We start from the raw sequence: 44252 nt of genomic DNA, 5'->3' as shown, positions 1-44252 counted from the left end.
AATATAAATACTTAATCATTAATATATTATTTATATGTTTTTTTAAATGCTTTGTCTATATGTTTTTTATATGGATTTTTTTTTAAATTAATTGTTCCTTGTGCTAATTATGATAATCAGTTTTAAAACCAAAGGAAATGTCCATGAAAAAAAACGCTCTATTTACTGTCTCACTGTTATCTGTATTTATTTCATTATCTTGTTATGCTCATCAAGATGTTATTTTAAACCCTGATTCATTATCAGATGCACAGGTATCTATTGATAGTGACACAGGGAAAACACAAATTGAAGTGATAAATACTAATCAAGATGGTACCGCCCATATCTATTATAATCGTCTTGATGTTGGTAATTTGGGTTTATCATTAAAAAATAATGCTGAAGCAGAATTAATTATTAATGAGGTTGTTTCTAAAGATTTTTCAATTCTAAGAGGTGAGCTTGAGTTACAAGGAAAAAAGGCGACAGTGGTTATAGCTAATCCTAATGGAATTTCTTGTCGTGATTGTTCTTTCTCTGGAATTAATGATATTAAACTAATTGCAGGTAGCAGTACAGGGAAATTTTCTAAGACATTCACTATAGCAGATATAGGTTCTAGTGTTGTTTTTGATATGAGAAATAAATTAGATAAAAATGAACATAGTCATATTAATCGCAATTATAAAGATATTTCATCTGGAATGATAAATATTATCTCTAATAATGTAGACTTGATTGACGGTGATTTAAATGCTGAATATATTCGTTTTGATATAGGGTTAAGTGAGTTTAATCTTGGAGCTAAAAATGATTATAATAAATACAGCCATTTTTTGTTAAGGACAGAGGCAGGAATAAATAGTCGATATTTAATAATAAAATCAAAACAGGGTAACGTTTATAATGATGGTAATATAAATACTTTGTCACTAAATCATGAGTCTTATAGCTTAATTAATGCAGGAAACATAGATATAAATCAAGATGATAATTTATATAGAACAGCTTATGATGGGACGAAACAATCAAAAGTAATGGTTTATCAATATTCTTCTGGTCTTAATAATTCATCATTTAATGTTAAAGATAGTATTCTATTTATGAAAGCGGATAGGTTGCTTTTAGATAGAACATTTAATATTGATGATAGTTATTTATATGGAAGAGTAGGAACCATAGGAACCCTAGGAATAGGTAATATATCATTGTCGTATAATAGTGTTTTTCATATCCTCGCTGAGGATAGTATATTTCTTAGTGGTAAAATCCAGGGGGATGGTCATGTTATATTACAATTAAATGATGATAAAGTTGATATTGAAGGTAAAAACTTGTTAATAGGAACAGAGGGATTAAGATTAGAGGGGGGAACAAAATATAAATTAGGTAGATCAACTATTATAGATTATACTGAATACAAATAAGGCTATTTTAATTATTACTATCGATTTAAATCCTAACGCTAATTCAATCTTTATCTGAAGGTTGTTATATATAAATTAATATATTAAATAAAACACTCCCTGTATTATATTGAGATAATACAGGGACTATTCTTTAATTATAAAAGAAAATTATATTTGTATTTTTCGCCCAGCTAATATTGAACGCTGTGCTTGTCCATCTGCACCATAAAGTGTTGGGCTATGATTTTTCTGTAGAAAATGCAGCGTTTCACTATTGCGAGTAATATGTTGCTCTAACAATAAGCCATTGTGTTGATTAAGATGTTTTAACTCTTCCGTTAGATCAACCAGTTGCCCCCATAAATCAGCTAAAAAAGGCTGTCCTTGATAGGGTCTATCAATACCGACTTGTTTACTGAGTATTTGACGTTTTTGATCGGTATGACCTAGAGCTGTTAATACAAAATTCTTCTGTTCAGTTATTTCATGCAGCTTATTGATATCAATACTTCCTGCACATAATAACTGTTGCTCAGCACGTAAAATACCCGCAATGGTATTGAGCTGTGATAACTGAAGATCTAAGGTCTGGCGGAGTTCTTCCATCATAATCTTTAATATTATTTAGTTATGCTTTCAGCAGCTTCTCGGAAAAGTGCTTCCGCAATTTTGCTACTGTCCATTGTTAATGTTCCATCGGCAATCGCTGCTTTTAAACGGGCAACTTTCTCGACATTGATGTCTTGATTGCTAGGTTGAACTAATTTTTTCTGTGCTTCACTTAGTTTCACAGAAGTATCACCCGCCATTGCTTTTGTTTGCGTATTACCGGTTTTTCGTGCTTCTTGGGCACCTTCATTAAGGTTACGCTGAGAAATGGCCGTGATTGGGATAAGTGGATTTGTGCGTTCAATACTCATAGGAAAATCCTTTGTTAGGCATCAATTAATCGTCAGATGAAGCCATTGTAAACAACCTATGTGTTTTCGCCTATCATCTTGTAGTTTTATATCGGCAGTGTAGATATAAACTTTAATGTTATCTTACTCGTCATACTTCAAGCTGTAGCGTTGTTGGCGTCACTCATTCGCACTAGTCACATACTTATGTATGCTCCTAGCGACTCATTCGCTTGCCGCCTAGCTACAACTTGAATTATTTAGAGTATTTTCTCGTCATACTTCAAGCTGTAGCGTTGTTGGCGTCACTCATTCGCACTAGTCACATACTTATGTATGCTCCTAGCGACTCATTCGCTTGCCGCCTAGCTACAACTTGAATTATTTAGAGTATTTTCTCGTCATACTTCAAGCTGTAGCGTACTTATTAGCACTAGTCTACAAGCAGCGTTTTTATTCAACTTATAGTGCAAGAGAGTTTACCTTGCTTTGCTACCATTAAAACGGTTAACAAGTCATTTAATATAGGCTTATTCTGCTTATCGTTACCTTTAATTGTTATCTTTAATGTATTACAAGGGGATACGTACAGAGCCATTTTCAAGCGCTTCACCAGTAATAATTTGCCCTGATTTGACCCGTATACGAATACTTTCATTGGCAACGGCATTGTTAATCGCTTTTCCTTCATAACGGATTTGAAAGTGATCACCTTGTGCAAAAACCGTTACAGTCTGCCCCGCTAAAATGGCCCAAGGGCGACGGATCATGGTTGATGTTATCGGTTTTCCGGTCGCAATATGGCGCATAGCAATGGCATTTTTAATAAAAATTGGATCTCTTAACACGTCATAAGGTAGCTTTTCTAAATCACCTTTTATGATCTTAATCGAAGATGTTGTTATTACATCATCACGATTAATCTCTTTTTTAGCGACTAAATATTGTCCATAAACATTCACACCTACTTGTATAAAACGACGTTGATTATCGCACTGAATGGGGATAGAAAGACGTCCCCAATTGCGAGAGCCTGCATGCTGTAGGATTTCTTGTTGTTGGCAATGTGGCCATTTATCCTCTGGGGTTAAAACGGTTACGGTGACTTTATCGTCTTTGTGGTGGCGCGTTTGGAAAAATTGCTGTAGCGCTTCGGGTAGGGGATTGGCTATACCGCTATTTACTATAAAGAAAAAAGAAATAACACCGATAAACGTTCTAACAGACATAGTTTGTATCACCTTATAAAGTTTATGCTAATGGTGTGGTTAAACTTATTTAGCCAAAATAGTGTACATCCTCTTCACATGCCTTAAACGCATAAATAGCAATTCAATTTACCCCTATTCCTCCAATCATCTTTTTTTTGAGCGTTTATTCTGTTAACTGAAATTGTTTTATCAGCTGAGGGTAAGTGGCTTAGCCACCAAGGATAGAAGATGCTCGATAAATTAGAAAATACGTTTCATTTTCAACAAGAAGCGCTTTCACTACGTAATAAACGCCAAGAAATTTTGGCGGCAAATATTGCTAATGCTGATACGCCAGGCTTCCAAGCTCGGGATATTGATTTCGCGGCTGAGTTGAAAAAAACCATGGAAAACGGGCGTACTGGTAGTCATGGATTGCAACTGACAATGACATCAGAACGCCATATTCCCATTAAGCCGGGTTATCGTTTAGAGGCTGATTTGCTTTATCGGGTTCCTCATCAAACATCGATGGATGGTAACACGGTCGATATGGATATGGAACGGAGCAATTTTGCCGATAATAGCGTTAAATATCAGGCAGATGTGACATTTATTAACTCTCAAGTTAAAAGCATGATGGCTGTATTGCAACAAGGATAAAGAGTATGTCTTTATTTAGTATTTTCGATATTTCAGGTTCTGCACTTTCAGCACAATCACAACGTTTAAACGTCAGTGCAAGTAATATGGCCAACGTAGATAGCGTTGTGGGGCCTGATGGTGAACCTTACCGTGCAAAACAAGTCGTTTTCCAAGTGAATGCGCCGGCAGGCCAAGATATTGGTGGTGTTCATGTTACGCAAGTGGTGGATGATCCGACCCCCTTTCGTATGGAATATCAGCCAGGAAATCCATTTGCAGATGAAAAAGGCTATGTGCGTAAGCCTAATGTCGATGTCGTCGGTGAGATGATCAACACTATTTCGGCGTCAAGAAGTTATCAGGCTAACGTTGAAGTGATGAATACAGCGAAATCGCTGATGCAAAAAACGTTAATGATAGGTCAATAGGGAGAATAAATTGTGGGTATTTCTGCCTCAATGAATGAACCTACTGATAATACCATTATCGGGGAAGCGCCTTCGTCCTACCACACTAAAAAAGGGGGTAGTGATGATATCAAAGGTAATTTCCTGACGTTACTTATCACGCAGATGCAAAACCAAGATCCCACCAACCCAATGCAGAATAATGAGCTAACGTCTCAGTTAGCTCAAATTTCTACGGTTGAAGGGATAGAGACGCTCAATAAAACAGTCAATACCATTGTTGGCCAAATAGACCAAAGTCAGGCATTACGTGCAACCTCATTAGTTAACCATGTGGTGATGATTGCCGGTAATGAAATCAGCGTTGATAAGATTAATAATGGTGAAAACGCTGGATCTGATACAGATATAGATACAGATACAACACCTGATACTCAATTAGATAAGTTACCTGCATCTACTGATGTGACAGATAATAAAAATATCTTCTCCAGCGCCTTTGGTTTTGAATCCTTTAGTCCAATAGATACGCTTACAGTCAATATTACTGATAGTAGTGGGGCTAAAGTTCGCACGATCGAAATGAATTCAAAAATTCTGCCGGATGTTTATCACTTCTTTTGGGATTGCACGGATGATGATGGTAACAAAGTTCCTACTGGAAAATATCAATTTACAGTAAATGCCACATTTAATGATGCGCAAGTCCCAGTAAAAACACTTAAAAGTGCGGTAGTCAATTCCGTTTCTATGAAAGAGGGAAAACCTCATCTTGATGTTGGCCTCGGTGTCATCGTTTCATTGGACGAAATTCGTAAAGTTTTTTAATCAACATTAATTCAATAATGGAGGGCGCATGTCCTTTTCTCAAGCAGTCAGTGGTTTAAATGCAGCAGCCGCTAATTTAGATACTATTGGTAATAATATCTCAAACTCTGCAACCTACGGTTTTAAGGGGGCAACAGTCTCTTTTGCCGATGTTTTTGCCGGCTCTGGTGCAGGGCTTGGTGTAAAAGTATCAGGCATTAGCCAAAACTTTAAAGATGGTAGTATCACTACTACTAACCGCCCAACCGATGTGGCGATTTCTGGTGGTGGTTTCTTCCGTATTGAAGATAGTAACGGTGGCGTTTTCTATTCACGTAATGGTGAATTTGGCAAAGATAAAAACGGCTATCTCACTAATATGCAAGGCATGCGTATTACAGGTTATCCAGTACAAAACGTAGACGGTAAAAATGTAGTACAAAAAGGGGCAACACCAACGCCTATCATTATTCCTACCGATATGATGAATGCAAGTGCAACCGATAAAATGGATATGACGGTTAACTTGAATTCAGCTGAAGAGGCTATCGATCAAACAACACATAAATTTGATCCCAAAGATAACGATTCTTATAACTTTAGTACTAACGTGACAACCTACGATAGCTTAGGTAATGAACATAACCTGAACTTATTCTTTGTTAAAACCAAAGATAACGAATGGAGTGTTTATGCTCAAGACACCACAACAGGTGAGCCAGCACAAGATCTGGGTAAATTAGTTTATAAGGATAACGGGGTATTAGATGAAACAGCACCTAAGCTGAAAAACTTTACTACCGTTGCTTATAAAGGTTCACAACCCATGGATATGGAAATGAACTTTAGTGGTAGTACGCAGCAAAAAGTCGCTGAATCAAGTGTCTCTAAACTCGCGCAAAATGGTTACCAAGCAGGGGAATTCACCAATTTCCGTATTGAGCCAGATGGTTCCATTATGGCGACCTACTCAAACCAACAAAGCCAAGTAGTTGGTCAAATCGCATTAGCTAACTTTGCCAATCCTGGTGGCTTAAGTTCACAAGGTGACAATATGTGGTCTGAAACCAATGGTTCAGGCTCACCCATTGTTGGTGTGGCAGGCTCTGGCGTATTCGGTAAATTAACCAACAATGCCTTAGAAGCCTCTAACGTAGATATGAGCCAAGAGTTAGTTAACATGATTGTTGCTCAACGTAACTATCAATCTAATGCGCAGACTATCAAAACTCAGGATCAGATCCTGCAAACACTAGTTAGCATGCGCTAATAACGCAGGAAATCATCTGTTATGGATCATGTGATTTATACCGCGATGGGCGGTGCCAGACACTCAATGGAAAACCAAGCTGTCGTGGCGAACAATTTAGCAAATGCATCAACACCAGGGTTTAAAGCGCAACTTAGTGCGATGCGAGCCGTACCTATCAATGGCGAAACCTTACCGACGCGTACACTTACCGTCGCGTCAACGCCCGGTAGTGATCAGCGTCAGGGAACGATGAATTACACCGGCAGACCGATGGACGTTGCTTTAAGTGATAATGGCTATTTGGCTGTTCAACTTGAAGATGGTACGCAAGCGTATACCCGAAACGGCAATATTGAGCGTAACGCTGATGGCATGTTGATGGTACAAGGGCGTCTTTTGATGGGCGATAATGGCGCAATTGAAGTGCCACCACAAGCGGAAATTAGCATTGCTAATAACGGCATTGTCACGGCTCATGTCCCTACCGATCCACCGAAAATGCTAGGGCAAATTGGTCGCCTAAAAATGGTGAAGCCAGAACAAAATGATTTGGTACGAGGCGATGATGGTCTATTTCACCTATCACCTCAAGGTACAGCACGAGTGGGTGAAACATTACCTGCGGATGATAACGTCAAAGTTCTTGCTGGTGTATTAGAAGGTAGCAACGTCAATCCTGCTGAAGCTATGGTCGATATGATTGCCAATGCCCGCCGTTTCGAAATGCAAATGAAGGTGATCCACAGTGCAGATGATAATGCGCAGCGCGCTAACCAATTGCTATCAATGAGTTAAATAGTGTAAGGGGAAAACCATGATCCGTTCTTTATGGATTGCTAAAACAGGGTTGGATGCACAACAAACTAACATGGATGTGATTTCCAACAACCTCGCAAACGTCAGCACAAATGGTTTTAAACGCCAACGTGCGGTTTTTGAGGATTTACTCTATCAAACTATTCGTCAACCGGGAGCGATGACATCCGAGCAGACGAATGCGCCTTCTGGTTTACAAATTGGTACTGGTGTTCGCCCAGTGGCGACAGAACGTTTACATAGCCAAGGTAATTTAGCGCAAACTAATGGTACGCGTGATGTTGCTATCAAAGGGCAAGGTTTTTTCCATGTTCAATTACCTGATGGTACGGATGCTTATACTCGTGATGGCTCTTTTCAAATGGACCAAAATGGGCAACTAGTGACCTCCAGTGGCTTTCAAATCGTCCCAGCGATTATTTTGCCAGAAACCGCTAAAAAGGTGATGGTAGGTCGTGATGGTATTGTCAGTGTGGAGATTGAAGGATCGCCTGCACCTCAACAAGTAGGGCAATTAACCCTCACCACATTTATTAATGATAGCGGGTTAGAAAGTGTTGGGGAAAATCTGTACTTAGAAACAGCCAGCTCCGGAGCACCCACTGAGAATGCGCCGGGTATTAACGGTGCGGGCTTGTTATATCAGGGATATGTTGAAACCTCTAACGTTAATGTCGCGGAAGAATTGGTCAATATGATCCAGACTCAGCGTGCTTATGAAATTAATAGTAAAGCGATTTCAACTTCTGATCAGATGTTACAGAAACTCACGCAACTCTAATTTCGTTGATTCATTAGCCTGACAGAATTTCTGTCAGGCGTATTACTAAAAGAGTATCGAAGATGGATACAAAGGTCATTACTGACAATTCTGGGGCAAGCAAGCTTAGTGTCAGATGGCGTCGTCATCAACGTTTAGGTACCGCCCTGTTGGTACTGACACTAGCAGGGTGCGCTCAGATACCGAAAAAACCATTGGTTGAAGGACACACCACGGCAATACCTACTGCGCCCACCACACCAGCACCTAATGGCTCTATTTTTCAGGCTACTCAGCCGGTTTATTTTGGTTATCAGCCATTATTTGAAGATAGGCGACCGCGAAATATTGGCGATACATTGACTATCACCTTGCAAGAAAATGTCAGTGCCAGTAAAAACTCGTCGGCGAATGCCAGTCGCAATGGTAAAGCCGGTTTCCTTGCTTCTATTACACCAAGGTTCTTAGAAGGATTATTAGGGAATAGCCGTACTGATATGGGCATGGAAGGAAACAGTGAGTTCGGTGGTAAAGGTGGTGCTAATGCGAATAACACCTTTAAAGGCACCATTACGGTAACGGTTGATCAGTTATTGGCAAATGGCAATCTACATGTGGTGGGTGAAAAACAAATTGCGATAAACCAAGGCACTGAATTTATTCGATTTTCAGGCGTTGTGAATCCGCGCACTATCAGTGGCTCAAACACGGTAAACTCAACCCAAGTTGCTGATGCGCGTATTGAATATATCGGAGACGGTTATATTAATGAAGCGCAATCCATGGGATGGCTACAACGTTTCTTCTTAAATGTATCACCTTTTTAACGAGTAGGATCTAGATGAAAAAATTAGCGATTAGCCTTTTCTTTATCGTGATGACATGTGTCGGCTTTTCTGCCCATGCCGAACGGATCAGAGATCTTACTTCGGTTGAAGGGGTAAGAGAAAATGCGCTGATTGGTTATGGTTTGGTTGTTGGCCTTGATGGTACGGGTGACCAAACCATGCAAACACCTTTTACCACGCAAAGTCTAAATAACATGCTCTCACAATTGGGGATCACCGTACCTGCGGGCACTAATATGCAGTTAAAAAACGTCGCAGCAGTAATGGTGACAGCAAAACTACCTCCTTTTGGACGTACTGGACAATCTATCGATGTGGTTGTTTCTTCATTAGGTAATGCCAAAAGCTTACGAGGTGGTACGTTACTGATGACCCCACTTAAAGGGGTAGATAGCCAGGTTTATGCGGTAGCCCAAGGGAATATTATTGTCGGTGGCTCTGGTGCTTCTGCGGGAGGCAGTAGCGTAAAAGTCAATCAGTTAGCGGGTGGACGTATTAGTAACGGTGCCATTATTGAGCGTGAGTTACCTTCTCAGTTTGGTCAAACAGGATTATTAAACTTACAGCTTAATGAAGAAAACTTCACGCTAGCACAAAGTATTGCTGATGCGATTAATAAGCTACGTGGGGTAGGAACGGCGCTTCCTCTTGATGCCCGTACGGTGCAATTACGTGTGCCTCTTGGTAAAAGTGAACAAGTTCGTTTCTTAGCAGATGTGCAAAACCTTGAGGTAAAACGAGTTATTGCTGATGCTAAAGTGATTATCAATGCAAGAACAGGTTCTGTTGTAATGAACCGTGATGTGGTATTAGGTAGCTGTGCCATCGCACAAGGCAACTTATCTGTTACGGTAGATAGCCAAGTGAATGTGAGTCAACCGAATACCCCCTTTGCAGGTGGCAGTACGGTTGTGTCACGTAACACGAGTGTTAATGTCAATGAAAAGGGTGGTTCATTACAAAAAGTCAACGCCAGTGCTAGCCTCAATGAAGTGATCCGTTCACTCAATGCGTTAGGTGCGACCCCAACAGATCTCATGTCGATATTACAAGCGATGGAAAGTGCGGGTTGTTTACGGGCGAGATTGGAGATTATCTGATGAAAGAGTTATCTCTGCTTTCTTCAATGCCGAATATTTCAACGCCGGCATATGATAGTAACGCATTGAATAAACTTAAATATCAGGTTGGACAAAATGCTGATCAGCAAGGGCTGCGCCAAGTGGCGCAGCAACTTGAGGGGGTTTTTGTGCAAATGATGTTAAAAAGTATGCGTGAAGCTATTCCACAAGAGAGTATGTTCAATTCAGAAAGCACTAAAATGTACACCTCTCTTTATGATCAGCAAATTGCTCAAGATTTATCCAAAAAAGGCTTGGGGTTTGCTGACATGATTGAAAAACAACTGTCAGCTAAAGTAACGATGGAACCGAGCGAACTGGCCGGTAAAACGCCGATGCCATTAGACAGCAGTGATATTTTTCAATCAATGCCAACACAAGCATTAGGCCAGCTCTATCGTGCGATGCAACCGTTACAAAATGCAGTTGAAAGTACGGTAGGCAAGTTAAAAGGACTGTCTGAAAGTAGCGCTTCTTTTGCCGCTAAATTGTTAGGGCCAGCTAAACAAGCGACACAAGGTACAGGTATTCATCATCTTTTAGTTGTAGCACAAGCGGCACTAGAATCTGGCTGGGGTAAACGAGAAATTTTAACGGGTGATGGAAAACCGAGCTACAACCTGTTTGGTATTAAAGCGGGGCGTTATTGGAAAGGGCCTGTCACTAATATTATGACAACGGAAGTGATTGACGGTAAATCGATCAAGATGCGTGATAATTTCCGTGTCTACGGCTCTTATGTGGAGGCTATCCAAGATTATCTAAGATTGCTTACTGAAAGCCCGCGCTATGCCAAAGTACCGCAAGCCAAAACACCAGAACAGGCTGCTTATCATATCCAAGAAGCCGGTTATGCGACCGATCCGGGGTATGCCAAAAAACTTGTTTCTATTATAGGGCAATTAAAGGGACAGGGTGAGCAAGTTGCGAAAACCTATACGCATGATTTAAGTGAACTCTTTTAACTATTCTCCCCTCAAGTTTAGAGGGGAATAACCGATAACAAATAGCAGAGCATCCATATCAATTGCCTAGTTATGCTCCGAACATACAGGAGATGACTAAACGTAAAAGGATAGACAAATGTCCAACAATTTAATTAATACAGCGATGAGTGGGCTTAATGCAGCACAAGCTGCGATGAGCACAATTAGTAATAACATCGCTAACCAAAAAGTAAATTGGTATAACCGTCAAATGACCGTATTTAATGAAAACGGTGGCACGATGACCAGTAATGGTTATATTGGAAATGGTGTTAATGTGAGTCGTATTCATCGCGAATATAATGAGTTCCTTGCGGGACAAATGAATCGTGCGGTAACAAAACAGAGTGCTTTAAATAGCTATAACAAAAATATCTCGCAAATAAATGATTTATTAGCGGATAAAGGCAATGATGTTTCCAGTGCAATTGATGACTTCTTTACCAGCTTACCTAATGTAACGAACAATGCGGAAGATAACCCAGCCCGTACCACCATACTGGGTAAAGCGGAAGCAATGGTGAATATGTTTAACAAAGCGGATCAATCATTGCGCGATCTCGAAAAAGACATTAATAGCCAAGTCACTAATACCACTAAGAATATTAATGAATATTCCAAGCAGATAGCTAAATTAAATCAAGAAATTAGCCGCTCCCAAGGTTTTAATGGTGCCGAGCCTAATGATCTACTGGACCAACGCGACCGTTTAATTCAAGAGCTAAATACGCTGGTTGATGTACAAGTGACCCAACAAGATGGCGGATTTGTTAATGTCAGCTTTGCCAATGGTCTTCCTCTTGTTGCGGGGACTCGCTCTTATGAAGTCTCTGCTATTCCTTCCAGTAAAAACAGTGAACGCCTTGTTGTTGGTTATAGCAACGGTATTGATGAAGTCCGTGAAGTTGATGCTAAACGTATTAATGGCGGTGAATTAGGTGGCGCTTACCGTAGCCGTAATGAAGTATTAGATGCAAGCCGAAATCAATTAAACCAATTAGCTTTAGTGTTGGGGGATCAATTTAATAAACAACATGAGCAAGGTTTTGATTTAAACGGCGATAAAGGTGATAAGTTCTTCAATCTAGGTGGGGCACATACCATGCCTAATGGTAAGAACAAAGGTGATGCGACTTTCGATGTCAAATACACTGACACAAGAGAAGTTAAAGCTGCAGATTATACGGTTAAGTATGAAGGTGGTAAATGGAATGTCACTGTAGAGCCGGGTAATCGTAAATTTACAGCAACACCTAATGCAACAACGGGTGAATTAGAATTCGAAGGAATGAGCATCAAGGTCAATGGAGCTGCACAAGAGGGCGATTCTATCGTTGTTCAATCTGTAGGTAACGTGATTGCAGGGATGAGTGTTGCAATCAGCGATCCAAGCAAAATAGCAGCCGCGGGTACAAAAGACTCTGGACCTAGTGATAATGAGAACATGAAAAAATTGTTCGAATTACCCGATGAAAAACTTATCGATGGTAAAGCAACAATTGCTGGTGGTTATGGCTCACTAATAAGTATGGTGGGTAATAAAGTATATACTGCACAAGTTGATTATGATGCGCAAAATGCGATCACCAGCAGTATTTTCACACAGCAACAATCGATTTCAGGGGTCAACTTGGATGAAGAATACGGCGAAATGTATCGTATCCAAGAGTATTACATGGCAAATGCAAAAGTTATTCAAACTGCAAATACCATGTTTGATGCGATTATGCAGGTCTTATAAATCCTCTTTGATTAAGGAATAAATCGTGCGTTTAAGTTCAAATCAAATTTACACTCAGCGAGTGGATAATATTACTAGCTCGCAAAGCAGATGGATGACAGAAGGGAATAAAATTTCCAGTGGTCGACGTGTTGAAAAACCTTCTGATGATCCGATGGCGGCCTCACAAGCGGTAATGGTTAAGCAATCTGAAGCGCGTAATCAGCAATATGCGACAGCACGTGGATTTGCTAAAAACAGCATGTCATTGCAAATGAGCCTTTCAAGCCAAATGGTCAATATCACCACAAAAATTCAAGAAACATTAGTGGCTGCCGGTAATGATGGTGCATTAAGTGATGAAGATCGCGCCTCTCTTGCGGAACAATTAAGTGGTTTAAAAGATCAGTTAGTGGGTATTGGCAATACGAAAGATGGTGTTGGACGTTATGTTTTTGCTGGTTTCCAAACAGATAAACCTCCTTTTGTTGCTGACAAAACGGGTAAAATCACCTACCAAGGTGGAGACAAGCAAATTACCCAAAAAGTTGATAGCAATATTGAAATGGTATCCAACTTTACAGGGATAGAAACGTTACAATCATCGGGAGGAAAAGGCACAGAACCGGATATTTTTAATGCCTTAGATGAAGCCATCAGTGCACTACGTGAACCTCTAGTTGGAAAACCACAAGCTGATCGTGATGCTGCATTAGATAAGATTAATACGGCTAACCGTGTTAATCGCGCCACATTAAATAATATTTCTAGTGTGGAAGCTAAATTAGGTTTACAGCTTCAAGAGCTTGAAAATTTGGATAGTTTAGGTGCCGATACCTCATTAAGAAATGCTAAACGCTTAAGTGAGTTACGTGACTTAGATTGGACACAAGCAATTTCAGATTATTATCAAGAAGAGTCGGTATTACAGGCATCTTATAAAGTTTTTAATGACATGAAAGATATGTCGATGTTTAAGATGTATCGTTAATTTAGTCGTAATAGTAAATAGCATCTTATTCTATAAAATAAGCGATTATCCCTTGATATTTATCAGGGGATTTTTTATCTGTAACGAATGAAGTCAGTACAAGGTTTATGCATGACTTTAGTCGCAGTAGCAGTAAGTGCCCGTGCTGATCCTTTAGCACGAATATTAAGTTATCTAGCTGACTTTATTCATCACTGGTTTATAGCAAATGATATATTAATTGTGGAATAAACAAAACAAGTGACAAAAAGCAGATTAAATTTAATTAGCCAATGGAAAAATAGATAACACAATCTCAATCATCAGGTTTTTCAAGAAACTAATTGCTGCAATATTAAGGTAATACGATTGAATGTATCGCTAAAGACGCGCTCAGTAAACACAGGTAATGCCGGCATAATCAGTGATAACGCCAACATACCGATCGTGAGGGTAAGAGGGAAACCGACCACAAAAACAGAAAGCTGTGGTGTCATACGGTTTAAAATACCTAATGAAAGGTTGAGTACTAATAGTAGAGTAATTAATGGCATGGCTAACATCATCCCGTTAATAAATATAGTGCCACCACTTTGTACTAAAGTAAGGATACCCAATGAATTAAAGGTCTGATTTCCAATAGGAACAACATAGAAAGTATCTGCTAATACCGATAACAGCCATAAATGCCCATCAAACACCATAAAAAGCAACATGGTTAACATGTTAAAGATACGAGCAAGAATAGGCATATTCGGGCCACCTGAAGGATCGACGAAAGTCGCAAATGACAGCCCCATCTGTAAACCAATCACTTCTCCTGCATGACGTACAGAAGCAAAAGCTAACTGCATAGATAAGCCTAAAATTGTGCCAATTAAAATTTGTTGGATCAGTACCCAAAAAGCCATGATAGAAAAGAGAGGTACTTGACTTTGCGGTAGCCCCGGTGCAATTAACGCTGTGGTTAAAAAGGCGAGTCCAATACGAAATTTTTTAGGTGTCTGTTTTTCACTAAACAAAGGCGCGGTACTAAAGAGTGCCAAAATACGCACAAATGGCCAGAAAAAATCACTGATGTAGCCATTAAGTATTTCACTGGTCAAGGTTATCATTGTTATTAACCAATCATTCCTGGAATGCCCGTAAATAAGTTATGCATATAGTCTAATAGCAAACTGAGCATCCACGGGCCTGCGACTAAAATAGCCGCTAATACAGCAAGGATCTTAGGAATAAACGACAGTGTCATTTCGTTTATTTGTGTTGCCGCTTGCAGCATGCTTATTACTAAACCAGTAACCAGTGCAGACAATAATAGAGGTCCAGCAAGGGATAAGGCAATTTTCATCGCTTCCGTTCCTAATGCTAAAACAGATTCAGGCGTCATAAAGAACCTCTTTGCTAGTTAAAAAAGCTTTGAGCCAACGAGCCAAGTATTAACTGCCAGCCATCGACTAATACAAATAACATGAGTTTAAAAGGCAGTGAAACGGTGGCGGGTGGCACCATCATCATACCGAGTGCCATCAAGACGCTGGCAACCACTAAGTCTATGATGAGAAAAGGGATAAAAATCATAAAACCAATTTGAAAAGCGGTTTTTAGCTCACTGGTAATATAAGCAGGTACTAAAATTCGCATGGGTACGCTATCGCGTGTTTCAAATGCGGGGGCATCAGCAAGACGAGCAAAGAGTGCAAGATCGGTTTCGCGCGTTTGTTGCATCATAAACTGGCGCAGTGGTTGTGAGCCATTATCGAGTGCTTGTTCAAAAGTGATTTTATCTTCACTAAAAGGGAGATAAGCATCTTGATAAATTTTATCAAACACCGGTGCCATAATAAAAAATGTCATAAATAGCGCAAGACCCAGTACCACTTGATTAGGGGGAGCAGAAGGTGTCCCTAACGCATTACGTAATAAACCCAGCACAATGATAATCCGAGTAAAACTCGTCATCATCAGTAATACGGCGGGAATAAAACCTAGGGCTGTGATAAAAATCAGTGTTTGTACTGGCAATGACCAGCTTTGGCCACCTCCCGGTAATGGGTGTGAAATAACACTGGGGAATTGAGCAAACGCATGGCTTGGCAATAGTGACAAAATAAGGACACTAGCGAAGAGAGGCCAGCGCTTTAATGCGTTAAAATAAGAGACACACTGATGCATTATGAGTTGCCTTTATCTCGCTTTAGCGTTTTTTGTAATAATTGAATAAATAACGGTGAAGAAGGTGGTATAGGCGCTTCCTGCGAGGCATGATTAGGAATAGGTAAGGTGTGTAACAGATTAATCTGCGATGCCGTAACCCCTAATACAAGCCATTCCTGCTCGATTTCAACAACGACAACACGCTCTTTGGTACCTAATGAACAGCTCGCTTTAACCGTGAGTTGTGCTTGATTAGCTTTAAATGTACCGCGAGCAAAGCCAAAACGGCGGAAAAGCCACATTGCAACAATGATCAGTACAATAATACCCGCAAGCGCGGTGCTGACTTGCACAAGGCTTTGCCCAACGGGTAAAGGTTGCGCCGGTGTTTGGATAGTTTGCGTTGTGGCGGGTGCGGCAGTATTAACCGCACCTTGGCTGGAAAAGGAAGGGATCTGTTCCATAGATCAACGACTCAGACGGCGCATACGTTCTGAAGGGGTGATGATATCGGTAATGCGAACACCATATTTATCAGAAACGACCACGACTTCTCCTTGGGCGATTAAGTAGCCATTGATAAGAATATCAAGGGGTTCACCCGCAAGCCCATCTAATGACACTACAGAGCCTTGTGATAGGCTTAGGAGTTTTTTAATCGTCATTTTGGTACGCCCTAACTCTACTGTCAATTTGACAGGAATATCCATAATCAAATTGATATCAGATAGATGATTAAGCGTATCATCTTCAGGTAACAGATGTTCGAATACGTCGGAACTATTATCTTGGCTTTTGCCAGTTTGCTGTTCCATTGCATCAGCCCACATATCCTCAGCCGATTGTGAATTATCAGTTGGGCGATTTTCATCACTCATTGGTTTGTTCCTCATCCAGAGCGTTTAAAACAGGGTTAATTAAATGTTCAACACGAAGGGCGTATTGCCCATGAACTGTACCGTATTGACTTGTTAATACCGGCACACCATCAACATGTGCAATCAATCTTTCTGGTTTATCAATAGGGAGTACATCCCCTTTTTTCAGGGTAAGGACTTTTGATAAACGCAGCGGAATGTCAGTAAAGTTAGCAACCAACTCAAGCTCTGAGTGCTTAACTTGGTTAACTAAACTGTCTAACCAAACGCTATCTTCTTGGCGAAGGTTTTCAATTGGTGGATTGATTAGCCGTTCACGTAGCGGTTCAATCATGGCAAAAGGAATACAGATACTAAATTCCCCAACCATAGAGCCAATTTCTACTTGAAAAGGTGTCGTCACCACAATGTCATTTGGCGATGAGGTGATATTGGTAAATTTTACCTGCATCTCAGAACGAACATATTCAACTTGAATTTTGAAGATGGAGTCCCAAGCATCACGATAGGCATCAAGTGCCAGTTTTAACATTTTGTTGATAATACGCTGCTCTGTATTGGTGAACTCGCGTCCTTCAACGGGAATTGGAAAACGCCCATCGCCACCAAACAGGTTATCAACCGCGATATAAACCAGATTCGGCTCAAAGGTAAATAACGCTGTGCCGCGTAACGGTTTTAAATGCACCAAATTTAGATTAGTTGGTACAGGTAGGTTACGGGCAAAGTCATGATAAGGATGAATTTTTATGCCACCAACCGTGATATCAGGGCTTCGGCGAAGCATATTAAACAGCCCCATACGGAATTGACGCGCAAAACGTTCGTTAATAATTTCTAACGACTGTAACCGTTCTCGAACGACACGACGTTGCGTGTTCGGGTCATAAGGCTGAATATCCGGTTCATTCGGATCCTTCGCTATCGCAGGTTCCCTGTTCGCGCTTTTTTGGGCGTCGTCACCTGATGTGTCATCATTCAGCAGAGCATCTATCTCTGCCTGTGAAAGGATATTATCGCTCATAATGATTATCGCAGAATAAACGTGGTAAACAGTACATCGGAGAGGATCTGTTCAGATTCACCCGGTACAAGAGTCGGTCTCAGCGTTTCTTTTATTTCTGTCATGAGTTGTTGTTTCCCCGCATCTGTTGCAATTTTATTAGCGTGTTGACGAGAAAGAAGTAGTAGCAAGCGACTACGAACTTCGGGTAAATAATCATGTAAGCGCTTACGTGTATTCTCATCATGTAAGCGTAACGTGATCCCTATGTAGAGTACGCGATCTAAATGTTCTTCTTCATCAATCAGATTGATGGTAAAAGGCTCTAATGACATAAAAACGGGGGCCGGTATAACTTTTTGCTGACTAGTGCCCGTAGTACCTGATTTAGCATGCTTCAATGCCCACCAACTATATCCACCGAATGCCGCTGCAATAATGGCGATCACCAATAATAGGATGATCAGAATTAAGCTATAGCTTTTACGTTCATTGCTGTAATTAGACATGGACAGTTAAATTCCTGTTTTGTAGTGGATACGTGTTCACTTTTGTGGACTTCCATATCCATCTAAATCAACCTTAATTATCCCGCTATTTCTGTTTTTTAATGGCAGAAACAGATAGGGAAAAAACCATTAACTCTTACGTTTATTGACATAGTGTGTCCTCCCAATACATTTGTATTAGGCAAAAATATCGACACCACCACGAGCAGAGGCTAACTCTTGAGGCGTAAGGGTTATCTTTTGTGCCGTTTCTGAGGCTAATTGCATAGAATTACCCTCGCTTCTTTGATGATTATCGGCACCATTTCCACTAAATTGAGAGGAATCTGACATATTTTGTTGTTGCCAACCGTCATGACTGTCGCTAGACACTTGACTTTGTGTGAGTTGTATCCCATTTTCAGAGAGTGCTTGACGCAAATGATGCAGGGAATTCTCTAACACAGTACGCACTTGTCCATTTTGAGAGGCAAGATGTAATTGAGCCTGTCCATCTTCAATTTTCATGCGAATATGTAATGAACCCAACTCTTCGGGATGTAAACGTAGCTCAGCTTTTTGTAAACCATTACGACTAAACATCACAATTTGCTGATTGAGTTGCTGTTGCCATTCCGGTGTGCCTATTTGTGCATTTAACATCGGGGTAGGCATAGAGGAAAAATGCATTTGCGGTTGCATCATTGATGACGGTTGTGCATGACTTGCTACTGATGAAGAGGCAAACACCGAAGAGGTCGATAATCTATTGTGTAGATCGCGTTCAGCAATACGGTTATTACCGATTATTTGGTTTGCCAGATTATCGGCTAATTTTGTATTGGCTGATGCTTTGTCATCGGCTAACAATCCATCCGCTTTTTCTGCTACGGAAGATAACAGTGATACGTTATCAACTTTCTTTGCTGAATGCCCATTCGTTAAATGGCGAGCTTCATGTGTTGCAAGTTGGGTTAATGACGCTGTTTCAGGGCGTAATTGAGCAAGCAATGATTTGTCATCAGCATTAGCTTGCGTATTGAATTGTTGCCATTTATCGACAAGATCACGCTCAGCACGGGCATTTTCTGCCATAAGGTGAGATAACTCGTTTCCATTCCCAGCATGCTTTAACGAGGTTCCCAACGAATGTGGCTGATGAGCTTGGTTGGCTGAAAGCGATGTAGATTTTAACCCTGCAAGCCCGGCAAGTTGTACTGGAAGCTCTGCCGCTAATTCTTCTGCGGACATTAATGAAGAGGCCGTTTTATTTTCAAGAATTGAGCTAAATTGCTCATTATCAGGTAACGAGAGGGCAAGATGGGTATTTTTCGTTGCTGGAGCCTCTAATGCCGCATATTCATTGACAATAGTATCAATATCGTCATCATTTTGTTGGTCTTTATTTTTTTCAGTGTGATTGTGCGCCTTATTCTCTTTTGAGGAATGGCCTGAAATAGAGGCGTTTTTTTTATCACTGGGTGTATTCTGAGGTTGAGTACTCAGAAGTTGTGCAAATGTCGACGCATTATCACCGGGTTGACTTGTTGTAGCGGATGTCGTTCCCGGAGAGGTTGCTGTGACATCCATGGTCAGAAGCGTTATCTCCATCAAGTTGTTCTCCGTAAAGTACTACGCTGTGCGTACTCATCCATTTGTTTCTGCTCAATACGATCAAGTTGTCGCTTACGGCTATCTTCAGCGCGTTGCTCCAGTGTCTCAAACGCATTGAGTCGTTGCTGTTTTTCTCGCCAATGTTCCGTTGCAAGGTCGAGTTGCGCTTGCCAATGACGAAGTTGCTGTTTATGTTGCTCGATAGTTAATTCAAGTGTTTTGAGAAATTGTTGATAGTTTTGCCATGATGCTGATGACATGCCTCCCACATTTAACGTCTGGTTGAGACGAACACGGTATTCATCCTGATACCCGATCAACATATTGAGTTGCTGTTCCATCTGTTGATGACTCTGGCGGACTTGGGCTAGTTGGACAGCAGCTTGTTCTGCCGCTGTCTGTGCCAGTTCCCTCAGTGTCACTAAAGGTGACTGCTCCCGCATTGGAACCCTCTTTACTTTTTCTGATTATGTTCAGAATGAATCTAGTGTGATCAGTTGATTAAGTTGTTCACAAGCATGTTGATAGCTACATTGCTCTTGAATATCTTGTTGTAAGAATTTTGCTAATGATGGATAAAGGGCAATCGCCTTATCCAGCATAGGATCACTGCCTGCGGCATAAGCCCCTACATTAATTAAGTCGCGATTGCGCTGATAACTGGATAATAGCTGCTTAAATACTTGTACTCGGCGATAATGTGTTTTATCAATCAGTGAGGTCATCGCACGGCTAATGGACGCTTCAATATCAATAGCAGGGTAGTGACCCGATTCCGCCAGTGAACGCGAAAGCACGATATGTCCATCCAAAATAGCACGGGCAGAATCAGCGATTGGATCTTGCTGATCGTCACCTTCTGTTAACACGGTATAGAAAGCAGTAATGGAGCCACCACCATCAACGCCATTACCTGCACGCTCAACAAGTGCGGGTAATTTTGCAAATACAGAAGGGGGATAACCTTTTGTCGCCGGTGGTTCACCAACGGCTAAGGCAATTTCACGTTGCGCCATGCTATAGCGAGTTAACGAATCCATAATTAATAAAACATGTTTACCGCGATCACGAAAATCTTCGGCAATACGGGTTGCATAAGAAGCACCTTGCATTCGTAAGAGTGGCGAAACATCAGCAGGTGCTGCTACTACCACCGAGCGTGCTAATCCTTCTTTACCTAGGATATTCTCAATAAAGTCTTTAACTTCACGACCACGTTCACCAATAAGCCCCACGACAATAACGTCGGCTTGAGTAAAACGCGCCATCATACCTAATAGAACACTTTTCCCGACACCCGAGCCGGCAAAGAGTCCCATACGTTGGCCACGGCCGACCGTAAGTAGTGCATTGATGGCACGTACACCCACATCAAGTACATCTGTAATGGGGGTACGTTGTAATGGGTTGATAGGTGGTGTAATCAGTGGTGCACGATAACTGGTATCTGGCGGCGGTAAACCATCTAGGGGATCTCCTGAGCCATCAAGTACGCGGCCTAATAGAGCATCTCCGAGGGGCAATTGTCGGCCTTCGCCTTCACGACCGGGGATCGATTGAGCGTAGACTCGAGCACCTGGGGTTAATCCTTCCACTTCTTGTAGTGGCATGAGTAACATTTGGCTACCGTTAAATCCAACGACTTCACTTTCAACTTCTTCAACCGTTTTACCAATGGTACGTTCTATTAAGCAGGTAGAGCCAAGGGGCATAACTAGCCCCTTAGCTTCCATAACTAAGCCTGTAGCACGGGTTAAGCGACCATATTGGCGAATGCGCGGAATTTTATTTAAACGAGATTCTGCATCAGCGAGTTTTTCTAACCAACGCCCCAATCTTGCGGTCATTACAACGCCTCCGGTGCAGCAAGACGACACAATTCATGCCAACGTGTCGCAATTGTGGAATCAAGATCACCATCATTGGTTACAACACGGCATCCCCCCACATGGATACTATTATCAGCCACCACTTTCCAACCGTGGGCGGTAAGAGAATCGCCTAATTCCTTTTCAATCAGAGGGATATGTTTAGGGTTAATCCGTAGCTGCGGATCCCCTGCAAACATCTGCTCTTGTTGCAACATTAGTGTAATTTGAGCAAGTAATGCAGAGCCATCACAGACCGCAGGTTGTCCAAGTACTTCTTTGGCCGCTGTGAGTGCTATCTGCATTAATCGTGAGGCAATAACACTATCTAAACCATTTAATGAATGCCTAAATTCAGCTAATAAGCCTTGCCATTCATTAATAAAAGGTTCTTGTTTAGCAATGCCTTGACGGATACCTTCTTCGATACCCGATTGTAATCCTGCCTGATAGCCTTCCTGATAACCCTGGTTTTTCCCTGCCTCAAAGCCTTCAGCATGGCCCAGTTTTTGAGCCTTTTCTTTCATGTCATCAAGCATATTAATTTGCTCGAGGACTTTCTGTTGCTGAACGACTTCTTTTTCTTGATTTTCGTCTTCCTTTTCGTCTAACCCCGTGTCTTCCTTGACTTTTAATTCCCAGTCAATAAGTTCTTTTGGAACCCAAGGCTTCCAGTTTGTATCAGTATTTTTATCAGACATAGGTATCGTCTCCTCCATGAAGAACAACTTCACCGCTCTCAGCTAAGCGACGTACAATAAGCAGAATTGCTTTTTGCTCAGCTTCCACTTGAGACATGCGAACAGGTCCACGAGACGCCAAGTCATCACGCATAATTTCAGCAGCACGCTGCGACATATTGTTGAGGAAATGATCGCGTAGTTCTTGATCGCAACCTTTTAATGCCACAACCAAGGATTCGGATTCCACTTCCTGTAGAATGCGCTGAATTGAACGGTTGTCGATATCGATAAGGTTTTCGAACAGGAACATTTCGTCGATAATTTTCTGTGCCAATTCGCCGTCGTAATCGCGTACTGCGGTGATAACATTTTCTTCTTGCTGACTTTTCATCAAGTTGATAATTTCAGCTGCAGTACGAACACCACCCATTTTGCTACGTTTGAGATTTTGACCATCAAGTAAATTGTTCAGTACTTCCGTTAATTCAGCTAAGGCTGATGGCTGAACACCACCAAATGTTGCGATACGTAACATGACGTCATTACGTAATTTTTCATCAAACAGAGCAAGAATATCAGCAGCTTGGCCACGTTTTAAGTGAACCAAAATGGTGGCGATAATCTGTGGATGTTCATCACGGATAATATCGGCAGCCATTTGTGGCTCCATAAAGTTAAGTGTCTCAATACCTGTTGTGGTTTCACGGGTTTCTGAGATCTCATCCAGCAGATTATTAGCACGCTCTTCACCTAATGCTTTAACAAGTACAGAGCGTAAATAATCATTAGCATTCACATTTAATGCCGCATACTGAACAGCATCTTCTTCGAAGCTTGCCATCACATCAATGAGTTGTTGATTGGAGATCTGACGCATAGAAGACATCGCAATACTGAGTTGTTGCACTTCACGTGTCGTGAGATGTTTAAATACTTCTGCTGCGCGATCTTCACCCAATGTCAGTAACATAACGGCGCTTTTTTCGGTTCCAGTTAAGTCATTACTCATTGTTCTTTACTCATCCATTGACGAATTACCATGGCTACAACACGAGGATCTTTTTCTGCCATCTCTCGAATACGTTGGCTTTGTAATTCGGCACTAACACGTTGACGTGCTTGTTTACGTCTTGATTCTTCATCTAATTCAGCTTCGTTGACATCATCTGTCACCTCAAGCTTGGTTTTCAAAATCGCTTTTTGTGCGGCGACTTCTGCTTCACGGCGTTTCTCAAGTTGAGGTTTCACTAATTTACGCCATAAGATCCACGCGATGATAACAAGCAATAACCAGCGGCCTAAATCTAATGCTTTAGCCAATATTTGTGGATTTTCCCACACAGGAACGCTAATCACTGGCTCTTTGGTATCGTTAAATTGAGAATTAACCACACTTAAAGAGTCACCGCGCTCTTGGGAATAACCCATCGCTTCACGTACTAAACTTTCAATTTGTTGAAGCTGTTCATCGGTTAACGGAACTTGTTTATTTTCGACAATAGGCTCTTCACCTTCTGTTGCTTTTTTCTTGTCCTCTACGGTTTTGTAATTGACGATTACCGCAACAGAAAGGCGCTCAATATTGCCAACAGGTCGTTTAACATGACGGATACGACGATCTACTTCATAGTTGGTTGTTTCATCTAAACGGCTATTGCTGTTTGGATTACGTGTCGTTGAACGATTAGCATTGGTAGATGTTGTTTTCTCATCAGCCGTCGCGTCTTTGGCTTTTTCAATCGGCGCTTGCGGTGGTGCAACAGGTTGATTAGATAACGCACCGGGTACACCGCCAGCTAACATGCCTCCATTTTGCTCACTTTGGCTCACTTGTTTTGAGCGTACTGCAGCTTGGTTAGGGGGCTGATTAGGCTTGTACTCTTCAGCAGTTTCTTCTGTATGAGAAAAATCAACTTGAGCGGTGACCTGCGCATGAACATTACCACGCCCAACAATAGGGCCTAATAGTGTTTCAATACGTTGCTGGTAGCGACTTTCCAACTCTTGGACATATTTGAGTTGAATAGAATTAAGATCACGCCCTAAAGCATCGGGCTGTGTTAATAACTTACCGCTTTGATCAACAATGGTCACATTACTATCGGGCATACCTGCAACACTACTTGCTACAATATGTACGATGGCATTAATTTGACCTTCGTCCAAGGCTCTACCTTGCAGCAGACCTACTGTTACAGAAGCAGAAGGTGATTTTTGCTCACGAACAAAAAGAGAGGGTTTAGGCAATGCTAAATGAACACGAGCATTTTGCACTGGACCTAAGGTTTCGATGGTGCGAGCAAGCTCCCCTTCAAGTGCACGTTGATAGTTAATCTGTTCACTGAACTGGCTGATCCCAAACTTTTCTTTATCAAGTAGTTCAAAACCGGCAGCTCCACCTTTTGGAAGCCCCGCTTGTGCGAGTTTCAGGCGTAATTCATGAACCTGATTGTCAGGTACCATAATCGCAGAACCATTTTGTGATAGGCGATAGGGTACATTCATTTGTGTTAACTGTGTGACAATTTCGCCACCATCTTTATCGCTAAGATTACTATAAAGCACTTTATAATCAGGGCTTTGTAGCCATAAAAAAGCAGCAACAAAAATGGCAATCGCCGCCGAACCCGCAATAATAAGCGGAATTTTCGGATCGGCTTTTATCCGGTTAATAATGGCGTTAAAACCTTTTTTCTGGTTCACAACGTCGGTTTTTTCGGCATTCATAGACAATCCTTGCCTTGTAGTTCGGGATGAATACTAAAAGCGTGGCGTAACAAAACAGACTCCCCTTACGCAAATAAATAAACCTACTCTCAGGTGTCTCATTATTGGCCTTTTGCGTTTCATTTAATGGCGTAATTAGCCTTTAACTTTTGCGTTAATTACTCGCTTTGGAATGAAGCCCCTGTGTTAGGGTATTACTCGGTAAGCGTGTTGGTTCACCTACTTACTATGACATTGATTCAAAAATTGAATTAGATGATTAACGCAGAGGTTTATATGTCAATTCCAGCTATTGAAAGTGTTCTGGATAAAATGCAAATTCAAACTTTACAAGCATCCAATATTGCCAAACCCCAGCCAGTACAGGCAGGATTTGCAACTCAGTTGGTTCAAGCAGTAGGTAAAATTAACGAAACTCGTGTTAATGCAACCAACAAAGTACAAGCATTTACGTTAGGTACGCCCGGTGTTGAATTAAATGATGTGATGGTGGATATGCAAAAATCCAGCATCTCATTACAAATGGGCGTACAAGTGCGTAATAAGCTGGTCGCCGCTTATCAAGAGATTATGTCAATGCAGGTGTGATAAAATTAACTAATTGAGATAAAAGAATATTATCTTTGTTGTGGCTCGATGGGGGCACATAGGGGATAGGATCATTCAATGTTTGGCTTAATAGCGATATTGGGCCTTGATCGTTCTCAGTTATCTAAGCATTATAAATATGTCTTGTTTGATATGACTTTCATACATAAATAGTATTCATTCATATTAATATAAAAAGATAATCACAATATAAATGTTTATGTAGTTATATTGTGATTATCAATTATTCTAAAATTTAGACACCAAAGTTAAAAGTGAGGATCACTTGGCCTGTATAATCAAGACCCATTGTAAGATCAATGCCATCTTCCGTTAACATTTTTTTTGGGTGCAAATAAGTTTGCGCAACATTATATGTTATTTTATTTTCATTATAGAATGTAGCTTTAAAAGTCTTTCCAGACAATAAGTTAAGCTTATCGAGCGGGACATATTTTTGCTGTTCTGCTGTCCATCCAACGGTAGCACCTTTTACTATTTCGTTCTCATAAGACCAATTACCATTATCATAACCGTTATCACCATCATTAGCTCGTGAAAGATAAGCATCTTTTCCATCAACTGTTACATCTTTCCACCGGTATGTAATTCCACCTACGGTTTTAGATGTATCGGCACTATCCACTAAATTAAAAGCGTGTGCTCTAAAATTGATATTCATATCGGGAGTTTGGATAAAGGGATTAGGATAGCCGTCAGTTGCTCTAAAAGTTAAAAAAGTTGATGTGTCACATGTCACTGTCAGTGTATTCGAAATAGATGGAAGTTGATTATAGGTCATATCGTTAGGTATCACGGACGGTGAAATATTCCCTAGATTGTAGACTAAATCAACATTGCCACCATTAATAGTACAAGTTGGTGGCTTAATATCACCATTGATTTTTAAGTTAGCCACAGGCGTTTTAGCCAATACCGGTGTTGATATTACACTCAGCATAGCAAGACTAAGTAATACTTTTTTCATATCATTATTCCTTTATTCTTTTTTAGAGGGTAAATAACAAAACAATATTATATAATACACCTTTTGTTCATTTATTTAATGTTAAATAAATATGTTTTTAATATATCTAATTTAGACTTTCTTAAAGTGAGTTTGTTTTACTATCCGATATTCGCTAAAAGAAATAATTTAAAATAGTGTTTTAATCCCGATAGGTAAATGTGGGTTTTATATTAATTAAATAGGATTTTAATTAGATACTCTTTTTTAGATTGTTTTATATTTTTATATAAATATAATTAAATTAATCAACTTTAAAACGCTCATTTTTAATAAAATCCTTTCCGTCATTTTCGTCTTCACAAGACAACACTTCCTATGTAAGCTGTACTAACTAACAACGCACTGAGTGACACAAACGATGGGCAGAATATTACAGCAAAAAATCATCCAAGTATGTGATACAAAAATAGCACAAAAGGGAGAAGGGGTAGGCCTCTCTTTTTATGCTTTTTTTGCTAATAAAAATGATGATCCTGAATTATTAATGGAAGTGGCAACTTGGTGGATAATGACGCATAAATTAGATCATTTTGAAAAAGCCACAACAATTAAGAAAATGATACAAACTGAAATGGAAACTAATCGTTAGATCTGTACGCTGTTATCATTTTTATCAACCTGATACGAAAAAACTGAAAATTATTGATTATTATCACATTAACGTTAGTCATAAACCGTTATGGTAATTTTATGATTAATAACGTAAACGGTGATGATATGGAATATTGGTTTATTGCGTATAAAGTGCGTTCCAGAAATGGTGATACCTACGCCGGGCATAAAATAGTAGAAACTGAGAGTGGGATCACACCCCATATTGCGTTAGAAAAAGCATGTCAGGAAGTTGCACAAGGGGCTCAAGCTGATATTCCTGCGGTGAGAGTTGTGGCATTTAATCGTTTATAAGCGTATCAATTAATAAAAATCTCGTTAAGATCATTAGCGAGATTTTTTTGTTTTTATCTCAACTTCCAACGGTAAGAAGAAAAATAAACACTTCGTTAATGATTTATTTTTAACTACTCTCTTCACTATCCCAATTCGCTATCACAATAAATAATAAATCTATTAAGATTTAGTCTCTTAACTTCGTGAAATATTCGATATTATTTTTATAATCAAAATAATTTTTTCACTAAAAAAGCAGATAATGAATAGCATTAGTTTAATTAAGATGGCTATACAGCAATTAATATACGACTTAACTTAAATAGTTATTAATTATGTGATCTGAACTGTGATAATGACTTTTTTATATTTGAATAAAAAAAGTGTAGTCGTTAAAGTTTACTTGAGCTAAGGAATAGCTCGATACAAGGAAATAGAGATCATTATTTTGATTTTTTAGTAAAACATACAAGGAATTTTTAATTATGACAGTATTAACCGTTTATTTTTGTGGTACCGGCGCTTCATCTTTTGATAATAATAATCATAATAATCCTGTTTATTGGCAAGGTGAGCTTGTTTCCACCTTGGCGCATAATAATCAAGATCGCGAATTTGCTCAGTGGTTTATTGTAGATGGCCCAGGTAGCGGTAATTTGCAAGAAGATGATTTATGGGTTGAAAGCCCTAATTATTCAGATATAAAAGGCGCTTTATTTGGCAGTGGATGGGAAGAAAATGTTGAACATGCACTATGCTTAATGAAAGGCAACTTTGACTGGCAACGTGAAAAGTTAACAGAACAACAATATAATCAACTGAAAAAAGCGGGTATTCCCATTGAAGATGTTGAAGTGACTGGCTCTTTTTTATGGCGTAAATATAATTATGGTGACCGCTATGTCACTCAACAACAACTTCAGCAACAAATTATTCGTACCTTTCGCAAAGATGGCATCATTCCCACCCAAGTGAATTTAATGGGTTGGAGCCGTGGTGGCATCACCTGTCATATGCTTGCCAATGCCATGTTAAAAGATCCCCTATTAAAAGATATTCCGGTCAATATTTTTGCTATTGATCCCGTCCCAGGGCCACTTAATTTCCAACCAGAAAAGGTGACACTAGGTAGCAATGTTAAGGAATATGTCGGATTTTATGCCATTGATGAACGCTCAAAAGGATTTGCTTGCGTTATTCCAACCGTGACTGCTGAGACGAAAATGCATATTTTCCCGCTTTCTGGACGCCATGCGACTTTAGTAGGCAATGCTGCTATTGATGGTAGTGAAGGTAAAAATGCACTATTTTCACCGGGGTTAATTGTGCGACATTTTGCAGAAAGATGTTTAACACGTTGGGGATGTCAATTAGCGAACAAGCTAGAGTTAACTGATAAGGAGATATTTGAGCATCATACTGATATTAAAAATGATGCGGATAAATATATTGCTATGCGCCGTAAAACTTATTCTATATCTGAAAGTACCGGCGAAGACCAACGTAAAGTTTCATTAGGCAAAGAGGGTAAAGCATTCTCTGATATCTATGGGGCACAATATGAGCCTTCTATGGCATTAACCGCAGACTATTTTGCAAACCCTCAACTCTACGATGTGATCAAATAAATCATTTATTATCTATTTGAAACAGTAAGTTTATCGCCTGCCATGTGTAGGCGATTTTTATTTATCGGTGATGATATCAGTAAATGGGGAACAAATAGATGGGGAAGAGCAGATGATGATAGCGATAGTCTAATGATATAGTGTAATAAATTGAGTTTTTATTATGTTATTTTTATATCATATCGTTTAATTGTCACAACGTTACCGATAACAAATAATATCGTATAGCAAGATATAACTCGGTAAATAAAGACGCCATTAGCTAATAAAACCGCTTTTGGCGCAGAGGAAAGTTATTTTAGATTGAGATCAGGATAATAACTATGCTCTGAAAACTGACCATAGCTATTTTGTACCCTCTGCTCTTGTTCAGTCTGTCTTATTAAAACAGCGAGCTTATCTAATCTTGCTCGTAATAAATTTCGCGTCTCATTTTCATTTTCGAGTATTTTCTTTAACATATTGGTGAGCTGCTGTTGTATTATCAGCTCACCCTCAGTGGGTTTTATCATCTTAGTGATAATTTCTACACTTTTTAAATAATCCATTTCCATTTCTATCAGCTGATCCCACTGCTGATTTTTGGCAAGCGTTAACATTTGCTCACTTAATTTCAAAACCTGCTCGTAAGCTGCCATTATATCCATATTTGCTGTCCACGCTTTTTAATAAGAATTAATCTGTGTGCCAATTTGTTGCCAAGCATCAGAAATTTCAGTTAATAACTTGATGACTTCATGAATTTTTTCTGGATTATTTTTTAAATTGGCATCGAGTAGTTGAGTGATCATATAGTCGTAAAGTAATGCTAAATTTTCAGCAAGCTCTCCCCCTTTTTCTTTATCCAGCCCCTGTTTTAAGCCGTTGCCAATAATGTTAATGGCTTTAGAAATATTTTCTCCTTTTCCGGCGATATTTCCTTGTTCCATTAATATTAATGCACGGCGAAGGGCGCTTAGCGCCCCATTAAATAGGATTTGGATCAGCTGGTAAGGTGAAGCATTTAAAATCTCACTTTCAACATCGATTTGAGCATACATTTTACTGGCTGATTGTTGATACATAATATCCTAATATCCTACTTAAAAAATTAACGTAATAAACGTTCAATTGATGCGCTTGAGTTAGTCATGGCGTTGACCATTTTATCTAATAATTGAAACTGTTTTTTATAACGTTCCATCGTCGCTTCAATAGTACGTTTGGTATTTTTAATTTGGTTATCTAACGATTTTTTACGTTTTTTAACACCATCAGTGGCAATATCAAGGGTGCCGTCGTTGGATTGCAGTGTTTTTTTCAGGTAATTATAGGTTTGAGTACCAAATCCTGTTTCTTTACCATCCCCCATAAAAAACTCTTTGACGTTAGCGGGTTTTTCTTTTAATGCTTTATCGAGTTTTTTATCATCAACTTCTAATGTGCCATCTACTTTAAATTTAATGCCCATTTTATTAAGGGTATCAATCTCTGATGAAGATTGAGAACGAGTGATAAAGCTTTTTAGCTCAGACATAATCATCCGGCTAGTGGTATCACCTAATAACACACCATTATCTTTAGAGGCATTTTCACCTTTTTCAACTTGGGTGTATTTGGTGAAATCTTTATAGGTTTTATTTAATTCATTATAAGCGTCTGTCCAGGCTTTTATGGCCTTTTTCATTGGCTCAATATCACGCGCAACCGTAATAATTTCAGGCTTATCTACGCTATCTTTATTATCATTGGTTTTTTTCTTAAGATTTAACGTGATCCCTTCAGGCGCATCTTTAATTTCATTAGTTTGACGTTCAATTTTAATCCCATTAATCGTTAACTTTGCATTATTTGCTTTAACGATCTCTGTCATTGCGCCACTGTTTTTTTCACTGGAGTAGCTAATAAAATCGTTAAGCTTACTATCACCTTCAACAGTGATTTCCATTCGAGAATCTGTACCTTCTTTACGAGAAGTCAGAACTAAATGGTTAACGCCATCTTGGGCTTTTACAATAGTGGCAGAAACGTTGCCTTCTTTTTTATTGATAGCATCACGTAATTCAATAATAGAAGTTTGACTGTCTGTTAACTCTATTTTTAAAGGCTCTTTTTCACCTTTTTGGGTGATCACTAAAGTCCGAGTTTTGCCTTCACCTAATGTTTCACCAATAGGATCTTTGATATCACTGACGGCTTTTGATTTCAGTGTTTGAGCATGGGCAAGCTCTGTTACCGAGACCGTATAATTACCAATGCTTGCTTTACCATCAGTGGTTACTTTAAATGCATCAAACTCATCATCAACTTTGGTGGCGACAATTTTATCGAATTTTTTTAATTCTTCAGATGCTTTCTGTAATTTATCTAATTGGCTACGAATTTTTCCATATGCAGTAATTTGTGCATCGTAGCTTTTCATCTGTTTGTCTAAAGGTTCAAGGCGTTTATTTTCCGCAGCCTCTAATTGCATTAATGTTTCGCCAAGCGGCATCTTGGCGCCTACTCCTAGTGCACTAATACCAGCCATACTGGTCTCCTTTCTGTGTTCGTAAAATAATCCCTACACAGCGTTATCGGAAGAATTGGCGAAAAGTTTACGTCTATTTACTATTTTTGATGAGGGAAACAGACCGCCATATAGAAGCCTTTTATTGTCATTGAATACTAAAGTCGAATTTTGCATAAGAAAAAGGTTTATGACGAGAATTGATAAAAATAATATAAAAAAATAATAAATTAATTTCTTTATATATCATTTAGTTAATGGCAATTCTATAAAAAATCACAGAAAATTTTGTTGGAAAAGTTAAAGGTTGTATCTGGGGTGCCGATAAACTTGTTGCCGGTGATTGACACCGTAAATGAATAGGCAAACTTTTATTTTATCGACTTGATTTTAAAGGAATCTAGCTATGGCACAAGTCATTAATACCAACTATCTATCCCTGGTAACTCAAAACAACCTGAACAAATCTCAGGGAACTTTAGGAAGTGCAATCGAGCGTCTGTCTTCTGGTCTACGTATCAACAGTGCAAAAGACGATGCAGCGGGTCAAGCAATTGCTAACCGTTTCACTTCAAACGTAAATGGTTTAACTCAAGCTTCACGTAATGCGAACGATGGTATCTCTATCGCTCAAACAACTGAAGGTGCATTGAACGAAATCAACAATAACTTACAACGTATCCGTGAGTTAACTGTTCAAGCGAAAAACGGTACTAACTCTAATTCAGATATCACTTCTATCCAAAACGAAGTGAAAGAACGTTTAGACGAAATCAACCGTATTTCTGAACAAACTCAGTTTAACGGCGTTAAAGTACTGAGCGGTGAGAAATCAGAAATGGTTATCCAAGTTGGTACTAACGATAATGAAACTATCAAATTTAACTTAGATAAAGTTGATAACGATACATTAGGTGTTGCTAGTGATAAACTGTTCACTGAAACTACAGTAACAAAAGGTGAAATTAAAGAAGGTACTGCAATTGATGCTAAAACTTTAGCTGCTGGTGCGGGTTTCGGTGACGGTACTAATGGTACTGTAAAATCTGCTGCTGCATATAATGTAGATGGTACTGCAGATGCTAATAAAGTTATCATTGAAGATGACGCTGGTGGCAAATTTGTTGTTAATAAATCTGATTTAGAAAAAAATGGTGATGACAAATTAGCACTGAAAGCAGGTGCTTCAAAAACAGTATTTGCTGAGGCTGATGCTAAAGAAGTTAAAACTTTAGACGTTAAAGATGACGCTTTAGCAACTTTAGACAAAGCTATCAACACCATTGATGAAAGCCGTTCTAAATTAGGTGCGATTCAAAACCGTTTTGAATCTACTATCAACAACCTAAACAACACTGTTAACAACTTATCTGCTTCACGTAGCCGTATCTTAGATGCTGACTATGCAACAGAAGTTTCTAACATGAGCCGTGGTCAAATCTTGCAACAAGCGGGTACTTCAGTACTTGCTCAAGCAAACCAAGTACCACAAACTGTTCTGTCTCTGTTACGTTAATTCGTATACTGACACAAAAGATACCTTTCTATATCAAAGGCCCTCATCTGAGGGTCTTTTTTGTCATTTTATTTTATATTTAAACTCACTCTGTTTTAGTTTATTTTTTTCTCTCCATCTATTTTTGTTTTTTCTGATAGTCATTATCTCTTATAAATTAATTAATTGGCTTTTTTTACTATTTTCGCGACGCGAAAACACATAAATACCTTCGATTTAATGACGATAGTGTTTAGGCAACGTTATTACAGGAGTGTAATAACAAACCTATTTATTAAAAGTTTTTAAATAAAATTGAAGGAATATTGTATGGCACAAGTTATTAATACTAATTATCTGTCTTTAGTTACTCAAAATAATCTAAATCGTTCACAAAGCGCACTTGGTAATGCAATTGAACGTTTATCTTCAGGTATGCGTATTAACAGCGCGAAAGACGATGCGGCAGGTCAAGCTATTGCTAACCGTTTCACTTCAAATATTAACGGTTTAACTCAAGCATCTCGTAATGCGAATGATGGTATTTCAGTGTCTCAAACCACTGAAGGTGCATTGAACGAAATCAACAATAACTTACAACGTATTCGTGAATTAACTGTTCAAGCGAAAAACGGGACTAACTCTAACTCAGATATCACTTCTATCCAAAATGAAGTTAATCAACGTTTAGATGAAATCAATCGTGTATCAGAACAAACTCAGTTTAACGGTGTGAAAGTACTGAGTGGTGAAAAGTCAAAAATGACCATTCAAGTGGGTACTAATGACAATGAAGTGATTGAATTCAATTTAGATAAAATTGATAACGACACATTAGGTGTTGCTAGTGATAAACTGTTTGATGCTAAAACAGAGAAAAAAGGGGTTACAGCAGCAGGTAATGCAATCGATGCGAAACAAATCAATGCTGCTGCGACAGATGGGTATGACAATATTACTGTAAAAGAATTTAAACTTGATGGTAAAGTAGTAAAAGATAAATTTATTGTTACTAAAGGTAGTGCAGACTATGTAGTATCTAAAAGTGATTTCGAATTAGATGCTAAAGGTACTAAACTTGGATTAAAAGCATCTGCCACCACAAAATTTACAGCAGATGCAGGTAAAGATGTTAAAATTTTAAATGTTAAGGATGACGCTTTAGCAACTTTAGATAACGCAATTAGCAAGGTTGATGAAAGTCGCTCTAAATTAGGTGCAATTCAAAACCGTTTCCAATCTACTATCAATAACTTAAACAATACTGTTAATAACTTATCTGCTTCACGTAGCCGTATCTTAGATGCTGACTATGCGACAGAAGTGTCCAATATGAGTAAAAATCAAATCTTGCAACAAGCAGGTACTGCTGTACTGGCTCAAGCAAACCAAGTACCACAAACTGTTCTGTCTCTGTTACGTTAATCCTTCATTAAACTCATCTTCAGATCCCACCCACAGCCATTTTTGCTGTGGGTGTTTTTTCATCAAAACAATCGTTTTTTTTATTAATCATGGATAGGTATTCCCATTGATAGGTTGTAGGTAAAAATAGATAAAAGATAAGTAATATGATTTATATGTTATTTTTTTATCAACAAAATACAGATTTGATGAATACATTTCTTTCAATAAGACAAAATATCAATTTATTTAACGGTTTTTCTGCGGATTAGTATGACCCATCTTAAGGTACAGTATGTACTTGTAATGCAATAACAAATTAAATTATCAATGAAAACCCAATTTTCGCTGAAAATTTAGCATAGGTGAAAAAGAGGGGCTTTTGCTTCACTGTTCAGCCGATTGCTAACACTATTTCGTCGGATAATGGTTTCCGGTCTTTTATCCAAAGGTGTCTTTTGTTGTGAGTGATTTGTATACCGCCGAAGGCGTGATGGACAAAAATAGCCTCTGGGAGCGATATGTCCCTTTGGTTCGCCATGAAGCATTACGATTACAGGTCAAGTTACCTGCGAGTGTTGAATTGGATGATCTTTTGCAAGCAGGGGGGATTGGCCTACTGAATGCCGTTGAGCGTTATGACTCAATGCAAGGTGCCGCCTTTACTACTTATGCTGTGCAACGTATTCGTGGCTCTATGTTAGATGAGCTACGAAGTCGTGATTGGGCGCCCCGTAGTGTGCGCCGTAATGCAAGAGAAGTGACACAATCCATTCATCAGTTAGAGCAGGATCTAGGACGACCACCATCAGAACAGGAAGTTGCTGATCATTTGCAGATTGAGTTAGCAGAATACCGGCAGATCCTATTGGATACAAATAACAGCCAGTTGTTCTCTTATGACGAATGGCATGAAATTTACGGTGAAAGCTGTGAACCGTCTCAAGACGAAGATCACGATGACAATCCTTTACAAATGTTATTGGAAAGTGATATTCGCCAAAGAGTCATAGACGCGATAGAATTGCTTCCCGAAAGGGAAAAAATGGTTCTTACCCTGTATTATCAGGAAGAACTTAATTTGAAAGAAATAGGCGCAGTGCTTAATGTCGGGGAATCCCGCGTAAGTCAGCTACACAGCCAAGCAATCAAAAGGCTGCGAGCACGCTTAAACCCAGAGAAATAGAAGTTTTGCTTATTTTTGTTTTTATTTATTAAGACTACAACACAGGGCTTTATCTCTTATGTCTGTTTCAACACAAAAGAAACGGCCGCTAAGCCGTTACATTAAAGACTATAAACACAGCCAAACTCATTGTTTGCATTGCCATAAGGCGCTTGATCGGATTTCTCTCGTATTCAATCGCCAAGTTATCAATAAAGAAGCCATTTCTGAAATGACAGATTTAATTGATGATGAAACATGGGAAACCTTGCAAGGAAAGTTTTCTGCGCTGTGCCGTTTTTGTAGTGAGATTTACTGTAATAGTGAAACTGATTACTTTGACATTATGTCTTTTAAGCAGTATTTGTTCGAACAAACGGAGATGAGCCACAGTACTGTTCGTGAGTATGTGGTTCGTTTACGTCGACTCGATGAATTGCTGACTTCCACTAATTTTCCTCGTCAAGAATTTACGACAGAGAAAATTCAGTCAGACTTGAGTAAAAAGCTCACTCCCTCCGCATTTAGTAACTACAACATTGCCCTACGTAAGTATGAGCAATATCTTGATTGGTGCCAAGCGCCAACCTCGATGAGTAGTGGTCACTAATCGCATTCAAGAGAGACCTAAAAAAAGGGGTAACATTATGTTGCTCCTTTTTATTTTTTATTCCAGAAATAAAAAAACCACCTTTAATAGATAAGTAAGTTAAAGGTGGTCTCAAAAATAAAGTGAGAAAGAGAACGCTGGGTTTAACTGATCGTCATTAAGCTGGCATTGCCTCCGGCAGCAGCGGTATTGACGCTTAATGCTCGTTCATGCAATAAACGCTCTAATAACAATGCTGTCTCACCACGTGAGAAGCCTTGTACTGAAATAATAGCCCCTTTACGTTGTGCAATTTGCTGACAAGTTTCTTTTAACTGATCACTATCACCATGATAAATAACGGCATTAATGCTTAGTGACTCATCTTGCCAGTTGTCCGTGAGTGTGATTGCTTTTCTGATCATATCAGGCAATTCACGATAGGTTTTTTGCGAGAAAACAGCATTATGGACAATAGCATGGCATCCTGATGCAAAGACTCCCGCTAACTGAGTAAATATATCTTGCTCATTATCTGAGAGACAAAGCACCTTGCCACAAGGGACTAATTGATAGGTATTACGCTCGCCAGTAGGCCCCGGCAATACGCGCAATGTGCCGGCTTGTGATGCATTGGCGTATTCTTCTAGCGCCTGATAATGTGCAGGTTCCGTTTTATTTGCTAACCACGTCATATAGTGATGATAGGTTTGTAATAACTTTTGTCGCATAGAGGCATCAAGGGGTAATGTTTCATCTTGACGTGCTAAGGTTTGTGTTATGGCATTTTCAGGACGTTTTGATAATAAACGATACAAATAAGCAGGGCCTCCAGCTTTTGGCCCCGTACCCGATAAGCCTTCACCACCAAAAGGTTGTACCCCGACAACAGCACCTACCATATTGCGGTTTACATATAAATTTCCTACTTTTGCATGAGTCGCTACATAAGCGATAGTTTCATCAATACGGGTATGAACCCCCATTGTTAATCCATATCCAGTCGCATTAATTTCAGCTAATAAAGCAGGCAGATCTTGGCTTGAGTAACGTACGACGTGCAGTACAGGGCCAAAAATCTCTTTTTTAAGTGAGCTAATTTTATCTAACTCAATTAAGGTAGGAGGAACAAAAGTACTGTTATTTTCAGCCTGTTTAGTAAGTTGATTATAGGTTGCTTGATAAACGTCAAAACCTGCTGTGCGCATAGTTTGGATATGTTTTTCAATACCCGCTTTTGCCTCTTTATCAATTACAGGGCCAATATCTGTTGATAAGAGACTTGGATCACCTATTATGGCTTGTGCCATTGCGCCTTTTAACATTTCAATCGTGCTATCAGCCACTTCTTCTTGAATACAGAGAATACGCAAAGCAGAACAACGTTGACCCGCACTATCATAAGCAGAGGCCATAACGTCAGTGACCACTTGTTCCGTTAAGGCAGAAGAGTCGACAATCATGGCGTTTAAGCCACCTGTTTCAGCAATTAAAGGAACAGGGCGACCTTCGCTATCGAGTCTACCCGCTAAGGTTTTTTGCAAAATGTGGGCAACTTCGGTAGAGCCTGTAAACATCACACCACGCACGCGTTCATCAGCCACTAATTGTGCACCAATGGTCTCCCCTTGACCCGGTAAGAGTTGTAATGCACTGCGAGGTACTCCTGCTTGATAAAATAGTTCTACGGCTTTAAAAGCAATCAGAGGGGTTTGCTCCGCAGGTTTGGCCAGTACGGTATTACCTGCCGCTAACGCCGCTGCAATTTGTCCACTAAAGATCGCTAATGGGAAGTTCCAAGGACTAATACAGACAACAGGGCCTAAAGGACGATGGGTATTATTATCAAAATCATTTGCCACTTGTGCTGAGTAATAATAAAGAAAATCAATCGCCTCACGCACTTCTGCAATAGCATTACTATAGGTTTTGCCCGCTTCTCTTACTAAGACACCCATTAATGGCCCCATTTGCTGTTCCATCAGTTCTGCCGTGCGGACTAAAAACGCCGCTCTTTCCGCAGGTGGGGTTGCAAACCAAATTTCACCATTTTCTTGGGCAATATCTAAAGCAAAATTAGCTTCGGCGGCCGTTGTTTCACGTACTGTACCGACGACATCGGTGTGATTTGCCGGATTGAGTATAGATTGTGGTGCAATCACTTCTTCTGCACTATTACACTCACCACCAATGAGCGGATGGCTGTGAATTTTTTCCATCGCAGAGGTCAGTAATGCACTGGATAGTGAGGCTAAACGATGCTCATTGGACATATCAATCCCCGGTGAATTTTTGCGTTCATCACCATAAAGCTGCATTGGGAGCGGGATTTTAGGATGTGAAAGTCCGATTTGTCCTTCAGCTTGCGCAATTTTATTGATCTCTTTAACCGGATCGGCAACTAATTCATCTAAGGAGATGGTGGTGTCAGCGATACGATTTACAAACGAGGTATTTGCACCATTTTCTAATAATCGACGCACAAGGTAAGCCAGTAGGGTTTCATGAGTACCTACTGGCGCATAGATACGACAAGGGCGACCAAGTTTACCATCAGCAATTTTACCCACAACTTGTGCATAGAGGGGTTCACCCATACCGTGTAAGCATTGGAATTCATATTGACCAGGATAGTAATTTTGACCCGCTAGATGATAAATGGCTGATAAAGTATGGGCATTATGCGTGGCAAATTGCGGATAAATATAATTCGGTGAAGCAAGCAGTTTTTTCGCACACGCAAGGTAAGAGACATCGGTATACACTTTACGGGTATAAACAGGGTAATCTTCCAGTCCATCCATTTGCGCGCGTTTAATTTCACTATCCCAATAAGCCCCTTTTACTAAACGGATCATTAAACGGCGGCGACTGCGGCGAGCTAAATCAATAATATAATCAATCACTAAAGGGCAGCGTTTCTGATAGGCTTGAATAACAAATCCTATACCATTCCAACCCGCTAATTCTGGCTCAAAGCAGAGTTTTTCTAATAAATCGAGGGATATTTCCAGTCTATCCGCTTCTTCTGCATCAATATTAATACCAATATCATATTGCTTGGCTTGTAGCGTTAAAGAGAGTAGACGAGGGTAAAGCTCCGACATCACTCTATCATATTGAGCTCGACTATAACGGGGATGTAACGCTGAAAGTTTAATGGAGATCCCCGGTCCTTCATAAATACCTCGTCCATTAGAGGCTTTACCAATGGCATGGATGGCTTGTTGATAAGAGACTAAATAGTCTTGCGCATCTTTTTCCGTTAAGGCCGCTTCTCCTAGCATATCATAGGAATATCTAAAGCCTTTTTCTTCAAGTTTGCGTGCATTGGCTAACGCTTGGGAGATAGTTTCACCAGTGACAAATTGTTCCCCCATTAACCGCATCGCCATATCAACGCCTTTACGCACTAAAGGTTCACCACTTTTAGTTAAAATGCGATTTAGAGAATTAGATAATTTCTCTTCGTTATGGGTAGAGACGAGTTTGCCTGTAAACAGTAGACCCCAAGTGGCGGCATTGACAAACATAGATTGGCTTTGCCCTAAATGCGAGCGCCAATTGCCATGGCTAATTTTATCTCGGATCAGGGCATCACGGGTTGCTTTATCAGGAATACGCAATAAAGCTTCGGCTAAACACATTAAGGCAACCCCCTCTTGGGAAGAGAGAGAAAACTCTTGCAGTAAGCCTTGTACCAGACCTGAGCGTCCAACACCCTGTTTTTGTTTGCGTAATTTTTCTGCAATGGAGTAAGCCAGTTTATGCGTGGCTTGAGCCTCATGCTCAGGTAGCGTTGCCTGCTGTAGTAGCATAGGCACTGCTTGTGTTTCAGGTATACGATAAGCAGAAGTAATTGCCGAGCGTAACACCGATTGTGGGTGGATCTGCTCTGCAAATTCTAAAAACGGTTGATAATGTGCCGTTAGGGGATCTGTGCTTTCTTCAATATCTTGCTCAGCCTGTGTAATAGGGGTTAGGGTGAGCTGATCATTTTCAATTTGTTCAAGATAATTGAAGATGGCTTGTTTAATTAGCCAATGAGATGTTCTATCTAATTTTTGTGCAGCATCTTTTAATCTATTACGGGTTTCTTCATCAAGTCTAACACCCATTGTTGTGCTACTCATGCAGTGCTCCTCATATCGTGCATCTTACTTATACGGCACATTGACCAGTTATTTTTCTTAATATCAGCTATGTTGCAACTTTGTGCAACATTGTTAACAATAAATTTATAAATAATGTGAAAGTTGTCAGGTTTTATAAATGGTTAAAAAATATTATCTTAGATAGATAAATAAATAATATTTATAATTCATTGGTTTATATGTTTTTCTTCAATGAAGAGATAATATTAATCTCTTTCAACTGAAGCAAATAGTGTGAAGTTACATACAAAAATTAAACACCGATACGTTAATTTCTTGTTAAATGCTTATAACCTATTCTAGGATTGATATGAATGTTTTATTTGTTACAGTAAGAAATTATTTTAAATAAAAACTGATAAGGTCATTGGTGTGCAACGAAGTGCAACGTTCCTGCATAAGTTGAAAGCATAGCAATTGATCGTAACAGATATATGGAGAACTGCGATTATGGCTCTAAATTCGCCAATGCTAATTACCTTTACGATCTATATATTGGGGATGCTTTTTATCGGCTATCTAGCGTATCGATCAACAAAAAATTTTGATGATTATATTTTAGGGGGCCGAAGGCTTGGTAGTGTAGTAACGGCACTTTCTGCGGGCGCTTCTGATATGAGTGGCTGGCTATTAATGGGATTACCAGGTGTGGTTTTTTTTGCGGGGATCTCCGAAAGTTGGATAGCCATTGGTTTATGTTTAGGTGCATGGCTTAACTGGCGTTTAGTTGCAGGGCGCTTACGTTTACAAACAGAAAAAAACAATAATGCACTGACTTTACCAGACTATTTAACTTCTCGCTTTGATGACAAAAGCAAAATGCTACGCATTATTTCTGCGTTAGTTATTCTTATTTTCTTCACTATTTATTGTGCATCAGGTGTCGTCGCAGGAGGTATGCTTTTTGAGTCTACCTTTGGCATTCCTTATCATGAAGCGATGATTTATGGTGCACTAGCAACCATTGCATATACTTTCCTAGGTGGTTTTTTGGCGGTAAGTTGGACGGATACGGTACAAGCCACATTAATGATTTTCGCACTTATTCTAACACCAATTATTGTTATTTTCTCAATTGGTGGAATTGACACCTCTATAGAGATCATTAAAGCGAAAGATCCGGCTTATCTTGATATGTTTAAAGGGCTTGATTTTATTGCTATTGTTTCATTATTAGCTTGGGGATTAGGTTATTTTGGACAGCCTCATATTCTCGCGCGTTTTATGGCAGCAGATTCAAATCAAACTATTCGTAAAGCGCGCCGTATTGGTATGACTTGGATGATCCTCTGTTTAGGCGGAACGGTGGCGGTGGGCTTCTTTGGTATTGCTTATTTTGAGGTTAATCCGACCGTTGCAGGTCCAGTTATGGCTAAAAATGAGCGTATCTTTATGGAATTAGCCTCGTTACTTTTCAACCCGTGGATAGCTGGTATTTTGTTATCTGCGATTTTAGCTGCGGTAATGAGTACTTTAAGCTGCCAATTATTAGTCTGCGCCAGTGCATTAACTGAAGATTTATATAAGCCTTTTATTCGTAAAAATGCCAGTCAAAAAGAGTTAGTTTGGGTTGGTCGTGGCATGGTGTTATTAGTTGCGGTTATCGCTATTTATTTAGCCCGTGATCCAGAAAATAAAGTACTTGATTTGGTGAGTAATGCTTGGGCAGGATTTGGTGCTGCATTTGGTCCGGTGATCCTTATCTCTGTCACTTGGAAACGTATGACTCGTAATGGTGCTTTTGCGGGAATGTTAATTGGTGCATTAACGGTACTGGTATGGATGCAATATAAATGGTTCGGTCTTTATGAAATTATTCCGGGCTTTATTTTCGCGTCCATAGCCATTGTTATTGTCAGTTTAATGGGTAAGTCACCAACGGCAGAAAATCAACAACGTTTTGATGAAGCAGAAGCGGAATATCGTAACACTTAATTATTAATAAGCAGTAAGATTCTATTTAATGAAATACCATCTATATAAGAATATAGGTGGTATTTTTTTGGCAAAATAACAGTAAATATTAACCATTAAAGGGTTTTGTTTAGCATGATATTAATAGCATTAAGATTGCTTAATCAAAGCGATATTTAACCCATCAAACTTTATTGATGCTGTTATTAGTTAATAATACCAATATTAATATTTTTATTGGTTTAATATTTTGAAAGGTGCTTGTTTTGCAATCATAATTTATAGGTTAAATATTAGTCAGCTATATAACGCAATTAATTAGCGTGATAATAGCTAGCTGTTATCGCCATTTTGTCGCCATTCTCTTCAAGATACAAAAAAGCCACTTATCTCTAAGTGGCCTATCTGCCTGATTACTCAGCGTAAATTTGGTGGGTTGTGGGGGGCTCGAACCCCCGACCAATTGATTAAGAGTCAACTGCTCTACCAACTGAGCTAACAACCCGATGCGCTAATTATTCTCCTCTCTTAAGGGCGGGTCAACCCTTAATTTGAAATTTTTTCCAAATGTATAAAATATCGTCTATTAAAATGAAGAAAGGATATTATTTGGTTATCAAATCGTCACTCATTTTACTAAAAGTGATCTTTTCATTACTTATTCTGAGATTTGTGTCACAATAATTTCGCAAACTTAGCCACTGCGAAAAAATAAAAAAGTGGCGTAACAACATCAAAAATATGAAAACATTTCAGGTATTGTATGGAAGAGCAAACAGAAGTTACTCAGCCCGTTAGAGTGAAAAATGCCACTCTACAACGCGGGCTAACCAATCGTCATATCCAATTAATCGCTATTGGTGGTGCTATTGGTACTGGTTTATTTATGGGGTCTGGGAAAACCATTTCGCTAGCTGGGCCATCGATTATTTTTGTTTACATGATAATCGGCTTTGTCCTGTTCTTTGTTATGCGAGCAATGGGAGAGCTATTATTATCAAATTTAGAATATAAATCATTTAGCAATTTTGCCGGGGATTTATTAGGGCCTTGGGCTGGCTTTTTTGTTGGATGGAGTTATTGGTTTTGCTGGGTTATCACCGGTATCGCGGATATTGTTGCCATTACCTCCTATATTAGTTATTGGGCGCCCAATTTTCCTGAATGGGGAACGTCTTTTATTTGTGTGCTGACACTACTTATTTTGAATTTAGCCACAGTAAAATTATTTGGGGAAATGGAATTTTGGTTTTCGATGATCAAAATTACCGCTATTGTCTCTTTAATTATTGTTGGTATCGTATTGATTAGCATAAATTTTCAATCTCCAGCCGGCCACACGGCAACTATTGAAAATATCTGGAATGATGGCGGTATGTTCCCTAAAGGGATCAGCGGATTTTTTGCTGGTTTTCAAATTGCTATCTTTGCCTTTGTGGGGATTGAGCTGGTAGGTACAGCAGCGGCTGAAACACGTGATCCTGAGAAATCATTACCTAAGGCGATTAACGCTATTCCTATTCGTATTATTACTTTTTATGTTTTGGCTTTGGCGATTATTATGTCAGTAACGCCGTGGCGTTCGATTTTGGCAGACAAAAGCCCGTTTGTAGAACTCTTTGTCATGATTGGTATTCCAGCCGCAGCCAGTTTAGTTAACTTTGTGGTATTAACGGCAG

The 44252-nt window shown here is 39.5% G+C and carries 43 protein-coding genes and 1 tRNA gene; 22 read left to right on the top strand and 22 right to left on the bottom strand.

The annotated features are described in order from the left end of the window. Positions 1-143 precede the first annotated feature (143 nt). On the top strand, positions 144-1409 hold the full coding sequence (locus GWI58_RS10120) for a two-partner secretion domain-containing protein (protein ID WP_161769148.1): 1266 nt from the start codon (positions 144-146) through the stop codon (positions 1407-1409). A gap of 150 nt (positions 1410-1559) precedes the next feature. Here the strand turns inward: GWI58_RS10120 and GWI58_RS10115 are convergent, their stop codons facing one another. The 3 genes from GWI58_RS10115 to flgA form a co-directional block, all read right to left on the bottom strand. Beyond that, the gene (locus GWI58_RS10115) at positions 1560-1997 is read right to left on the bottom strand and encodes a flagella synthesis protein FlgN (protein ID WP_223842416.1); all 438 of its coding nucleotides are present in this window, start codon (positions 1995-1997) and stop codon (positions 1560-1562) included. A 14-nt stretch (positions 1998-2011) separates the two neighbouring features. Continuing rightward, complete coding sequence (flgM, locus tag GWI58_RS10110; RefSeq protein WP_004248342.1) at positions 2012-2311, bottom strand: flagellar biosynthesis anti-sigma factor FlgM; 300 nt, start codon at positions 2309-2311, stop codon at positions 2012-2014. Positions 2312-2862: 551 nt separating this feature from the next. Further along, the gene (gene flgA, locus GWI58_RS10105) at positions 2863-3519 is read right to left on the bottom strand and encodes a flagellar basal body P-ring formation chaperone FlgA (RefSeq protein ID WP_161769147.1); all 657 of its coding nucleotides are present in this window, start codon (positions 3517-3519) and stop codon (positions 2863-2865) included. Positions 3520-3729: 210 nt separating this feature from the next. On the opposite strand from flgA, the gene flgB reads away from it, so the two are divergent. The 11 genes from flgB (at position 3730) to flgL (ending at position 13833) form a co-directional block, all read left to right on the top strand. Then, entirely contained in the window at positions 3730-4143 is a 414-nt protein-coding gene (gene flgB / locus GWI58_RS10100; protein WP_004243538.1) for a flagellar basal body rod protein FlgB, read from the top strand. A gap of 5 nt (positions 4144-4148) precedes the next feature. Beyond that, complete coding sequence (gene flgC / locus GWI58_RS10095; protein ID WP_004243537.1) at positions 4149-4553, top strand: flagellar basal body rod protein FlgC; 405 nt, start codon at positions 4149-4151, stop codon at positions 4551-4553. 12 nt (positions 4554-4565) lie between these two features. Beyond that, positions 4566-5360 carry a flagellar hook assembly protein FlgD gene (locus tag GWI58_RS10090; RefSeq protein ID WP_161769146.1) on the top strand — a complete coding sequence of 265 codons (795 nt, stop codon included), beginning with the start codon at positions 4566-4568 and terminating at the stop codon, positions 5358-5360. Positions 5361-5388: 28 nt separating this feature from the next. Further along, entirely contained in the window at positions 5389-6609 is a 1221-nt protein-coding gene (flgE, locus tag GWI58_RS10085) for a flagellar hook protein FlgE (RefSeq protein ID WP_004243535.1), read from the top strand. 21 nt (positions 6610-6630) lie between these two features. Further along, complete coding sequence (locus tag GWI58_RS10080) at positions 6631-7386, top strand: flagellar basal body rod protein FlgF (RefSeq protein WP_004248338.1); 756 nt, start codon at positions 6631-6633, stop codon at positions 7384-7386. A 19-nt stretch (positions 7387-7405) separates the two neighbouring features. Further along, positions 7406-8188 carry a flagellar basal-body rod protein FlgG gene (gene flgG, locus GWI58_RS10075; RefSeq protein WP_004243533.1) on the top strand — a complete coding sequence of 261 codons (783 nt, stop codon included), beginning with the start codon at positions 7406-7408 and terminating at the stop codon, positions 8186-8188. 62 nt (positions 8189-8250) lie between these two features. Continuing rightward, positions 8251-8994, top strand: a complete 744-nt coding sequence (locus GWI58_RS10070; protein WP_004243532.1) for a flagellar basal body L-ring protein FlgH — start codon at positions 8251-8253, stop codon at positions 8992-8994. A gap of 14 nt (positions 8995-9008) precedes the next feature. After that, a complete protein-coding gene (locus GWI58_RS10065; RefSeq protein WP_004243531.1) occupies positions 9009-10115 on the top strand; it encodes a flagellar basal body P-ring protein FlgI in 1107 nt (368 codons plus the stop codon). Continuing rightward, a complete protein-coding gene (flgJ, locus tag GWI58_RS10060; RefSeq protein WP_004243530.1) occupies positions 10115-11101 on the top strand; it encodes a flagellar assembly peptidoglycan hydrolase FlgJ in 987 nt (328 codons plus the stop codon). Before GWI58_RS10065 ends, flgJ begins: the two co-directional genes overlap by 1 nt. Positions 11102-11219: 118 nt before the next feature. After that, positions 11220-12863 (top strand): flagellar hook-associated protein FlgK, encoded by a 1644-nt coding sequence (flgK, locus tag GWI58_RS10055; protein WP_110229108.1) that lies wholly within the window; start codon positions 11220-11222, stop codon positions 12861-12863. 25 nt (positions 12864-12888) lie between these two features. Beyond that, positions 12889-13833 carry a flagellar hook-associated protein FlgL gene (flgL, locus tag GWI58_RS10050; RefSeq protein WP_004248336.1) on the top strand — a complete coding sequence of 315 codons (945 nt, stop codon included), beginning with the start codon at positions 12889-12891 and terminating at the stop codon, positions 13831-13833. Positions 13834-14144: 311 nt separating this feature from the next. Here flgL and fliR read toward each other — a convergent pair whose 3' ends face one another. The 13 genes from fliR to fliF form a co-directional block, all read right to left on the bottom strand. Next, complete coding sequence (gene fliR, locus GWI58_RS10045; RefSeq protein ID WP_004243525.1) at positions 14145-14927, bottom strand: flagellar biosynthetic protein FliR; 783 nt, start codon at positions 14925-14927, stop codon at positions 14145-14147. Positions 14928-14932: 5 nt separating this feature from the next. Continuing rightward, positions 14933-15202, bottom strand: a complete 270-nt coding sequence (gene fliQ / locus GWI58_RS10040; protein ID WP_004243524.1) for a flagellar biosynthesis protein FliQ — start codon at positions 15200-15202, stop codon at positions 14933-14935. Positions 15203-15216: 14 nt separating this feature from the next. Then, on the bottom strand, positions 15217-15987 hold the full coding sequence (gene fliP / locus GWI58_RS10035) for a flagellar type III secretion system pore protein FliP (protein WP_004248331.1): 771 nt from the start codon (positions 15985-15987) through the stop codon (positions 15217-15219). Then, positions 15987-16433 carry a flagellar biosynthetic protein FliO gene (gene fliO, locus GWI58_RS10030; protein ID WP_004243522.1) on the bottom strand — a complete coding sequence of 149 codons (447 nt, stop codon included), beginning with the start codon at positions 16431-16433 and terminating at the stop codon, positions 15987-15989. The genes fliP and fliO overlap by 1 nt, the downstream gene beginning before the upstream one ends. Before the next feature lie 3 nt (positions 16434-16436). Further along, entirely contained in the window at positions 16437-16847 is a 411-nt protein-coding gene (fliN, locus tag GWI58_RS10025) for a flagellar motor switch protein FliN (RefSeq protein WP_161769145.1), read from the bottom strand. Further along, entirely contained in the window at positions 16840-17871 is a 1032-nt protein-coding gene (gene fliM, locus GWI58_RS10020) for a flagellar motor switch protein FliM (protein WP_004243520.1), read from the bottom strand. The genes fliN and fliM overlap by 8 nt, the downstream gene beginning before the upstream one ends. 5 nt (positions 17872-17876) lie before the next feature. After that, entirely contained in the window at positions 17877-18359 is a 483-nt protein-coding gene (gene fliL / locus GWI58_RS10015) for a flagellar basal body-associated protein FliL (protein ID WP_004243519.1), read from the bottom strand. A 177-nt stretch (positions 18360-18536) separates the two neighbouring features. Further along, the gene (locus GWI58_RS10010) at positions 18537-19949 is read right to left on the bottom strand and encodes a flagellar hook-length control protein FliK (RefSeq protein ID WP_161769144.1); all 1413 of its coding nucleotides are present in this window, start codon (positions 19947-19949) and stop codon (positions 18537-18539) included. After that, on the bottom strand, positions 19949-20395 hold the full coding sequence (fliJ, locus tag GWI58_RS10005; protein ID WP_004243513.1) for a flagellar export protein FliJ: 447 nt from the start codon (positions 20393-20395) through the stop codon (positions 19949-19951). The genes GWI58_RS10010 and fliJ overlap by 1 nt, the downstream gene beginning before the upstream one ends. Before the next feature lie 30 nt (positions 20396-20425). Next, on the bottom strand, positions 20426-21799 hold the full coding sequence (fliI, locus tag GWI58_RS10000) for a flagellar protein export ATPase FliI (RefSeq protein WP_004243512.1): 1374 nt from the start codon (positions 21797-21799) through the stop codon (positions 20426-20428). Continuing rightward, a complete protein-coding gene (fliH, locus tag GWI58_RS09995) occupies positions 21799-22521 on the bottom strand; it encodes a flagellar assembly protein FliH (protein WP_004243511.1) in 723 nt (240 codons plus the stop codon). Before fliH ends, fliI begins: the two co-directional genes overlap by 1 nt. Beyond that, positions 22514-23512, bottom strand: coding sequence for a flagellar motor switch protein FliG (fliG, locus tag GWI58_RS09990; protein WP_004243510.1), 999 nt, complete (start codon positions 23510-23512; stop codon positions 22514-22516). Before fliG ends, fliH begins: the two co-directional genes overlap by 8 nt. Continuing rightward, positions 23509-25230 (bottom strand): flagellar basal-body MS-ring/collar protein FliF, encoded by a 1722-nt coding sequence (fliF, locus tag GWI58_RS09985; protein WP_161769143.1) that lies wholly within the window; start codon positions 25228-25230, stop codon positions 23509-23511. Before fliF ends, fliG begins: the two co-directional genes overlap by 4 nt. Before the next feature lie 276 nt (positions 25231-25506). Between fliF and fliE the strand changes: the two genes are divergently transcribed. After that, positions 25507-25818: a flagellar hook-basal body complex protein FliE gene (gene fliE, locus GWI58_RS09980; RefSeq protein ID WP_004248328.1), complete on the top strand. Its 312-nt coding sequence runs from the start codon at positions 25507-25509 to the stop codon at positions 25816-25818. Between the two features lie 256 nt (positions 25819-26074). On the opposite strand, the gene GWI58_RS09975 is transcribed toward fliE, so the two are convergent. Beyond that, positions 26075-26806 carry a fimbrial protein gene (locus GWI58_RS09975; protein WP_110229114.1) on the bottom strand — a complete coding sequence of 244 codons (732 nt, stop codon included), beginning with the start codon at positions 26804-26806 and terminating at the stop codon, positions 26075-26077. Between the two features lie 400 nt (positions 26807-27206). Here GWI58_RS09975 and GWI58_RS09970 point away from each other — a divergent pair, with 400 nt between their 5' ends. The 3 genes from GWI58_RS09970 to GWI58_RS09960 all read left to right on the top strand — a co-directional run bounded on the left by GWI58_RS09970 (position 27207) and on the right by GWI58_RS09960 (position 29364). Further along, positions 27207-27437 carry a DUF6500 family protein gene (locus tag GWI58_RS09970; RefSeq protein ID WP_161769142.1) on the top strand — a complete coding sequence of 77 codons (231 nt, stop codon included), beginning with the start codon at positions 27207-27209 and terminating at the stop codon, positions 27435-27437. Between the two features lie 101 nt (positions 27438-27538). After that, a complete protein-coding gene (locus GWI58_RS09965; RefSeq protein WP_004243502.1) occupies positions 27539-27754 on the top strand; it encodes a hypothetical protein in 216 nt (71 codons plus the stop codon). A gap of 467 nt (positions 27755-28221) precedes the next feature. Continuing rightward, complete coding sequence (locus GWI58_RS09960; protein WP_161769141.1) at positions 28222-29364, top strand: hypothetical protein; 1143 nt, start codon at positions 28222-28224, stop codon at positions 29362-29364. A gap of 293 nt (positions 29365-29657) precedes the next feature. Here GWI58_RS09960 and fliT read toward each other — a convergent pair whose 3' ends face one another. Genes fliT through fliD form a run of 3 tightly spaced genes read right to left on the bottom strand, consistent with a single transcriptional unit; the run spans position 29658 to position 31873 of the window. After that, positions 29658-30011, bottom strand: coding sequence for a flagellar protein FliT (gene fliT, locus GWI58_RS09955; RefSeq protein ID WP_004243500.1), 354 nt, complete (start codon positions 30009-30011; stop codon positions 29658-29660). 18 nt (positions 30012-30029) lie between these two features. After that, the gene (gene fliS, locus GWI58_RS09950; RefSeq protein WP_049218835.1) at positions 30030-30428 is read right to left on the bottom strand and encodes a flagellar export chaperone FliS; all 399 of its coding nucleotides are present in this window, start codon (positions 30426-30428) and stop codon (positions 30030-30032) included. 26 nt (positions 30429-30454) lie between these two features. Beyond that, complete coding sequence (gene fliD, locus GWI58_RS09945) at positions 30455-31873, bottom strand: flagellar filament capping protein FliD (RefSeq protein WP_110229117.1); 1419 nt, start codon at positions 31871-31873, stop codon at positions 30455-30457. A gap of 385 nt (positions 31874-32258) precedes the next feature. Here fliD and GWI58_RS09940 point away from each other — a divergent pair, with 385 nt between their 5' ends. The 4 genes from GWI58_RS09940 (at position 32259) to fliZ (ending at position 36526) form a co-directional block, all read left to right on the top strand. After that, positions 32259-33368, top strand: coding sequence for a FliC/FljB family flagellin (locus tag GWI58_RS09940; protein WP_161769140.1), 1110 nt, complete (start codon positions 32259-32261; stop codon positions 33366-33368). Positions 33369-33677: 309 nt separating this feature from the next. Next, positions 33678-34772 carry a FliC/FljB family flagellin gene (locus tag GWI58_RS09935; protein WP_161769139.1) on the top strand — a complete coding sequence of 365 codons (1095 nt, stop codon included), beginning with the start codon at positions 33678-33680 and terminating at the stop codon, positions 34770-34772. A gap of 442 nt (positions 34773-35214) precedes the next feature. Beyond that, a complete protein-coding gene (locus tag GWI58_RS09930; RefSeq protein WP_004248319.1) occupies positions 35215-35937 on the top strand; it encodes an RNA polymerase sigma factor FliA in 723 nt (240 codons plus the stop codon). A 58-nt stretch (positions 35938-35995) separates the two neighbouring features. Beyond that, positions 35996-36526, top strand: a complete 531-nt coding sequence (gene fliZ, locus GWI58_RS09925; RefSeq protein ID WP_004243493.1) for a flagella biosynthesis regulatory protein FliZ — start codon at positions 35996-35998, stop codon at positions 36524-36526. 143 nt (positions 36527-36669) lie between these two features. On the opposite strand, the gene putA is transcribed toward fliZ, so the two are convergent. After that, positions 36670-40638 (bottom strand): trifunctional transcriptional regulator/proline dehydrogenase/L-glutamate gamma-semialdehyde dehydrogenase, encoded by a 3969-nt coding sequence (putA, locus tag GWI58_RS09920; RefSeq protein WP_036900188.1) that lies wholly within the window; start codon positions 40636-40638, stop codon positions 36670-36672. Positions 40639-41109: 471 nt separating this feature from the next. Here putA and putP point away from each other — a divergent pair, with 471 nt between their 5' ends. Further along, the gene (gene putP / locus GWI58_RS09915; protein ID WP_004243490.1) at positions 41110-42594 is read left to right on the top strand and encodes a sodium/proline symporter PutP; all 1485 of its coding nucleotides are present in this window, start codon (positions 41110-41112) and stop codon (positions 42592-42594) included. Between the two features lie 408 nt (positions 42595-43002). Here putP and GWI58_RS09910 read toward each other — a convergent pair. Further along, a tRNA-Lys gene (locus tag GWI58_RS09910) sits at positions 43003-43078 on the bottom strand. Between the two features lie 258 nt (positions 43079-43336). Between GWI58_RS09910 and GWI58_RS09905 the strand changes: the two genes are divergently transcribed. Continuing rightward, positions 43337-44252, top strand: a 916-nt coding sequence (locus tag GWI58_RS09905; RefSeq protein ID WP_161769138.1) for an amino acid permease, incomplete at its 3' end; no start/stop codon positions are given.

Origin of the sequence: Proteus sp. G2674, assembly GCF_009915195.1 — a bacterium.
In the GTDB taxonomy this organism is placed as follows: Bacteria; Pseudomonadota; Gammaproteobacteria; order Enterobacterales; family Enterobacteriaceae; genus Proteus; species Proteus mirabilis.
The sequence above is the reverse complement of the archived record's forward strand: the minus strand, read 5'-3'. Positions and strand labels throughout refer to the sequence as shown.

What these genes read in the sequence shown, in the direction of transcription:
- GWI58_RS10120 (WP_161769148.1), top strand. Translation starts at nt 144, where the DNA reads ATGAAAAAAAACGCTCTATTTACTGTCTCACTGTTATCTGTATTTATT.
- GWI58_RS10115 (WP_223842416.1), bottom strand. Translation starts at nt 1,997, where the DNA reads ATGGAAGAACTCCGCCAGACCTTAGATCTTCAGTTATCACAGCTCAAT.
- flgM (WP_004248342.1), bottom strand. Translation starts at nt 2,311, where the DNA reads ATGAGTATTGAACGCACAAATCCACTTATCCCAATCACGGCCATTTCT.
- flgA (WP_161769147.1), bottom strand. Translation starts at nt 3,519, where the DNA reads ATGTCTGTTAGAACGTTTATCGGTGTTATTTCTTTTTTCTTTATAGTA.
- flgB (WP_004243538.1), top strand. Translation starts at nt 3,730, where the DNA reads ATGCTCGATAAATTAGAAAATACGTTTCATTTTCAACAAGAAGCGCTT.
- flgC (WP_004243537.1), top strand. Translation starts at nt 4,149, where the DNA reads ATGTCTTTATTTAGTATTTTCGATATTTCAGGTTCTGCACTTTCAGCA.
- flgE (WP_004243535.1), top strand. Translation starts at nt 5,389, where the DNA reads ATGTCCTTTTCTCAAGCAGTCAGTGGTTTAAATGCAGCAGCCGCTAAT.
- GWI58_RS10080 (WP_004248338.1), top strand. Translation starts at nt 6,631, where the DNA reads ATGGATCATGTGATTTATACCGCGATGGGCGGTGCCAGACACTCAATG.
- flgG (WP_004243533.1), top strand. Translation starts at nt 7,406, where the DNA reads ATGATCCGTTCTTTATGGATTGCTAAAACAGGGTTGGATGCACAACAA.
- GWI58_RS10070 (WP_004243532.1), top strand. Translation starts at nt 8,251, where the DNA reads ATGGATACAAAGGTCATTACTGACAATTCTGGGGCAAGCAAGCTTAGT.
- GWI58_RS10065 (WP_004243531.1), top strand. Translation starts at nt 9,009, where the DNA reads ATGAAAAAATTAGCGATTAGCCTTTTCTTTATCGTGATGACATGTGTC.
- flgJ (WP_004243530.1), top strand. Translation starts at nt 10,115, where the DNA reads ATGAAAGAGTTATCTCTGCTTTCTTCAATGCCGAATATTTCAACGCCG.
- flgK (WP_110229108.1), top strand. Translation starts at nt 11,220, where the DNA reads ATGTCCAACAATTTAATTAATACAGCGATGAGTGGGCTTAATGCAGCA.
- fliR (WP_004243525.1), bottom strand. Translation starts at nt 14,927, where the DNA reads ATGATAACCTTGACCAGTGAAATACTTAATGGCTACATCAGTGATTTT.
- fliQ (WP_004243524.1), bottom strand. Translation starts at nt 15,202, where the DNA reads ATGACGCCTGAATCTGTTTTAGCATTAGGAACGGAAGCGATGAAAATT.
- fliP (WP_004248331.1), bottom strand. Translation starts at nt 15,987, where the DNA reads ATGCATCAGTGTGTCTCTTATTTTAACGCATTAAAGCGCTGGCCTCTC.
- fliO (WP_004243522.1), bottom strand. Translation starts at nt 16,433, where the DNA reads ATGGAACAGATCCCTTCCTTTTCCAGCCAAGGTGCGGTTAATACTGCC.
- fliN (WP_161769145.1), bottom strand. Translation starts at nt 16,847, where the DNA reads ATGAGTGATGAAAATCGCCCAACTGATAATTCACAATCGGCTGAGGAT.
- fliM (WP_004243520.1), bottom strand. Translation starts at nt 17,871, where the DNA reads ATGAGCGATAATATCCTTTCACAGGCAGAGATAGATGCTCTGCTGAAT.
- fliL (WP_004243519.1), bottom strand. Translation starts at nt 18,359, where the DNA reads ATGTCTAATTACAGCAATGAACGTAAAAGCTATAGCTTAATTCTGATC.
- GWI58_RS10010 (WP_161769144.1), bottom strand. Translation starts at nt 19,949, where the DNA reads ATGGAGATAACGCTTCTGACCATGGATGTCACAGCAACCTCTCCGGGA.
- fliJ (WP_004243513.1), bottom strand. Translation starts at nt 20,395, where the DNA reads ATGCGGGAGCAGTCACCTTTAGTGACACTGAGGGAACTGGCACAGACA.
- fliI (WP_004243512.1), bottom strand. Translation starts at nt 21,799, where the DNA reads ATGACCGCAAGATTGGGGCGTTGGTTAGAAAAACTCGCTGATGCAGAA.
- fliH (WP_004243511.1), bottom strand. Translation starts at nt 22,521, where the DNA reads ATGTCTGATAAAAATACTGATACAAACTGGAAGCCTTGGGTTCCAAAA.
- fliG (WP_004243510.1), bottom strand. Translation starts at nt 23,512, where the DNA reads ATGAGTAATGACTTAACTGGAACCGAAAAAAGCGCCGTTATGTTACTG.
- fliF (WP_161769143.1), bottom strand. Translation starts at nt 25,230, where the DNA reads ATGAATGCCGAAAAAACCGACGTTGTGAACCAGAAAAAAGGTTTTAAC.
- fliE (WP_004248328.1), top strand. Translation starts at nt 25,507, where the DNA reads ATGTCAATTCCAGCTATTGAAAGTGTTCTGGATAAAATGCAAATTCAA.
- GWI58_RS09975 (WP_110229114.1), bottom strand. Translation starts at nt 26,806, where the DNA reads ATGAAAAAAGTATTACTTAGTCTTGCTATGCTGAGTGTAATATCAACA.
- GWI58_RS09970 (WP_161769142.1), top strand. Translation starts at nt 27,207, where the DNA reads ATGGGCAGAATATTACAGCAAAAAATCATCCAAGTATGTGATACAAAA.
- GWI58_RS09965 (WP_004243502.1), top strand. Translation starts at nt 27,539, where the DNA reads ATGATTAATAACGTAAACGGTGATGATATGGAATATTGGTTTATTGCG.
- GWI58_RS09960 (WP_161769141.1), top strand. Translation starts at nt 28,222, where the DNA reads ATGACAGTATTAACCGTTTATTTTTGTGGTACCGGCGCTTCATCTTTT.
- fliT (WP_004243500.1), bottom strand. Translation starts at nt 30,011, where the DNA reads ATGGATATAATGGCAGCTTACGAGCAGGTTTTGAAATTAAGTGAGCAA.
- fliS (WP_049218835.1), bottom strand. Translation starts at nt 30,428, where the DNA reads ATGTATCAACAATCAGCCAGTAAAATGTATGCTCAAATCGATGTTGAA.
- fliD (WP_110229117.1), bottom strand. Translation starts at nt 31,873, where the DNA reads ATGGCTGGTATTAGTGCACTAGGAGTAGGCGCCAAGATGCCGCTTGGC.
- GWI58_RS09940 (WP_161769140.1), top strand. Translation starts at nt 32,259, where the DNA reads ATGGCACAAGTCATTAATACCAACTATCTATCCCTGGTAACTCAAAAC.
- GWI58_RS09935 (WP_161769139.1), top strand. Translation starts at nt 33,678, where the DNA reads ATGGCACAAGTTATTAATACTAATTATCTGTCTTTAGTTACTCAAAAT.
- fliZ (WP_004243493.1), top strand. Translation starts at nt 35,996, where the DNA reads ATGTCTGTTTCAACACAAAAGAAACGGCCGCTAAGCCGTTACATTAAA.
- putA (WP_036900188.1), bottom strand. Translation starts at nt 40,638, where the DNA reads ATGAGTAGCACAACAATGGGTGTTAGACTTGATGAAGAAACCCGTAAT.
- putP (WP_004243490.1), top strand. Translation starts at nt 41,110, where the DNA reads ATGGCTCTAAATTCGCCAATGCTAATTACCTTTACGATCTATATATTG.